Source organism: Bradyrhizobium sp. 142 (assembly GCF_023074015.1).
Classification (GTDB): Bacteria; Pseudomonadota; Alphaproteobacteria; order Rhizobiales; family Xanthobacteraceae; genus Bradyrhizobium.
Genome location: NZ_JADPKQ010000293.1, coordinates 1 through 56,143, shown reverse-complemented (window position 1 = coordinate 56,143; position 56,143 = coordinate 1). Strand labels below are relative to the sequence as shown.

Annotated in this window: 52 protein-coding genes and 2 pseudogenes (1 of these 54 cut by a window edge); 30 read left to right on the top strand and 24 right to left on the bottom strand. The window is 64.3% G+C overall.

Annotation, left to right across the window (positions count from 1 at the left end):
• Positions 1-1,310, bottom strand: the 5' portion of a protein-coding gene (locus IVA82_RS25755; RefSeq protein WP_247388251.1) for an EAL domain-containing protein. The gene continues 859 nt to the left of window position 1, outside the view; 1,310 of the gene's 2,169 nt are visible here — the first part of the coding sequence; the start codon lies at positions 1,308-1,310; its stop codon lies beyond the left edge, outside the window.
• 475 nt (positions 1,311-1,785) lie between these two features.
• Entirely contained in the window at positions 1,786-2,145 is a 360-nt protein-coding gene (locus tag IVA82_RS25750; RefSeq protein ID WP_247388250.1) for a helix-turn-helix domain-containing protein, read from the bottom strand.
• A gap of 108 nt (positions 2,146-2,253) precedes the next feature.
• Here IVA82_RS25750 and IVA82_RS25745 point away from each other — a divergent pair, with 108 nt between their 5' ends.
• The 5 genes from IVA82_RS25745 (at position 2,254) to modC (ending at position 6,621) form a co-directional block, all read left to right on the top strand.
• Positions 2,254-2,958, top strand: a complete 705-nt coding sequence (locus IVA82_RS25745; protein ID WP_247388249.1) for a glutathione S-transferase family protein — start codon at positions 2,254-2,256, stop codon at positions 2,956-2,958.
• Positions 2,959-3,128: 170 nt separating this feature from the next.
• Positions 3,129-4,073 (top strand): penicillin-insensitive murein endopeptidase, encoded by a 945-nt coding sequence (mepA, locus tag IVA82_RS25740; protein WP_247388248.1) that lies wholly within the window; start codon positions 3,129-3,131, stop codon positions 4,071-4,073.
• A 361-nt stretch (positions 4,074-4,434) separates the two neighbouring features.
• On the top strand, positions 4,435-5,217 hold the full coding sequence (modA, locus tag IVA82_RS25735) for a molybdate ABC transporter substrate-binding protein (RefSeq protein WP_247388246.1): 783 nt from the start codon (positions 4,435-4,437) through the stop codon (positions 5,215-5,217).
• Between the two features lie 43 nt (positions 5,218-5,260).
• Positions 5,261-5,956: a molybdate ABC transporter permease subunit gene (gene modB, locus IVA82_RS25730; protein ID WP_247388245.1), complete on the top strand. Its 696-nt coding sequence runs from the start codon at positions 5,261-5,263 to the stop codon at positions 5,954-5,956.
• Between the two features lie 2 nt (positions 5,957-5,958).
• Positions 5,959-6,621: a molybdenum ABC transporter ATP-binding protein gene (modC, locus tag IVA82_RS25725; RefSeq protein WP_247388243.1), complete on the top strand. Its 663-nt coding sequence runs from the start codon at positions 5,959-5,961 to the stop codon at positions 6,619-6,621.
• A 170-nt stretch (positions 6,622-6,791) separates the two neighbouring features.
• On the opposite strand, the gene IVA82_RS25720 is transcribed toward modC, so the two are convergent.
• A complete protein-coding gene (locus IVA82_RS25720; RefSeq protein WP_247388241.1) occupies positions 6,792-7,547 on the bottom strand; it encodes a GntR family transcriptional regulator in 756 nt (251 codons plus the stop codon).
• 193 nt (positions 7,548-7,740) lie between these two features.
• On the opposite strand from IVA82_RS25720, the gene IVA82_RS25715 reads away from it, so the two are divergent.
• From IVA82_RS25715 to IVA82_RS25695, 5 genes are read left to right on the top strand one after another with little or no spacing between them, the layout of a single operon-like run.
• Complete coding sequence (locus IVA82_RS25715) at positions 7,741-8,775, top strand: extracellular solute-binding protein (protein ID WP_247388240.1); 1,035 nt, start codon at positions 7,741-7,743, stop codon at positions 8,773-8,775.
• Positions 8,772-9,851 (top strand): ABC transporter ATP-binding protein, encoded by a 1,080-nt coding sequence (locus tag IVA82_RS25710; protein WP_247388239.1) that lies wholly within the window; start codon positions 8,772-8,774, stop codon positions 9,849-9,851. Before IVA82_RS25715 ends, IVA82_RS25710 begins: the two co-directional genes overlap by 4 nt.
• The gene (locus tag IVA82_RS25705; protein ID WP_247388238.1) at positions 9,848-10,711 is read left to right on the top strand and encodes an ABC transporter permease; all 864 of its coding nucleotides are present in this window, start codon (positions 9,848-9,850) and stop codon (positions 10,709-10,711) included. The genes IVA82_RS25710 and IVA82_RS25705 overlap by 4 nt, the downstream gene beginning before the upstream one ends.
• On the top strand, positions 10,711-11,508 hold the full coding sequence (locus tag IVA82_RS25700) for an ABC transporter permease subunit (protein ID WP_247388237.1): 798 nt from the start codon (positions 10,711-10,713) through the stop codon (positions 11,506-11,508). The genes IVA82_RS25705 and IVA82_RS25700 overlap by 1 nt, the downstream gene beginning before the upstream one ends.
• A 3-nt stretch (positions 11,509-11,511) precedes the next feature.
• Positions 11,512-12,423 carry a polysaccharide deacetylase family protein gene (locus tag IVA82_RS25695; RefSeq protein ID WP_247388235.1) on the top strand — a complete coding sequence of 304 codons (912 nt, stop codon included), beginning with the start codon at positions 11,512-11,514 and terminating at the stop codon, positions 12,421-12,423.
• 31 nt (positions 12,424-12,454) lie between these two features.
• Here IVA82_RS25695 and IVA82_RS25690 read toward each other — a convergent pair whose 3' ends face one another.
• On the bottom strand, positions 12,455-12,715 hold the full coding sequence (locus tag IVA82_RS25690; RefSeq protein ID WP_247388234.1) for a PepSY domain-containing protein: 261 nt from the start codon (positions 12,713-12,715) through the stop codon (positions 12,455-12,457).
• 250 nt (positions 12,716-12,965) lie between these two features.
• Positions 12,966-14,759: a potassium/proton antiporter gene (locus tag IVA82_RS25685; RefSeq protein ID WP_247388233.1), complete on the bottom strand. Its 1,794-nt coding sequence runs from the start codon at positions 14,757-14,759 to the stop codon at positions 12,966-12,968.
• Positions 14,760-14,973: 214 nt separating this feature from the next.
• Between IVA82_RS25685 and IVA82_RS25680 the strand changes: the two genes are divergently transcribed.
• The 7 genes and pseudogenes from IVA82_RS25680 (at position 14,974) to IVA82_RS25650 (ending at position 20,537) form a co-directional block, all read left to right on the top strand.
• Positions 14,974-16,290 carry a mechanosensitive ion channel domain-containing protein gene (locus IVA82_RS25680; RefSeq protein ID WP_247388231.1) on the top strand — a complete coding sequence of 439 codons (1,317 nt, stop codon included), beginning with the start codon at positions 14,974-14,976 and terminating at the stop codon, positions 16,288-16,290.
• A gap of 123 nt (positions 16,291-16,413) precedes the next feature.
• Positions 16,414-17,232: a type I methionyl aminopeptidase gene (map, locus tag IVA82_RS25675; protein ID WP_247388230.1), complete on the top strand. Its 819-nt coding sequence runs from the start codon at positions 16,414-16,416 to the stop codon at positions 17,230-17,232.
• Between the two features lie 108 nt (positions 17,233-17,340).
• Positions 17,341-18,054, top strand: coding sequence for a DNA repair protein RadC (radC, locus tag IVA82_RS25670; protein WP_247388228.1), 714 nt, complete (start codon positions 17,341-17,343; stop codon positions 18,052-18,054).
• A 75-nt stretch (positions 18,055-18,129) separates the two neighbouring features.
• A complete protein-coding gene (locus tag IVA82_RS25665; RefSeq protein WP_249815400.1) occupies positions 18,130-18,480 on the top strand; it encodes a DUF6883 domain-containing protein in 351 nt (116 codons plus the stop codon).
• Positions 18,477-18,701, top strand: a complete 225-nt coding sequence (locus tag IVA82_RS25660; RefSeq protein ID WP_247388225.1) for a DUF4926 domain-containing protein — start codon at positions 18,477-18,479, stop codon at positions 18,699-18,701. Before IVA82_RS25665 ends, IVA82_RS25660 begins: the two co-directional genes overlap by 4 nt.
• Before the next feature lie 856 nt (positions 18,702-19,557).
• Positions 19,558-19,718, top strand: a pseudogene (locus IVA82_RS25655) (JAB domain-containing protein); the annotation flags it as partial.
• A gap of 27 nt (positions 19,719-19,745) precedes the next feature.
• Positions 19,746-20,537 carry a DUF4239 domain-containing protein gene (locus IVA82_RS25650; protein ID WP_247388224.1) on the top strand — a complete coding sequence of 264 codons (792 nt, stop codon included), beginning with the start codon at positions 19,746-19,748 and terminating at the stop codon, positions 20,535-20,537.
• Between the two features lie 43 nt (positions 20,538-20,580).
• Here IVA82_RS25650 and IVA82_RS25645 read toward each other — a convergent pair whose 3' ends face one another.
• Positions 20,581-20,898, bottom strand: coding sequence for a glycine zipper domain-containing protein (locus IVA82_RS25645; protein WP_247388223.1), 318 nt, complete (start codon positions 20,896-20,898; stop codon positions 20,581-20,583).
• A 162-nt stretch (positions 20,899-21,060) separates the two neighbouring features.
• The gene (locus tag IVA82_RS25640) at positions 21,061-21,435 is read right to left on the bottom strand and encodes a hypothetical protein (protein ID WP_247388221.1); all 375 of its coding nucleotides are present in this window, start codon (positions 21,433-21,435) and stop codon (positions 21,061-21,063) included.
• Positions 21,436-21,676: 241 nt separating this feature from the next.
• On the opposite strand from IVA82_RS25640, the gene IVA82_RS25635 reads away from it, so the two are divergent.
• Positions 21,677-23,080 carry a peptidoglycan-binding protein gene (locus IVA82_RS25635; protein ID WP_247388220.1) on the top strand — a complete coding sequence of 468 codons (1,404 nt, stop codon included), beginning with the start codon at positions 21,677-21,679 and terminating at the stop codon, positions 23,078-23,080.
• Positions 23,081-23,296: 216 nt separating this feature from the next.
• Here IVA82_RS25635 and IVA82_RS25630 read toward each other — a convergent pair whose 3' ends face one another.
• The 5 genes from IVA82_RS25630 to IVA82_RS25610 form a co-directional block, all read right to left on the bottom strand.
• Positions 23,297-23,989 (bottom strand): AprI/Inh family metalloprotease inhibitor, encoded by a 693-nt coding sequence (locus IVA82_RS25630; RefSeq protein WP_247388219.1) that lies wholly within the window; start codon positions 23,987-23,989, stop codon positions 23,297-23,299.
• Positions 23,989-24,978: a 2-hydroxyacid dehydrogenase gene (locus tag IVA82_RS25625; protein WP_247388217.1), complete on the bottom strand. Its 990-nt coding sequence runs from the start codon at positions 24,976-24,978 to the stop codon at positions 23,989-23,991. The genes IVA82_RS25630 and IVA82_RS25625 overlap by 1 nt, the downstream gene beginning before the upstream one ends.
• Positions 24,978-25,796, bottom strand: a complete 819-nt coding sequence (locus IVA82_RS25620; RefSeq protein WP_247388215.1) for an ABC transporter permease — start codon at positions 25,794-25,796, stop codon at positions 24,978-24,980. Before IVA82_RS25620 ends, IVA82_RS25625 begins: the two co-directional genes overlap by 1 nt.
• Positions 25,793-26,608, bottom strand: coding sequence for an ABC transporter ATP-binding protein (locus tag IVA82_RS25615; protein WP_247388214.1), 816 nt, complete (start codon positions 26,606-26,608; stop codon positions 25,793-25,795). Before IVA82_RS25615 ends, IVA82_RS25620 begins: the two co-directional genes overlap by 4 nt.
• 182 nt (positions 26,609-26,790) lie before the next feature.
• Positions 26,791-27,813: an ABC transporter substrate-binding protein gene (locus tag IVA82_RS25610; RefSeq protein ID WP_247388213.1), complete on the bottom strand. Its 1,023-nt coding sequence runs from the start codon at positions 27,811-27,813 to the stop codon at positions 26,791-26,793.
• Between the two features lie 163 nt (positions 27,814-27,976).
• Here IVA82_RS25610 and IVA82_RS25605 point away from each other — a divergent pair, with 163 nt between their 5' ends.
• The 3 genes from IVA82_RS25605 to IVA82_RS25595 all read left to right on the top strand — a co-directional run bounded on the left by IVA82_RS25605 (position 27,977) and on the right by IVA82_RS25595 (position 31,542).
• A complete protein-coding gene (locus IVA82_RS25605; RefSeq protein WP_247388211.1) occupies positions 27,977-28,783 on the top strand; it encodes a creatininase family protein in 807 nt (268 codons plus the stop codon).
• Between the two features lie 140 nt (positions 28,784-28,923).
• Entirely contained in the window at positions 28,924-29,184 is a 261-nt protein-coding gene (locus IVA82_RS25600; RefSeq protein ID WP_247388210.1) for a hypothetical protein, read from the top strand.
• 396 nt (positions 29,185-29,580) lie between these two features.
• Complete coding sequence (locus IVA82_RS25595) at positions 29,581-31,542, top strand: carbohydrate porin (RefSeq protein WP_247388258.1); 1,962 nt, start codon at positions 29,581-29,583, stop codon at positions 31,540-31,542.
• 369 nt (positions 31,543-31,911) lie between these two features.
• Here IVA82_RS25595 and IVA82_RS25590 read toward each other — a convergent pair whose 3' ends face one another.
• Positions 31,912-33,987, bottom strand: coding sequence for a HAMP domain-containing methyl-accepting chemotaxis protein (locus IVA82_RS25590; protein ID WP_247388209.1), 2,076 nt, complete (start codon positions 33,985-33,987; stop codon positions 31,912-31,914).
• A 232-nt stretch (positions 33,988-34,219) separates the two neighbouring features.
• On the opposite strand from IVA82_RS25590, the gene IVA82_RS25585 reads away from it, so the two are divergent.
• Positions 34,220-35,515 carry a hemolysin family protein gene (locus IVA82_RS25585; RefSeq protein ID WP_247388208.1) on the top strand — a complete coding sequence of 432 codons (1,296 nt, stop codon included), beginning with the start codon at positions 34,220-34,222 and terminating at the stop codon, positions 35,513-35,515.
• Positions 35,516-35,693: 178 nt separating this feature from the next.
• Here IVA82_RS25585 and IVA82_RS25580 read toward each other — a convergent pair whose 3' ends face one another.
• The 3 genes from IVA82_RS25580 to IVA82_RS25570 form a co-directional block, all read right to left on the bottom strand.
• Positions 35,694-35,933 (bottom strand): PilZ domain-containing protein, encoded by a 240-nt coding sequence (locus tag IVA82_RS25580; RefSeq protein ID WP_247388206.1) that lies wholly within the window; start codon positions 35,931-35,933, stop codon positions 35,694-35,696.
• Between the two features lie 101 nt (positions 35,934-36,034).
• The gene (locus IVA82_RS25575) at positions 36,035-37,660 is read right to left on the bottom strand and encodes an FMN-binding glutamate synthase family protein (protein WP_247388205.1); all 1,626 of its coding nucleotides are present in this window, start codon (positions 37,658-37,660) and stop codon (positions 36,035-36,037) included.
• Positions 37,661-38,039: 379 nt separating this feature from the next.
• The gene (locus tag IVA82_RS25570) at positions 38,040-38,813 is read right to left on the bottom strand and encodes a ferredoxin--NADP reductase (RefSeq protein ID WP_247388204.1); all 774 of its coding nucleotides are present in this window, start codon (positions 38,811-38,813) and stop codon (positions 38,040-38,042) included.
• 375 nt (positions 38,814-39,188) lie between these two features.
• Between IVA82_RS25570 and IVA82_RS25565 the strand changes: the two genes are divergently transcribed.
• Positions 39,189-40,118, top strand: coding sequence for a RimK-like protein (locus tag IVA82_RS25565; protein WP_247388257.1), 930 nt, complete (start codon positions 39,189-39,191; stop codon positions 40,116-40,118).
• Positions 40,119-40,327: 209 nt separating this feature from the next.
• On the opposite strand, the gene IVA82_RS25560 is transcribed toward IVA82_RS25565, so the two are convergent.
• Together IVA82_RS25560 and IVA82_RS25555 are read right to left on the bottom strand one after the other, a co-directional pair.
• A complete protein-coding gene (locus IVA82_RS25560) occupies positions 40,328-41,248 on the bottom strand; it encodes an amino acid ABC transporter substrate-binding protein (protein WP_247388203.1) in 921 nt (306 codons plus the stop codon).
• Between the two features lie 12 nt (positions 41,249-41,260).
• Positions 41,261-42,556, bottom strand: a complete 1,296-nt coding sequence (locus IVA82_RS25555) for a dicarboxylate/amino acid:cation symporter (RefSeq protein WP_247388202.1) — start codon at positions 42,554-42,556, stop codon at positions 41,261-41,263.
• A 210-nt stretch (positions 42,557-42,766) separates the two neighbouring features.
• Between IVA82_RS25555 and IVA82_RS25550 the strand changes: the two genes are divergently transcribed.
• From IVA82_RS25550 to IVA82_RS25530, 5 genes are all read left to right on the top strand, one after another.
• Entirely contained in the window at positions 42,767-43,768 is a 1,002-nt protein-coding gene (locus tag IVA82_RS25550) for an NADP-dependent oxidoreductase (protein WP_247388201.1), read from the top strand.
• Positions 43,769-43,919: 151 nt separating this feature from the next.
• Positions 43,920-44,783, top strand: a complete 864-nt coding sequence (locus tag IVA82_RS25545; protein WP_247388200.1) for a cysteine rich repeat-containing protein — start codon at positions 43,920-43,922, stop codon at positions 44,781-44,783.
• Positions 44,784-44,905: 122 nt separating this feature from the next.
• Entirely contained in the window at positions 44,906-45,121 is a 216-nt protein-coding gene (locus IVA82_RS25540; protein ID WP_247388199.1) for a hypothetical protein, read from the top strand.
• A gap of 191 nt (positions 45,122-45,312) precedes the next feature.
• Complete coding sequence (locus IVA82_RS25535) at positions 45,313-46,452, top strand: FAD-dependent monooxygenase (protein WP_247388198.1); 1,140 nt, start codon at positions 45,313-45,315, stop codon at positions 46,450-46,452.
• Positions 46,449-48,062 carry a benzoate-CoA ligase family protein gene (locus IVA82_RS25530; RefSeq protein WP_247388197.1) on the top strand — a complete coding sequence of 538 codons (1,614 nt, stop codon included), beginning with the start codon at positions 46,449-46,451 and terminating at the stop codon, positions 48,060-48,062. The genes IVA82_RS25535 and IVA82_RS25530 overlap by 4 nt, the downstream gene beginning before the upstream one ends.
• A 216-nt stretch (positions 48,063-48,278) precedes the next feature.
• Here the strand turns inward: IVA82_RS25530 and IVA82_RS25525 are convergent, their stop codons facing one another.
• Both IVA82_RS25525 and maiA read right to left on the bottom strand, forming a co-directional pair.
• Positions 48,279-48,785: a MarR family transcriptional regulator gene (locus IVA82_RS25525; RefSeq protein WP_247388196.1), complete on the bottom strand. Its 507-nt coding sequence runs from the start codon at positions 48,783-48,785 to the stop codon at positions 48,279-48,281.
• Positions 48,775-49,407, bottom strand: coding sequence for a maleylacetoacetate isomerase (maiA, locus tag IVA82_RS25520; RefSeq protein ID WP_247388195.1), 633 nt, complete (start codon positions 49,405-49,407; stop codon positions 48,775-48,777). Before maiA ends, IVA82_RS25525 begins: the two co-directional genes overlap by 11 nt.
• Positions 49,408-49,497: 90 nt before the next feature.
• On the opposite strand from maiA, the gene gtdA reads away from it, so the two are divergent.
• Positions 49,498-50,538, top strand: coding sequence for a gentisate 1,2-dioxygenase (gene gtdA / locus IVA82_RS25515; protein ID WP_247388194.1), 1,041 nt, complete (start codon positions 49,498-49,500; stop codon positions 50,536-50,538).
• A 108-nt stretch (positions 50,539-50,646) separates the two neighbouring features.
• Here gtdA and IVA82_RS25510 read toward each other — a convergent pair whose 3' ends face one another.
• The 4 genes from IVA82_RS25510 to IVA82_RS25495 all read right to left on the bottom strand — a co-directional run bounded on the left by IVA82_RS25510 (position 50,647) and on the right by IVA82_RS25495 (position 54,863).
• Positions 50,647-51,471: an ABC transporter permease gene (locus tag IVA82_RS25510; RefSeq protein WP_247388193.1), complete on the bottom strand. Its 825-nt coding sequence runs from the start codon at positions 51,469-51,471 to the stop codon at positions 50,647-50,649.
• Complete coding sequence (locus IVA82_RS25505) at positions 51,464-52,237, bottom strand: ABC transporter ATP-binding protein (RefSeq protein ID WP_247388192.1); 774 nt, start codon at positions 52,235-52,237, stop codon at positions 51,464-51,466. The genes IVA82_RS25510 and IVA82_RS25505 overlap by 8 nt, the downstream gene beginning before the upstream one ends.
• Before the next feature lie 184 nt (positions 52,238-52,421).
• Complete coding sequence (locus IVA82_RS25500) at positions 52,422-53,426, bottom strand: ABC transporter substrate-binding protein (RefSeq protein WP_247388191.1); 1,005 nt, start codon at positions 53,424-53,426, stop codon at positions 52,422-52,424.
• Between the two features lie 72 nt (positions 53,427-53,498).
• Positions 53,499-54,863 (bottom strand): FAD-dependent oxidoreductase, encoded by a 1,365-nt coding sequence (locus IVA82_RS25495; protein WP_247388190.1) that lies wholly within the window; start codon positions 54,861-54,863, stop codon positions 53,499-53,501.
• A 111-nt stretch (positions 54,864-54,974) separates the two neighbouring features.
• On the opposite strand from IVA82_RS25495, the pseudogene IVA82_RS49080 reads away from it, so the two are divergent.
• Positions 54,975-55,853 (top strand): annotated as a pseudogene (locus IVA82_RS49080) (LysR family transcriptional regulator).
• Positions 55,854-56,143 lie beyond the last annotated feature (290 nt).

Sequence of the window (56,143 nt, the reverse complement as noted above, 5' to 3'; positions counted from 1 at the left end):
GCGCGCGACAGCGCCATGTCGGCGCTCTTGAGCAGCTTTTCGGAATCCTCGCCGTCGCCCGGCGCCATCGCAATGCCGATCGAGGCGTTGATCACCACCGAATGGCCTTCGAGCAGATAGGGATCGGCGATGGCCTCCAGCAGGCGCTTGGCCAACAACACCGCGTCCTCGGGGCGCGCCAGCCCGCTCTGCACGATCGCGAACTCGTCCGAATTGAGCCGCGCCAGCGCGTCGTCCTCGCGCAAGCTCGAGCGCAGCCGCTTGGCGACGCCGCGCAGCAGCTTGTCGCCGATCGCGTGTCCCAGCGTGTCGTTGACCGCCTTGAAATTGTCCAGTCCCAGCATCAGCAGCGCGACCTTGTCGTTGCTGCGGCGGGAATGCGCGAGCATTTCGTCCACCTGCTGACGCAGCAGGTTGCGGTTCGGCAGCCCGGTCAGCCCGTCATGCTGAGCCATGAAGGCGAGCCGCGCCTCGGCGCGCTTGCGCTCGGTGATGTCCATCAGCGCAAGCAACACCGCGGGCCGCTCGGCATAGGTCAGCTCGCGCGAATAGATCGCCAGATCGATCAGGGCGCCGTCGGCCTTGATGTGCTTCCAGGTGCGGCCGGCCTGCTCTTCGCTGGAGCGATCCGTGGTCCAAGGCGGTTCGCTGTCGAAGGCTTGCAAGGAGCGGATCGTCAGGCGCTCGAACTCGGCGCGGCTAGAGCCGTAATGAGCGATCGCGGCGTCGTTGACGCTGAGAATGCGCTCGTCGTCCAGCGCGCAGACGATCATGGGGACGGGATTGCCGTCGAACAGCAGGCGGAAAGACGCCTCGCGCTGCTTCAGTTCGGTGATGTCGACGCGCAGGCCAACCACGCCGCCGTCGTCGGTCAGCCGCTCGTCGATCAGGATGACGCGGCCGTCCGCCAGTTTCTGCTCGTGACGCGCGCCGGGCTGATAGAGTTTTTGCAGCCGCTCGGCGATCCACTCGTCCTCGTGGCCGGCGGCCTCGGGATAGTCGCCGCGCGCAACGCCGATGCGCAGCGTGTCTTCGAGCCGCGCGCCTTCCTCGAACAGATCCGCGGTCTTGCTGTAGATCTCCGCGTATTTCTTGTTCCAGAGCACATAGCGGCCGTCGGAATCGAGAAACACGATGCCCTGCGGCAGGATATCGATGGCCTGGCGCAGACGCTCATGCGCCTTGTGCGCCTCCGCAATCGCGGCATCCGCCTCCGCGCGGCTCTGCACGAGCGCATTGATTTCGGCTGCCGCGCGAGGTGCAGGAGCGAATCTCGGCTTGCGCCGCTCTTGGCCGGCCCGAGCGAGCACGCTGCGCTTTCGCTTTTTTGGTCTTTGAAACCCCAAACTCAACTTGATACGCCCCAGTCGTGCCCGCCGGCCGCAGGTCTTTAGAGGTCAAGTCTTGAAGCAAGTGTCTGAAAAAAAGGTAATTTCGATCGCTCGAAGATTGGACGCACGGTCCTGTGGCCCACATCAAGCGGCCCTTATTGCCCGTTTGCGAGGCGCGGCAGCGCCAGCCGGCACGCTAAACCTATCCCGTCGTCGCAATCAGCGCCCGGCTTGGCGCAAAATTGCGCGCTCGCTTGAATCCTTTCCGGACTGGCGCGCCAATGCATGCAGACGGGAGAGAACGCGCGTCCCACGCACGAATTTTGGTCAATGCAGGACAGGGTTATCGCGTCGTTAAAAAAGCGGTCGGCGCAGCTGCTTCCGATCTGTCGATCGTCCGGAAAGCGGTCACCTGAAGGCCGATCGCGCGACCCGTACCCGAACCTCGCTTCCTCTAATCGTGGCTATCCGCCAGCTCGCCGCCACCCGCCGCTTCCGCGCGAGCGTTGTCGGTCCCTTCCCACCACTCGCCCAGCGCGTCTATCAACGGCACCAGCTTGTGGCCGGAGGGGGTCAGATCATATTCGACGCGCAACGGATATCCCTCGAACTCTGCGCGCTGGACAATACCGGCAACCTCGAGCTTGCGGAGCTCCAGCGTCAGCATCTTGTGGGAGATGGTGGGGTTGTCCCGACGCAGGTCACTGAATCGTTTGGTCCCCTGCTTCAGGTAATAAATCAGCAGCGTGGGCCAGCGGCCGCTGAGCACCTGCATCACTTCCTCGATGGGACAGCGGGAGACGAGATTTTTCATTGCGGGCTCGTGGTTACCAAAAAGTGCGTAATTTACTCGGCAGAGCGGCTGAGTAGGGTCCAGCTTCGCTGCGCAGCGTGATCATCAGAAGTCACGGAGAACAAGGTCATGGAACCAATTCTACTATACGGCTTCCCGCTGGGAAGCTCGATGGGGCTCGTCGCTGCGCTTGAATGGCTGAGCAAACCCTATCGGCTGTGCCGCGTCGATATGCTCGGCGAGATGCGCGAGCCATCCTACGCCCGCATCAACGCACGGCACGAGACCCCGGCATTCATCACCGCGCAAGGCCAGGTCCTGACGGAGACCATGGCGATTGCCGCCTGGCTCGAGGCCAGAGACGCCGAGCGGCGCATCAGCTTCGACCCGCTGACGCGGGAGGCGGATCGGATGCATCAGCTGATGGCATTCGTGAATACCGGTTTCACTGCCGCGTTCAGCCCGCTCTGGGTTGCGATGGAAATGAAGTCGCCCGATCCGGCCATGCAATCAGCCTTGCGGATGTGGGGCCGCGCGCGGGTGATCGAACGCCACGACAAGCTCGAGCACATGATTGAGGCAAGCACCTACCTGCTCGGCGACCGGCCGACCCTGGCCGATGCCGCGTTCATCGGCGTAGCCCGTTGGCTCGAGTTTCACAAGGTCGCCGACAAGGACCGGTGGCCGAAGTTGGCGGCCCTGCGCCGGCGGCTCGAAGCCGATCCTGCCGTCATCTATGCGTCCGATCTGGAGAACGGCAAGTCCAACCCTGGCAGCGGGGCGCGCGTGAGCGATGTTGAGCTCGCGGAGGTCGTCGCGCGATTCGGCAGGTAGGATTGCCGCGCCGGCGAATCACGAGCGGCTGATTGGAATTCAATCGCGCTCGTGACCGCCTGCGCGGTACGCCGAGACGCCCCGGCGTCTGTAAACACGCCGTGAAGTTGCGGCCGGCTCAAAGCCTAATTCTTATCTCTGAGGCGGTGTTTGGGCTATAAGGACGCAGCATGAGTCCCCGCCGTCTCACCCTCCTCCTGCTTTTGGCGACACTCCTGACCTCCGGCGCCGCACTGGCCCAGGACAAGGGCAGCGTCAATCCAAAAGCGCTGCCGCCGCTCGCCAACCCGAACGATCCCAAGCTCGGTGCCAAGGAACTGTTCGCGCGAAAACTGTTGCCGTCGAAAGGGCCGGCGCACGTCATCGGCTCCTACGTCAAGGGCTGCATCGGCGGCGCCGAGCCGATGCCGCTGAACGGCGACAATTGGCAGGTGATGCGGCTGTCGCGCAATCGCAATTATGGTCATCCCGCGACGATCGCGCTGATCAAGCGGCTCGCCGCCAAGGCGCGCAAGGACGCCGGCTGGCCGGGCATCCTGGTCGGCGACATCGCCCAGCCCCGCGGCGGGCCTGCGCTGTCCGGCCACGCCAGCCATCAGATCGGCCTGGATGCCGACATCTGGATGACGCCGATGCCGGACCATCGCCTCTCCCGCGAGGAGCGCGAGGAGATGTCGGCGGTGATGATGGTGCGGCAGGACCGGCTCGACATCGATCCGAAGGTGTTCACGCCAGGCCATGTACTGGTGCTGCGCGACGCCGCGCAGGAGCCGGCGGTGCAACGCATCTTCGTCAATGCCGCGATCAAGAAGGCGCTGTGCCGCGAGGCCAAGGGCGACCGCTCCTGGCTGTCGAAGATCCGGCCGTGGTGGGGCCACGACTATCACTTCCACATCCGCATGCACTGCCCGCCAGGTGCCGGCGAATGCGAAGGCCAGCCGTCGCAGTCCGAAGACGAAGGCTGCAAGGAGTCCGATCTCGCCTACTGGTTCAGCGATGGCGTGCTGCACCCGAAGCCGCCGCCGGAGCCGCCAAAGCCGAAGCCGCCGATGACGCTGGCGCAGATGCCGGCGGCATGCAAGGCCGTGCTGCGCGCGGCGGATGCGAAGCGGTAAAGCTCTCCGCCCGTCGTCCTAGCGAAAGCCAGGACCCATTATCTCGAAAAGGAGTCGTTGGGCGAAGGGGTAACTCCGGGTCTTCGCCAAACTTTTCCCTGTAGCTATGGATCCCGGATCTGCGCTCCGCTTCGCTGCGCTTGTCCGGGATGACGAACTGGGTAGCTGGCGCGCCATGCGAAAGGTCGCCTTTGACCTGTTCCGCCAGCCTGTTATGGTCGCCGTCAGGCGATCGCCTGACGGACCGTAAGTCCATCGGGCTTGCCGGAACAGCGCTTCCGCCGGTCGCAGCCTAACTCAACCAACGCCGTCTTGCGCGCCGCCCTTGCGTGCGCCCGGGCGCGCGCATGGAGCGCTTCTGATGTCCCGCCTTTGCATATTGTTCTCCGCCCTTGTCGTTCTGCTGTCGGCCCTCTCGCCTGCCGCCGCCGAGGACAAAAGCATCACCGTGTTCGCGGCCGCCTCGATGAAGAACGCGCTCGACGAGATCGACGCCGCCTACACCGCCAGGACCGGCGTCAAGTTCAGCGTCAGCTATGCCGCGAGCTCGGTGCTGGCCAGGCAGATCGAGCAGGGTGCGCCGGCGGACGTGTTCGTCTCCGCCGATACCGACTGGATGGACTACGCCATCGCCAGGAAGACCATCAACGAGCCGACCCGCGTCAATCTGCTCGGCAACAGCATCGTGCTGATCGCGCCGAAGGATTCAGCGATCGACAACGTCACCATCGCGCCGGGATTTGACCTCGCCACGCTCGCCGGTGACGGCAGGATCGCGACCGGCGACGTGAAGTCCGTGCCGGTCGGCAAATACGCCAAGGCCGCGCTCGAGAAGCTGGGCGCATGGCAGGCTGCCGAGCCGAAATTCGCGATGGCCGAGAGCGTGCGCGCCGCGCTGACGCTGGTCGCCCGCGGCGAGGCCAACCTCGGCATCGTCTATTCCACCGACGCCAAGGTCGAGCCCGGCGTGAAGATCGTCGGCACCTTCCCGGCGGATTCGCATCCCGCGATCATCTATCCGGTCGCAGCGACCGTGACCGCCAAGGGCGAGACCGGCGATTATCTCGCCTTCCTGCGCTCATCCGCCGCCAAGGCCATCTTCGAAAAATACGGCTTCAAGTTCCTGATCAGCCCCACCACTTGAGAATTTGCGATTTGAGGTTCTGTCACTTGATGCTTGCGGCGTGATGACCGAGATTTCTCCGGCCGAATGGACCGCGATCCTGCTTTCGCTCAGGGTCGCCGTCATCGCAACGCTTGTGGCGACGCCATTCGGCATTGCGCTGGCATGGTTGCTGGCGCGGCGCGATTTCTGGGGCAAGTCGGTTCTCGATGCGCTGGTGCATCTGCCGCTGGTGCTGCCGCCGGTCGTCACCGGCTATCTCCTGCTGCTCACCTTCGGCCGGCGCGGCCTCGTCGGCAGTTTTCTGGCCGACACTCTCGGCATCGTCTTCTCCTTTCGCTGGACTGGAGCTGCACTCGCCTGCGGCGTGATGTCGTTTCCGCTGCTGGTGCGCCCGATGCGGCTGTCGATCGAGGCGATCGATCGCCGGCTCGAGCAGGCAGCGGAGACGCTGGGCGCAGCTCCATTCAAAGTGTTCTTCACGGTGACGCTGCCGCTGGCGCTGCCCGGCGTGCTCGCCGGCATGGTGCTGGGCTTTGCCAAGGCGATCGGCGAGTTCGGCGCCACCATCACTTTCGTCTCGAACATTCCCGGCGAGACCCAGACAATTTCCTCGGCGATCTATTCGCTGATCCAGACGCCGGACGGCGACGCGGCAGCGGGCCGTCTCGTCATCGTCTCGATCGTGCTCGCGCTCGGCGCGCTGATCGCTGCCGAATGGTTTGCACGCCGCGCCACGGCGCGCCTGCACGGGAACTGATCATGCTGCAGGTCGATGTCGAAAAGCAGCTTGGCGAATTCTCGCTTGCCGCGTCCTTCACCAGCGAAGGCCGCGTGACCGGGCTGTTCGGGGCGTCCGGGGCCGGCAAGACTTCGCTGGTCAACATGATCGCGGGCCTGTTGCGCCCCGACCGCGGCACCATCGTGATCGACGGCGACGTCCTCGATGATAGCGCCGCCGGCATTCACGTCCCGACCTGGCGCCGGCGCATCGGCTATGTGTTCCAGGATGCGCGGCTGTTTCCACATCTCAATGTCGCGCAAAATCTCGACTATGGACGGCGCATGAACCGCCTCGCGCCGGATCCAGCGCAGTACAAGCGCATCGTCGACCTGCTCGATATCGGCGCCCTGCAGGATCGCCGTCCCGGAAAACTCTCCGGCGGCGAGCGCCAGCGTGTCGCGCTCGGACGCGCGCTGCTGTCGCGGCCGCGCCTGCTGCTGCTTGACGAGCCGCTCGGCGCGCTCGACGAGGGCCGCAAGCTGGAGATCCTGCCCTATCTGGTGCGGCTGCGCGACGAAGCCAACGTGCCGATGGTCTATGTCAGCCACGACGTCGCCGAGCTGCGCCAGCTCGCGACCCAGATCGTGATGCTAAAGCAGGGGCAGGTCGTGTCGTTCGGCGGGGTGAAGGTGCTCAGGTGAGGGACGCCCGCGCAACATCCCCCGCTGTCGTCCCAGCGAAGGCCGGGACCCATACCGCGTGATCTACCAAGAGAGCGCAGTGTACCGGCAAAGAAAGAGTAACTGCTAGCCGTCGCCAAACTACTTCCTGTGGTTATGGGTCCCGGCCTTCGCCGGGACGACACCGGGGCTCACCGCGCCTTCCGCCGCCTCGGCTTCACTGCCGCGAACACGCTCGTCAAATCCTCCGCTGCCGGCGCCGCATCATCGTCCAGATGCAGGCGGCTTTCGACGTGGAGGAAATGCTCGCGCGAGACGGCGATGGCGCGGGCGAGGTCGCGGGTGCGGAGCGCCTCGACGATGGCGCCGTGCTCGTCGACGGCACAGATCGAATCGGTTGCGGGCTCGTAAACCGAGACCATCACCGAGGACCGGCTGAGCAGATCGGCGAGGAAGCGCGAGAGCTCGGCATTGCCGAGCGCCTCGACCAGATAGACATGGAATGCGCCGGACAGCCGCACGGAAGCTGCGCGGTCGCCGCGCGTGGCGGCGGCGCGCTCCTCGGCAAGATGGGCGTTGAGCCGATCGATCAAGGCATCGTCGATATGGCGGACGAGCTGTGTCAGCACGCCGGCCTCGAGCACACGATGGGCCTCGTAGACGCTGCGGACATCGTCGAGCGTCGGCCGCGGCACCCGGGCGCCGCGATTGGGAAACATCTCCAGCCGCCGCTCCGCACCGAGCCGATGCAGCACCTTGCGGATGCGCTCGCGCGATACGCCAAAAATCTCGGCGAGCGGCGGCTCGGCAAGCTTCGTTCCCGCCTTCAGCTTGCCCTCCAGCAGCGCGTGCAGGATGGCCTGATAGACCGCCTCGTCCTCTGCCGGATTGGCCTTGCCGTTTCTCTTGCCGCTTCCCTTGCCGGTTCGCCTGCGCTGCGTCGCCATGACGATAGCTAGGCCCAAAGGATGCGCAGCGTCACCTCCAAAAAATGTGCACATCTGCCGCGCCGCTACAGCGTCGGCCTGGAGATCATGATATCATATTGAAATATCTACTTGATACGTAAATGTGCACATTTGGCATGGCGCTTGCTGCACGTTCGTTGCAAGCTTTACGCACAACAAACGGGAAATGCCAATGCACACCCCTTCCCGACGCAGCGTTTTGACATCCGGCGCGGCCTTGGCCGCGATCATCGCCGCCCCGGGGCGCCTGCGCGCCGCGCCCAGGGAGATCGTCATCGGCGGTCCCGCGGGCGCCGCGAAATATTTCAACGCCGATCTGTTTCCGGTGCTGGAGAAGAAGCTCGACTGCAAGGTGCTGTACGAGGGCACCAACTCGCTGACCAATCTCCAGAAGATGCAGGCCGACAAGGCCGCGCCGAAGATCTCGGTCGTCATCATGGACGATCCGGTGATGCTGCCAGCCGCTAGCGATGGCCTGATCACCAAGATGTCGGCCTCGTCGATCGCCAATCTCGGCAAGCTGGTCGACGGCTCGGTGCATCAGGACGGCCTGTGGGCGAATTATCAGCGGCCGTGGGCCGGCATTGCCTATTCGACCAAGCGCATGAAGACCGCGCCGGCAAAATGGGCCGATCTGTGGGACGCGAAATATGCCTCCAAGGTAATCGTGCCGTCGCTGTCGAACACCGAGGGCTTCTGGACGCTGCTCGCAGCCGCCCATATCGAGACCGGCAAGCCCTACAAGGAAGCGCAGTACGAGATCGATGCTGCCTTCAAGAAGGTGAAGGAGCTGAAGGCGAATCTGCTCAACGTCTATACCAACGCGCCGCAGGCCATCAATCTGATGGAGCAGGGCGAGGCCTGGATGATCGGCGGCCAGTTTTCCGCCTACACGCTGATCCGAAAAGCGGACGGCTCGCCGGTCGATCTCGCCGTGCCGCAGGATGGCGGCTTCGCCATGCCATCCGGCATCGCGAAGGTGAACGGCGCACCGGCCGGTGATCTCGCGGATGCCGTGATCGACTTCTTCCTGAGCCCGCAGGCGCAGACCATCCTCGCCGACAAGGCTTTTGTTGCGCCGACCAACAAGGGCACGCCGACGCCGGCGGGCTTTCCGGATCCCGCCTCGCTGTTCGCGCCGGACTGGGCGTTCGTCGCCAAGAACCGCGCCTCCTGGGTCGACCGCTGGAGCAAGGAGATGACATGAGCGAGGCCGCCCCGCATCTCGTCGTTCGCAGCGTCTCCAAAAAATACGGACCGACCACGGTTCTGGACCACATCGACCTGACCATCCGCCGCGGCGAGTTGGTGACGCTGCTCGGCCCTTCCGGCTGCGGCAAGACCACGTTGCTGCGCGCCATCGCAGGGCTGGCGCAGCCCGACACCGGCAAGGTCGAGCTTGCCGGGCGCGACATCACCAACGTGCCGCCGCACAAGCGCAATGTCGGCGTGGTGTTCCAGAGCTACGCGCTGTTTCCGCATCTCACCGTCGCCGGCAACGTCGCGTTCGGGCTGAAAGTGCGCGGCGCGGCCAAGCGCGAGATCGACGCCGCGGTCGAGCGTGCCTTGTTGCTGGTCAAGCTCGGCCATCTCGGCGGCCGACGCATCTCGGCGCTGTCCGGCGGGCAGCAGCAGCGCGTGGCGTTGGCGCGCGCGATCGCGGTCGAGCCAGATGTGCTGCTGTTCGACGAAGCGCTCTCCGCGCTGGATCGCAAGCTGCGCGAGGAAATGCAGGTCGAGCTGCGCCGCCTGCTCCAGGAGGTCAAGGCGACCGCGATCTTCGTGACGCACGACCAGGACGAGGCGCTGACCATGTCCGACCGCGTCGCGGTCATGAACAAGGGTCGGATCGAGCAGCTCGCGGAGCCGCGCGAGCTGTACTTGCGCCCGGCCAGCCTGTTCGCGCTCAACTTCGTCGGGCTCTCGACGCGGATTTCCGGAACCGTGCTTGCTGCCAATAACGGCAAGGTCGACGTCGAGACCAGGGTCGGCCGCCTGTCGGCGCTCGGCAATTTTCAGGCAGGCTCCTCCGTCATCGTCGCCGCGCGCCCCGAGCAGCTTCGGATCAGTGAGCAAGGCGAGGCGAACTCGGCGGCCGGCCGCGTCCGCTCTGTGGTGTTCCAGGGCTCGCGCACGCTGGTCGAAATCGACGCCGGCGCCGGCGAGAGCCTGCTTGCCGAACTTTCCGGGCGCGACGGCGCGCTTCCGCGCGTGCATGACGAGATCCGCCTGAGCTGGCCGGTCGCCGAGACCTTTGCGTTTCCGATGGAGGCGCAGGCATGACCGAGGCGGCACTTCCCGCGCCGATGGCGGCGCCCTTGGTCGATCGCGAGCGGGTCGCGGCAATCGGTCTTGTGCTGCCGTCGTTCCTGATCATCGCCGGCGTGTTCGCGCTGCCGCTGCTGCTGCTGCTCGGCGTCAGCATCGTCGATGCCAACGGGCTGACCTTCGCCCATTACAAACGCCTGCTCGGCACGCCCTATTATCTCGGCGTAATCTGGAATTCGCTGCGATTGGGGCTGCTGACCACGCTGATCGCTTTCCTGATCAGCTATCCCGCCGCCTTCGCGCTGGCGCGGGCACGTGGCGCCTTGCGCTCGCTGCTGCTGGCGACGCTGCTCCTGCCGCTCGCGGCCAGCGTCATCGTCAAGGCGTTCGCCTGGACCATCCTGCTGCGCAGCGACGGTATCGTCAACGAGACGCTGATCGCGCTCGGCGTCATCGAAGACCCGATTCGGATGATCTTCACCGAGACCGCGCTGATCGTCGGCGCCGTCAACATCTTCCTGCCCTTCATGATCCTGCCGATCTACGCGATCGTGGCCCAGCTCGATTCCCGCTACGCTGAAGCCGCCGCCACGCTCGGCGCCTCGCCGCTCGTGACGTTTGTTCGCGTAATCTTGCCGCTGACCCTGCCCGGGATCATCGCCGGCGTGGCGCTGGTGTTCTCGCTCTCGGTCTCCGCCTATGTGGTGCCGACGCTCCTGATCGGCGAAAAATATCCGACGGTCGCGACCGCGATCGCAAAAGCTTATCTTTTGGCGCGCGAGCCCGGCTTCGGCGCCGCGGCCGGCGTCGTGCTGCTCGCCATCGCCATCGCCGTCGTTACGCTGAGCGCGCGGATGTCGCGGGAGCCGAAGTGATGGCGCGGGCCGCAATCGTCGTCTGCTGGGTGATGGCCATCGCGCTGGCCCTGTTCCTGCTCGCGCCGTTGCTGGTGATCGCGGCCGCGAGCTTCTCGCCCACGCCGGTGTTCGACCTGCCACTGACCGGCGCATCGATGCGCTGGTACGGCAAGATCGGTCGGCTCGACGGCTTCTGGCCGTCGCTGCTGCTGTCACTTCAGATCGCACTGCTGTCGACCGCGATCTCGCTGGTCTGCGGCACCCTGGCGGCAATCGCCATTGCACGCGGAAAGCTGCCAGGCGCCGAAATTTTTGCCACCGCGCTGGTCTCGCCGCTGATGATGCCGGGCCTCGTGCTCGGCATCGCGCTGCTGCAAGGCTTTCGCGCGGTCGGGTTCACCGCGCCCTGGGCGACGCTGCTGGTCGCGCATCTCGTCATCACGCTGCCTTACGTCGCGCGCACCATGATCGCGGGGCTTTCGCGGTTCGACTTCACGCTGATCGAAGCTGCGCGCACGCTCGGCTGCACCTATCCCGGCAGCGTGCTGCGCGTGATGGTGCCGGCGTTGGCTCCGTCGTTCCTGATCGCCGGCATCTTCTCGTTCCTGGCGTCGTTCGACAATTATCCGGTGTCGATCTTCCTCGCCGACGTCCGCACCAAGACGCTGCCGATCCGCATGCTGCAATATATCGAGGAAGCGCCCGATCCGACGCTCGCGGCGCTGTCCACCCTGATCCTCGCCGGCACGGTGGTCCTGCTGTTCGTCAGTGACCGCGTCGTCGGCCTGCATCGCATGGCCGGAACCTCGGACTGATCCATGAGCGAACCAAAACATCACGTCTCACAGCGCGACTTTACCGGCTATCGCGGCAAGCCGCCGAACCCGCGCTGGCCGAACGGCGCGCGCATTGCGGTGTCGCTGGTGGTGAATTTCGAGGAGGGCTCGGAGTTCTCCGTCAACGACGGCGACGCGAACAACGAGGCGATCTATGAGGTCGTGCACCGGCTCGACGGCCCGGATTCCTGCATCGACAGCCATTTCGAATACGGCACGCGCGCCGCCTGGTGGCGGATCATGGACCTGTTCGACGCGTACGGCGTCAAGGTGACCGTCAGCTCCTGCGGCCGCGCGGTCGAACGCTCACCCGACCTCGCGCGCGATGCCATCGCCCGCGGCCACGAGGTCTCGGCCCATGGCTGGCGCTGGCAGAGCCACGCCGAGATGGACGAAGCCAGCGAGCGCAAGGTGATCGCCAGAACAGTGGCGGCGATCGAGCGCGCCACCGGGCAGCGCCCGGTCGGCTGGCACACGCGCTCGGCGACATCGCCGAACACGCGGCGCCTGCTGGTCGAGGATGGCGGCTTTCTCTACGACAGCGACGCTTACAACGACGACCTACCCTACTATTTGGACGTCGCTGACAAGCAGCACCTGATCTTGCCCTACGCCTTCGACACCAACGACATGCAGTATTACAACGCCTCACGCTTCAACGGCGCCGATTTCGCCGATTATGTCATCGACGCCTTCGAGTGGCTCAAGCGCGAGGGCGAGACGTCGCCGAAGATGATGTCGATCGGCCTGCACCTGCGCATGATCGGTCGCCCTGGCCGGATCGGCGCGCTGAACCGGATCTTGTCGCACATCACGGGAAGCGGCGCCGCGTGGATCGCGCCGCGCGCGGCGATCGCGCGGCACTGGATGACGGCGGGGCCGGCGGAGACGTGATCCTCGCCGATACCGTTAAGGTTGATCGGCGCTACCAGCCGCGATCGACGTTGCGCACCTCGCCCGTCCTGGCGTCCACGTCGACCTCGATCCAGCGGCCGGCGCGATCACGGCCTTCGATCTGCCATTCATCGCCGAGGAACTGGGTGTGCGAGACAGTCATGACGCCGATATCGGTGGCGACATCGAGCGCGGCCTGCATCGATATCTGGTCGCCCGTATCATAGGCCATCGCCGGCGCCGCCGATCCGAGGCCGATTGCGACAATGGCCGGCAAGATGAGTTTTCGCATGGACTGCTCCTGTCGAATGGTTTGACCGCTATGCCTTGAGAACGAGCGGCGTGGCGGAGCGTTCCGGGGGGTAGGGTCATGAAGCCGCGCAAATCCACGGCGGTTGCGGCGATTCAGTGGCGGTTCCCTATCTGAAACCGTCATTCCGGGGCGCCCGAACGGCGAGCCTGGAATCCATTTCGCCACACGTTCTGAGGTGAGGATGGATTCCGGGTTCGCGCCAGTGCGCGCCCCGGAATGACATTGGGAATTAAACCCCCGCTACCGAGGTCCACAGGTCCGCGAGCTTGCGACGCAACATCTGCATGCGTGTCAGCGGCGCGGGCGTCTCCTCGTCTTCAGGCAGACGCAGGCCGACGACGTTGACGCGGCCGCCGGAGATGCTGCGTGCGACGAGCACGATCGTGTCAAGCGCAAGCTCCGCCCCCTCCTTCGGCGCACGGTCGAGATGGACGTCGAAATAATCAGCCAGCGTCAGCTTGCCCTCGTCGTCACCAACCTGCACGCCGTAGATCTCGGCGAGCTCAGCAAGGGTGTGCTCGCCGGAAACCATGAAGTCGCCGAGCAGATGCGGATCTGGCACCGAGCTCGGCTGCATGTCGACGAAGAAGCGATCCAGCGACTCCGATTTTTCCGGCGGCGCCAGCAGATAGATGTAGTCGCCCGGCGCGATCGGGTCGGCTTCCGTGGGCGTCAGGATGCTCTCGTTGCGGATCACCAGCGTCGGCTTGGACCAGGACGGGATCAGCCCGCGGCGGAAGTACAGGCTCTTGGGCCGCACCGGATAGCCGACGAGCTGCTGCTCGAGCTGACCGGGCAGATCGAGCTCGACCCGGCGCGGACCGCGCTCGGCGCGCGGCAGCGCCACGTGCAGCTTGCGCGCCGCCGGCGCCAGCGTCCAGCCTTGCAGCAGGAGCGAGATGATGACCACGACGAAGGCGACGTCGAAATAGAGGTAGGCCTTCGACAGGCCCACCAGCATCGGGATCGACGCCAGGAAGATCGCGACCGCACCGCGCAGGCCGGTCCACGCGATGAATATCTTTTCGCGCCAGTTGAACCGGAACGGCGCGAGGCAAAGAAAAACCGCGATCGGCCGCGCAACCAGCATCAGGACCAAAGCGATCCCGACCGCCGGCAACACGCTGGCGCCGAGCCGGCTCGGCGAGACCAAGAGGCCGAGCAGGACGAACATCACGATCTGCGCCAGCCAGGTCGCCGCGTCCAGGAAGGCAACCACCGAATTATGCGCGCGCGTCGGCCGGTTGCCGATGACGATGCCGGCCAGATAGACCGCGAGGAAGCCGGAGGCATGCATGATCTGCGAACCGCCGAAGATGACGAGCGCGCCGGTAGTCACGAAGGGTGCATGCAGGCCCTGCGGCAGCGCCACCTGGTTGAGCGCGATCACGACCAGTCGCCCGCCGATGACGCCGACGATGGCGCCCAGCGCCGCCTCCTGGACGAACTCGATCAGCACGTGCCCCGCCGTGCTCGACCCCAGCGAGATATATTCGACCAGCATCAAGGTGAGGAAGATGGCGAAGGGGTCGTTGGTGCCGGATTCCGCCTCCAGGGTCGCACCGACGCGCGGGCGCAGGCGAAGACCCTGGGTATGCACCAGCAGGAACACTGCGGCCGCGTCCGTCGAGGCCACCACGGCGCCGATCAACAGCGACTCCGTCCAGTTGAGGTCGAGCGCATATTTCGCGAACGGCGCAGTGATCAGCGCGGTCAGGAGCACGCCGGCGGTCGCGAGCATCACGGAGGGCGCGAGCACGGTGCGGATGCTGGCAAAGCGTGTCCTTAAGCCGCCGTCGAACAGGATCAGCGCCAGCGCCACCGAGCCGACCAGATAGGTGGTGCGGACGTCGTCGAACTGCAGCTGCCCGGGACCGGACTCGCCGGCCAGCATGCCGATCACGAGAAAGACGAGCAGCAAGGGCGCGCCGAAGCGCAGCGCAAGCAGGCTTGACAGGATACCGGCCAACACCAGGACGGCGCCGAGCAATATGGCGAGGCTGACAGAATCGAGGGAGGCCATCCACCTTCCGGGTGCAAATCGCTGGAAAGGCATCCTTATCGTCGGCACACTCCCGCGCCAACCCATTTTCGCCCGCTCGCGGCAATCTGCGCGTATTTTGCGGTCTTAACTCGGATCGCATGCCGGTGTATCGATGGCTCGGCCGCGTGCTTTGTGGGATTCTACGGCGCCCTCGAATCAAATCTTCCCGCCCGCCTTCCGACGAGACCTCCCGATGGACATGGACCTCAAAGACTTCATGGAGTTCGTGCAGACCACCGCGCGCAGCGTCGGGGCGGAAATCTCTTCGCCGTGGTTCTACCTGCAATTCGGTCTCATTCTGGTCGCGGCCGGCATCGCCTATGCCGCCGAGGCCGGCGTTCGCAACCGCGTCGACATGACCTCGCTGGCGATGCGCTGGCCGCTGCCGCTCCGGCATTTCGTCCGCGTGATGGTCACGAGTGCCTCGACGGCAGTGTTCACCCTGCTCGTGATCGTCTCGCGCGTCGTGATGTATCACGCCACGTGGCCGAGCCGCAGCTATCTGCTGATGGTCGCCGCCAAGCTGGGGTTCGCCTGGCTCGCGATCCGGCTCTTGACCTCGGTGCTGCGCAACGCCTTCATCGTCAAGCTGGTGTCGATCACGGCATGGTTCGTTGCAGCCCTTTCCATCACCGGCCAGCTCGATGCGACGGTCGATTTGCTCGACTCCTATGCGATCGTGCTCGGCGGCCTGCGGCTGACGCCGCTTTTGGTGATCAAGGCCGGCGCGCTTCTGCTGTTCGCGCTCTGGCTCACCAACATCGCCAGCAATTTCGCCGAGAGCCGGATCAACTCGACCACCGATTTGACGCCGTCGGTGCAGGTGCTGCTGGTCAAGATCATCCGCATCGGGCTGCTCGCGGTCGCCATCGTGATCGCGCTCGGCTCGGTCGGCATCGACCTGTCGGCGCTCGCGGTGTTCTCCGGCGCGGTCGGCGTCGGCATCGGTATCGGCCTGCAGAAGATCGTCGCCAATTTCATCTCGGGCATCATCCTGCTCGCCGACAAATCGGTGAAGCCGGGCGACCTTGTCACCATCGGCGACAATACGGGGCGCATCAGCGCGATGAAGACGCGCTATATTTCCGTCGCCGCCGGGGACGGGCGCGAATTCCTGGTGCCGAACGAGGATCTGGTGACGCAGAAGGTCGTCAACTGGACCTATACCGACAAGAACACGCTGGTGAAGATCGCCTTCGGCACCAATTACGACGCCGATCCACGGCTGGTCTGCAAGCTCGCCGCCGAGACCGCCGCCGCCCATCCCCGCGCGCAGAAGGGCAAGCCGCCGAACAGCATTTTGACCGAGTTCGCGGAAGCCGGGATGAAGTTCTCGCTGACCTTCTGGATTGCCGATCCCGACGGCATGGACAGCGTCAAGAGCGACGTGATGCTGGCGCTGTGGGACGCCTTCAAGCGCGAGGGCATCCGGGTTCCCTATCCCGTCCGCGAAATCCGCATCCGCGGCGGCGCGCTGCCGGTCGAAACCACCGTAGAAGTCCCGAATTAAGCCAGCTTTCGGGCGCACGGCAGGCTTTGGCTTGCATGAAGGCCGGCAATCATTAAATTAGGACCCGAAATCAAGCCTTTCCGCCGACATCGAGATCAGCCCCGAGCCCGTAAAGACCCTATGATGAGCTACGTCGAAGCCTCCGATACCTCCCTGCGCAAGACCGGACAGATCAAGCTGCATGGGCCGAGTGCCTTTGCCGGGATGCGCAAGGCGGGTGCGCTGGTGTCGAAGTGCCTCGATGAGCTCACCGACATCGTCAAGCCCGGCGTGCCGACCGAGCGCATCGACGAATTCGTCCGCGAGTTCGCCTTCAGCCATGGCGCCTATCCGGCGACGCTGATGTATCGCGGCTATCGCTACTCGACCTGCACCTCGCTCAATCACGTGGTCTGCCACGGCATGCCCGGCGACCGCCCGCTCAAGGAAGGCGACATTGTCAACATCGACGTCACCTTTATCCTCGACGGCTGGTATGGCGATTCCAGCCGGATGTATGCGGTGGGTCCGATCGCACGCAAGGCCGAGCGGCTGATCGAGGTGACGTATGAAGCCATGATGCGCGGCATCGCAGCGGTGAAGCCCGGCGCCACCACCGGCGACATCGGCCACGCCATCCAGAGTTTCGTCGAGCCGCAAGGCATGAGCGTGGTGCGCGACTTCTGCGGCCATGGTCTCGGACGCATGTTCCACGACGAGCCGAACATCATCCATATCGGCCGGCCCGGCGAGGGCGTGCAGCTCAAGCCCGGAATGTTCTTCACCATCGAGCCGATGATCAATCTCGGCAAGCCACATGTAAAGATCCTGTCCGACGGCTGGACCGCGGTGACCCGCGACCGCTCGCTCTCGGCGCAGTTCGAGCACTCCGTCGGCGTCACCGCCACCGGTGTCGAGATTTTCACACTGTCGGAGCGGCACAGCGAGAAGCAGGTCGGGTGAACGTTTGGGGCGCCGGCTGCTGCCGCCGTAGCCAAATCAGTATAAGGCAGATTTGCCACCGCAATTGACGGTTGCAAAAGAACTGACCCGCGGCGACGCTGGCGGCCGATGCCCGCCAAAACCGACCACGACAAGAGCAAGCCTGAGTACGCGCCGCACTATCTCGGCCATCGCGAGCGGCTGCGCGAACGTTTCTACAGCGCGGGCGCGGATGCGCTCAGCGACTACGAGCTCTTGGAGATGGCGCTGTTTCCGGCGCTGCCCAGGCGCGACACCAAGCCGCTCGCGAAGATGCTGATCAAGACCTTTGGCTCGTTCGCCGAAGTCGTGCACGCGCCGGTGGCGCGGCTGCGTGAGGTCGAGGGCGTAGGCGAGGCCGCTATCAACCAGCTCAAGCTGATCGCAGCGGCAGCGCACCGCGTCGCCAAGGGCGAGGTGAACACCCGCAACGCGCTGTCGTCCTGGAACGAGGTGATCGACTATTGTCGCACCAGCATGGCGTTTGCCGACAAGGAGCAATTCCGCCTGCTGTTTCTCGACAAGCGCAACCAGCTGATCGCCGACGAGGTGCAACAGACCGGCACCGTCGACCACACCCCGGTCTACCCGCGCGAGGTGATCAAGCGCGCTCTGGAGTTATCCGCGACCGCGCTGATCCTGGTGCACAACCATCCCTCCGGCGATCCCTCGCCCTCGCAGGCCGACATCCAGATGACCAAGGCGATCATCGACATCGCCAAGCCGCTCGGCATCGCCGTGCACGACCACATCATCGTCCGCAGAAGCGGACATGCGAGTTTGCGCGGGATGCGGCTGATCTGACCCGCGGCCGAATTGCGCTTTTCGTGTTGTGTCGCTAGGAATTTGACACCGCGCCGACACTTTGAGTGAAGATGCATGCCACGGCTGTCTCATCTGGATCAAGCCGTCGTCCCTGAGGCTAAGATCGTGAGCTATCTGTTGAGCGTCCGTCATTCCGGCGGGCGCGCGAAAGCCCGATTCCTTGAGGGCTTCGGGTTTCGTGCCAAGGATTGGCGCATACTGCGTGACGCCTTAATCGCCCACGCGACAGCAAACGATACCGCTGCATTGCACCAAACCCGGTTCGGCACCAGATATGAGATCGACGGCCCGCTGCCGACGCCAGACGGTCGCAACCCGGTGGTTCGCGTGGTATGGTTTGTGGAGTCGCAGGAAACCGCCCCGCGCCTGGTGACGTTGGTGCCGAGAAGGATCGCTACCCCATGATCGATGAACTGGACCTCGTCGTCTTGAAGCGCGATTTGCCCGCGGAGCGACTGACCGCCGGTGATGTTGGCACCGTTGTCTTGGTGCATCAGCAAGATGCCGGCTATGAAATTGAGTTCACGACGCTATCGGGTGACACCGTTGCGGTCGTGACCCTTGATGCGGCCGATGTGCGACCGGTCGAGCCACGCGAGATCGTTCACGCGCGCGCGGTGAGCTGACTGCGGGTGCTGGGCGGCGAATTCTCGTCGGCTGCCATCACCCCATGCAGAAAATCCGGCTCCCGATGAAACCTGTAGTGCCCCGAAATGAACGGATGAATCCGGATCAGAACTTTATGCTGTTCCTTCGCGAAGCATTGGAAGCGTCCTGGGATCGACAAACTGATTACGGAGCCTCCGAAAAAGCTGGCAATCCCACGCTTGGTCAGTGCTATCCAACCTCGCGAGTGGAGCTATCGCCCAAAGTTGGTGACGGCTCTCGCGAGTGGTGCAGCACTACTATCCGGCAACTGAAATCATCAAGGGTAAAGTCTAGACGGGGGGGGAGAGAGAGAAGAGAGAGAGAGAGAGAAGAAATTCACTTTTGGAATGCTCTCCCTGCTGGCGATTGCTGGTATCACATTGACCTCAGCTGGCGGCAATTTCCCGCAGGCTCCGTGAGCCGAGACTTCGTTGTGCTCGATCATCAACGGTTAGATGACAGTGAGGTCACGCTCGAACGTTGTGCTCTTTTGTTGAAGCGCGTCGAGAGCTACTTGCGTAAGCTGCGTGCAACCGATCCTCGGCCAGATCCAAGCCCTTACCAGATCCAAGCCCTTAAATGACGCCTCGGTCGCAACTGGTGTCTCTTCTGTTTACCCGTCTCGGACCCAGGTTGACGAAACAGAATGTCGTGTTGAGCCTCAAGCCGACTTGAATTCGTGAACACCCGTGATCAACAAGCAGACTGCGAGAGGCTCCGTAACGTGGCGATTACAAACCGTCACGGCATATAGTCCCCTATTGACGTCCCCAGCGCCTTCTTCAACCGGAAAAACGAAAGTGTACTCAATCCGATAGCAGCGGTGGTCGTTTCATGCACAACCACCCCTCCGGCGATCCCTCTCCGTTGCAGGCCGACATCCAGATGACCAGGCGATCATCGACATCGCAAAGCCGCTGGGGATTGCCGTGCACGACCATATCATCGTCCGTCGAAGCGGGCATGCGAGTTTGCGCGGAATGCGGTTGATCTAGACATCTCCAACCAGGTGAAAGCAGACAATGAGCGACTGGCTGCATAATTTGCCGGTGCCCGGGATGGCGCTGGTGATCTTTGGCTTCACGTACCTGCTCGCGGCGGTGGTCTTCGCGGCCGTTGCCATGCTCGCGACGGGCGAGCGCGCAAAATCGCTCAAGACGATCTCGCCGGGCATGCTGCCGGTGCTCGGCATCATCTTCGGCCTGTTCGTTGCCTTCACTGCGGCGCAGGTCTGGGGTGACAGCGACCGCGCCGGCGCCGCGGTGAGCCGCGAGGCCAGCGCACTGCGCAGCGCCGTGCTGCTGGCTGCCGGCCTGCCGCCGGAGCAGGAGACCCGGCTACGCGGGCTCGTCAGGGACTATGTCGGGCAGGCCGTGACGGCGGAATGGCCGATGATGGCGCATCAGGAGGTGACGCTGAAGGCGACGCCGCCGGCGCTTGCCGAGGCATTGCATCTCGTCGTCGCGATGACGCCGCAAGGGCCGGGCCAGGAAACCATTCAGCGCGAGATCATCGTCACGCTGGAGCAGGCGCTGGATGCGCGACGGCAGCGGATCATCGTCAGCCTCGTCGCGGTAAACTCGGTAAAATGGCTGTGCCTGTACCTCCAGGCAGTCTGCGCCTTGGCGGTGATCGGCCTCGTTCATTGCGACAACCGCCTGGCATCGGCCATCGCAATGGGCCTGTTCGCGACCGGCGTCGCCACCTCGGTTCTCTTAATCGCCGCGCACGATCGGCCGTTTACGGGCCAGATATCCGTCTCTCCGGAGCCGCTGCGCCAGATCATGCCGGAGGAAGCAGCGCGACGAACGTGACCTCGGCGCCGTCGAGATAGCGCTGGCGCCGGTCAGTGACGGCTCAATAGCAATATCGCGGATTGACCCGGACGTAATAGCCATCCGGACGCTGCATGTAGCAGCCCTGCTGATAGGCATAATAGCCGGAGCGGCGGCGATCGCCTTCGGAGGCGATTGCGGCGCCGGTGCCGGCACCGACGACGGCGCCGATCGCGGCCCCGCGGCCGCCACCGAGCGCGCCACCCACAATGGCCCCGCCAACGCCGCCGAGGATCGCGCCGCCGATGGCGTCCTGCGCCACGGCGTCATGAACCGGCATCGCCATGGCAACGCTCAGGCACGCTGAAATTCCAAGACCTCGTCCAAGACCTCGAAGCATCCCAAGCCCTCCCTTATGGTGGTGTAAGTCATAGCGCCGGAGGCGGATTCGGGCCAGAACAATCGCGGGCCGCCGCCGATGACGTGCTTCACGCGACGGCGCCGCAGCCTCTGATCGAGGGCGGCCAAGTCCGCGTGCAACGCACACGCCCACAATATCATGTCAGGGATCGACCCAGCGCTGCACGGCCTCGGCGGTGTCGGCCGGCGTCGTGTTGAAGCAGATCGCGGCGTTCGGTGCCAGCCGATGGACGAGGTTGAGCACCTTCTCGAACAGCAGCAGGCGCTCCTTCGGTTCGCGCAGGCCCGCGCCGATCACGATGCAGTCGAAGCTCTCGTCGCGCAATGCTGCTGTCACGCCGGCTTCCGCAGTCTCGTCGAGATCGATCAGGCAGCTCGTGACTTCGTAGCCGAGATCGCGCAGGCGCAGCAGTTGCGCCTCGATATAGCCGCGCACGTGCTCCGGCGTGATCTGCGGGAATGCGCCATAATCCGCGTTGCCGGGCTCGATGCCGATCGCGAGGACGCGCCTGGCCATGCAGCTCTCCTTGCCAAACAACCTCCATAGCTAACGGATGGCTGGCCTTGCCGGTTCCCGGACATTGGCTCCAGCAGCTATGCTGATTTCCCGCTGAGCGTGTAAGCCATTTCACATGCGCCAGGCCGGCGCTCTGCCACATTCAAGAGATCACGCTGGAGTCACGCCGTGATGACGGCACATGGCTCACACCTGATTTGCACGAAGACCCGATATTTCATCAATTTACGGGAGGCAGGAAATGGTGTCTTTCGACAGCCTGAAAAGCGAATACGAGCGAAACTGGGCCAATCTCGAAATCCGGCCTGCACGCCTCGAGGATGCGAACGCGGTCGCCCGCAAGGCTATCAAGGGCAAGGCTACCTATCAGCAGGTCGAGCGGCTGACCGACGTGCCCTGGCATTTCATCGCGCTCTGCCATTATCGCGAATCCAACTTCGATTTCGATACCTATCTCGGCAACGGCGAGTCGCTGCATCGCGCGACGAGTATCGTTCCGAAAGGCCGCGGCCCGTTTGCGTCGTTCGTGGATGGCGCGGTGGACGCACTGAGGATCGAAAACTACGTCGGCGCGAAAGACTGGGGCGTCGCGCGAACCCTGTTCCGGCTCGAGGGCTTCAACGGCTTCGGCTATCACGCCAAGGGCTGCAACTCGCCCTATCTCTATGGCGGCTCGACGCTGTACGGCCCGCCCGAGGCGAGCGCCGGCAAATTCGTCCGCGATCATGTGTTCGACCCGAGCCACGTCGATTCCCAACTCGGAACGGCGGTGATCCTGCACGCTATGATGTCGCTCGATTCCTCGATCAATCTGGACGGCAGCCCGCAGATCGCCGGCCGCGCCGAACCCGAGGACGATGTGGCTCCGACGGTTGTTCTGATGCAGCAGGCGCTCAACCGGCTCGGCGCCAATCCGCCGCTGGCCGAGGACGGCATCTGCGGGCCGAAGACCAAGGCCGCAGTCTCGCAGTTTCAGCAGCAGAACGGCCTCAGGGACACCGGACTTCTCGATGGTGCCACGATGGCCGCCCTCACGCGCGGCACGCAGGCGGGCCCCATCGGACAAACCGGCGATCTGTCCCAGATCCTGAAGCGAGTGGAGGATCTTGCGCAATTGCTGCGGCCCTCCGCCGGAGGCGTAACGCCAGGCGGTGCGACCCCGGGAGGCGTGACATCAGGCGGCAGTTTGCCGGCAACCAACGATCCGATCGGCTTGCTGGAGCGGCTGTTCGGTCTCATCAACAAGACGGCGCCAATGCCTGGGACGGTCAAGCCGACCAGCGCCGCTCCCGTCGACCAGTTGAAGCAGGTGGTCGACCTGCTCGGCGCGGTCCTCAACAAGGACGGCAAGCCCGTCCTCGGCCAGGTCAACGGCGCGCTCGGCGAGACCATCGGCAAGCTCCTCGATGGCAAGAAGACGGCGCTCGGGATCGGCGGCTCGCTGATCACCGCGCTGCTCTCGGCGGTGACGGCGAGCCCCAACGCAGGCGGACTTGCCGGGCTGTTCGGAACGATCGTGTCGGCGGTGCCGGGCCTTGGCCAGTTCGCGATGCCGATCTCGCTGGCACTCGCGGCCTGGGGCGTGCTCGGCAAGCTGGAGAAATGGGCGCAAGGCACCGCGCCGCCGCCGAAGACGACGACGTGACGAGATAGAGCGATGAGATCGGGCTTGATGCTTGCCCGCGGAACAGGTGCACTCCCTCTCCCGCTTGCGGTCGCTTGCGGGGGAGGGTCGGGGTGGGGGTATCTCCACAATGTAGAGCCTCTGTGTGGAGGGAGCCCCACCCGGCGCTTCGCGCCGACCTCCCCCGCAAGCGGGAGAGGTTTGCACCGAGCCTGCGGCTTCGCGCGTCGGCGGCGCCTACTGACGCAGCATGATCAGGGGATCGGCGGTATCGGGAATGCGCCGCCATTGCGCGTTGTCGTCAGCCTCGAACTGCCAGGCCTCGCCGGCTTTCGACATCAGGATGATCTGGCCGCGTTCGAGCCGCCATTGCGTCGGGTTGAACTGCGCGATGGTCGCGTCGCATTTCGGCTTGAGGAACACCTGGAAATTGTCCGGCCCCGCCTCTGTGTTGGTCAGCGTCAACCCGCAGACCGGCTGGCCGTTGCCGCGCACGATCGACCAGTCGCCGATCATCTGGTCCATCGACTTGGCCATCGAGCGTGCCGCGGCGAGGTCCTGCAGGATGTAGACGCCCTCACCCTGACGCAGGCCTTCGAAAATGCCGGCCTCGACCTCGGTGAAGTCGATCACGGATTCACCGGTCGCATCCTGCAAGCGAACGATGTCGAGGCCCCTGACGCTCCAGGCAACGATGTCCTTGGTGAAAGGCAGCGCGGCCTTGCAGGCCGGCTCCAGTTCCAGCCTGAAGCCCTGACCCGCGGCGTCGGCCTTGAGCGTGACGACGCAGGTCTTGCTGCGCTCGGTGGTCGAGAGCTCCCATTGTCCGGGCATCTGCTTCTTCAGGGTCGTCGTATCCTGCGCCTGCGCAGCACCAATCGCGGCAACACATGCCGCGATCACCAACGCGAGGACCCGAACAGCGGTCATCAGCGCCCCTTCACCGGCGTTTCCGCAACCGGCGTCAACGGTGCCTTGCCAGCAAACCAGGTCTTGAGATTGTCGACGACGAGCTGATCCATCGCATTGCGCGTCACCACAGACGCCGAACCGATATGCGGCAACAGCACGACGTTCTGCATGGTCTTTAGCTCGTCCGGCACGTTGGGCTCGGCCGCGAACACGTCGAGGCCGGCGGCGAGGATGGTGCCAGATTTGAGCGCCTGCACCAGCGCCGGCTCGTCGACCACGGAGCCGCGCGCCACGTTGACCAACACGCCGCGCGGGCCCAGCGCCTTCAGAACCTCGGCATTGATCATCTTGTCGGTAGCGGCGCCGCCGGGCACGATCACCATCAGCGTGTCCACCGCCTTCGCCATCTCGATCAGGTCGGGATAGTGCTTGTAGGAGACGTCCTTGGACGGATTGCGGGAATGATAGACCACCGGCACCAGCGACGCATCGAGCCGGCGCGCGATCGCCTGGCCGATCCGGCCCATGCCGACGATGCCGACCTTGCGGTCGCGCAACGAGCCGACGCTGAGGGGATAGTTCTGCGTCTGCCAGAGGCCGGAGCGCACGTAACGATCGGCCTTGATGAATTCGCGCAAGGTGGCCAGCAGAAGACCCATGGCGACGTCGGCGACCTCCTCGGTCAGCACGTCGGGCGTGTTGGTGACGATGATGTTATGCTCGCTGGCATATTTGGCATCGACATGGTCGTAGCCGACGCCAAAGCTCGCGACGATCTCGAGCTTCGGCAATTGCGACAACGAATCCTTGTCGGCTCGCACCGTGTGATAGGTCACCGCCATGCCGCGGATCTTGTCGCGGATCGCCGATGTCAGCCGCTCGAGATCGCCTCGCGTCTCCGCCTTGTGCACGACGAAATGATCGGAAAAACCGTTGTCGAGGATCGGCCGCACCGGCCCATAAATCAGAAGGTCGATCTTTTCGGACGAAATCGAACCGGCGGTCATCAGTTTTCCTTTCCAAGCGCGCTCTCATGCCAGCGCCGTAAAACGAGGTGGGAAACTAACGCCAGCAGCCCATAGATGACAATCCCGGCGAGCGACAACAGCAGCAGCGCCGCGAACATGCGGGGTATGTTCAATCGATAGCCGGATTCGGCGATCCTGTAGGCGAGCCCGGACCCCGCTCCGGCGGTGCCCGCCGCGATTTCGGCCACGACCGCACCGATCAGCGACAGCCCGCCGGCAATCCGCAGGCCGCCGAGAATATAGGGCAGCGCCGCCGGCAGCTTCAGAAAACGCAGTGTCTGCGGCGCCGAGGCGCCGTAGAGCTGGAACAGGCCGGCGAGATTCCGATCGACCGAATTGAGCCCGAGCGTGGTGTTGGACAGCACCGGGAAAAAGGCGACGATGAAGGCGCAGACGACGACAGCGGTCTGCTGCTCCAGATAGATCAGCAAAAGCGGGGCGATCGCGATCACCGGCGTGACCTGGAGAATGACGGCATAGGGGAACAGCGAATATTCCACCCATTTCGACTGGTTGAACAGCAGCGCCAGGGCGATGCCGCCGATGCTGGCCGCCACAAAACCTTCCAGCGTGGTCAGAAGCGTGGCTGCGAGCGATTGTGACAGCACGGCCCAATCATTGATCAGCGTGAGGAAGATGGCCGAGGGCGCCGGGAGCACGTAAGGCGGGATCTCCTTGACGCGGACCACCAGTTCCCAGGCGACGAGGCCGGCCGCGAACACAATGACGGGAAGCGCGAAACGCACGGCCCGTTGTGCGTCAGATGGCCTGGCGGCGATGGCAGGCTGCAGGCTCATAGCACCGACTGTCCCGAATAGGACGGCGCCAGCGCGCCAGACACCTTGCGGCAATAGTCGGCATAAGCGACCGAGGTGCGAAATTCCTCGCCGCGCGGCTCGACCGTCTCGATCCGGAGGTCCGCCTGGATGCAACCGGGCCGCGACGTCATGACCACGACACGCTGCGACAGGTAGACCGATTCGAACACCGAATGGGTGACGAAGATGATGGTCTTGCCTAGGCGCCGCCACAGCGCGAGCAGCTCGTTGTTGAGGCGAAAGCGCGTGATCTCGTCGAGCGCAGCGAACGGCTCATCCATCAGGAGGATATCGGGATCGGTGACGAGCGCACGCGCCAGCGACACCCGCATCTTCATGCCGCCGGAGAGTTCGCGCGGAAAGGCATCGGCGAAATCGGCGAGCCCGACGCTGGCCAGCGCCTCGTCGGCACGCGCGCGGGCCTCGGCCTTCGGCACGCCCGCAAGCTTCAGCGGCAGCCGCACGTTTTCGCGCGCGCTGGTCCACGGCATCAGCGTCGGCTCCTGGAACACGAAGCCGATACCATGACCCGGCTGCACCTCGCCCTCATGGCGCGACACCCGCACCGTGCCTGACGACGGCGCGGTGAGCCCTGCGATGATGCGCAGCGCCGTCGACTTGCCGCAACCGGACGGGCCCAGCAGCGAGATGAACTCGCCCTTGCGCACGGCAAGATCGAGCGGCCCGAGCGCCATGACGCCGGTGTCGTAGGCCTTGGTCACTCCGCGCAGGCTGGCGGCGAGGGCCGTCAGGCTGGCCTCGATCCCTGGCGAGATTTTGCTCTCTATCATCGAGCGCTGCTGCCCACCTCTCCCCGTCGGGGAGAGGTCGCGCCGAAGGCGCGGGTGAGGGGGCTCAGGTCCCACGAGAGAGCGTAACCCCTCACCCGCATCGCATCTGACGATGCGATGCGACCTCTCCCTTCGGGAGAGGTGGGCGATACGGCCACACCTTTAGCGCAAATCGACATCGCTTACGGCTTGCTCGAGCGCAGCTCGACGCCGACACCCTTGTTGACGAAGCGCAGCGTATAGGACTTGCGGAAGTCGAGATCGCGCTTGACGACACCGGCCTTCACCATCTTGTCGAAGAACGAGGTATAGCGCTCGTCGCTCATCGCGCCGATGCCGTTCTTCAGGCTGTCGCCGGAATCGACGATGCCATATTCCTTCATCTTGGCGACGGAATAGGCGAGCAGATCGTCGGTCATTTCCGGATTGAGCTTCTTGATCATGGCATTGCCGGCGGAATTGTCGCGGTAGATGTAATTGTACCAGCCGACCATGGAGGCATCGACGAAACGCTGCACCAAATCCGGCTTCTTCTCCACAATCTCGCGGCGGGTCTCGATCAGGGTCGAGTAGGTATTGAAGCCGTAATCGGCAAGCAGCAGCACGTTCGGCTTGAAGCCGGCGGCCTTCTCGACCGCGTAGGGCTCGGACGTCACATAGCCCTGCATCGCGCTCTTGGGATTGGCGATGAAGGGCTGCGGATTGAAATTATAGGGCCGTACGTTCTTCTCGCTAAACCCGTATTCGGACTTCAGCCACTGGAAATAGCTGGTCATGCCCTCCTTGGAGACGAACAGCGTCAGCGGCTTGAGATCCTCGATCTTACTGACTTTTGCATCCGGCTGCGTCAGCATCACCTGCGGATCCTTCTGGAAGACCGCGGCGATCGTCACGACGGGGACGTTGTTGGCGACGGCATCGAACGACATCAGCGTGTTCGCGGCCATGAAGAAATCGATCTTGCCGGCGATCAGCAGCATCCGGTTGTTCTCATTCGGCCCTCCGGGGACGATGGTGACGTCGAGCCCGTAGCGCTGATAGGTGCCGTCGGCGACCGCCTGGAAGAAGCCGCCATGCTCGGCCTCGGCGACCCAGTTGGTGCCGAACATGACCTTGTCCAGGGTCTCGGCGCGGGCCGGGACAACCCCGACGAAGGCGGCCATCAGGCCCACCGTTAACGCTCGCCGCAGATGAGAGGGACTCATGATTACACTCCGTCGATCGCTTCTGGCCCAATCGCTTCTGGCTCATGTGAAAGCAAGGGGATAAAACCGCAAGAAGTTCGGGGACGCAGCGGCCAGGCCGCATCCCCTCAGGTGGCCAAACTACGTGACAAATTCGGGCAAAGAAACCTCCAAGGAAAACTTGATGACGCCGTCCCGCGACTGGGCCGAGATCGGCTGGGCCGAGGCCGACCTTGCGGATGTGTCGCGTTGGATCGCTGTGCTGCCGCTGGCCGCGACCGAGCAGCACGGCCCGCATCTGCCGCTCGAGACCGACGTGCTGATCGCCGACGCCTATCTCGCGCGCGTGCGCGAGCTTCTGCCCGAAACTGTTCCAGCCGTTTTCCTTCCCGTTGAACCGGTCGGGATTTCCACCGAGCATATCGACTATCCCGGCACGCAGACGCTAGCGGCTGACGTCGCGCTGAAGAAATGGACCGGCATTGGCGAGGACGTCGCGCGGCGCGGCGTGAAAAAGCTCGTCATCATCACCAGCCATGGCGGCAACAGCGCGGCAATGATGCTGGTCGCGCAGGATCTGCGAGCGCATCACAAGCTGTTCGTCGTGACCACATCGTGGTCGCGCCTGTCGGGCGCGGACCAGTTGTTCCCCGCCGAGGAAGTGCGTCATGGCATTCATGGCGGCGCGGTCGAGACCTCGATCATGCTGGCGCGCTATCCCGATCAGGTGCGCATGGATGCGATCGCGGATTTTCCCGCGAGCAGCATCGCGATCGAGCAGCAATACCGCTGGCTGTCGACGCAGCGGCCCGCGCCGTTCGCCTGGCAGGCGCAGGATCTGAACGCCAGCGGCGCGGTCGGCAATGCCACGCTGGCGGTCCCGGAGACGGGCGAGCAGCTGGTCGATCAGGGCGCGCGCGCCTTCTGCGAGCTGCTCGCCGAGGTCGATAACTTCGACGTGAACAGGCTCGCCAGGGGCCCGCTCGGCTAACTCGCATCCTCCTGGAATCGCTTAGGAAAGAGCCGGAGTCCGGGGCTGCCTGGAGGGCTTTCGAACCGGAAGCGGGGAGCCTCCGTCCAACTGGGCACGCGGACCACAACGGACCGCCTCAACCCGGATGGAGTTTTAGAATGTCGATCAAGACCAAGACTGCCGCTGTCGCCCTTGCCGCGCTCACGCTGGCCGGCAGTGTCGTGGCCACAACCTCGCAGACTGAAGCCAAGCCGCTCGGCTTGGGCTGGGGTGTGGGCGCCGGCATCGCCACCGCCGCCATCGTCGGCACCGCGATCGCCGCCAGCAACGATCCTTATTACGGCTATCACCGCTGCGGTTGGGTCGCCCAGTACAACGCCTTCGGCCAGTACATTGGCCGCGTTCGCAGCTGCTACTGATTTGAGGACCTGAGGCCGATCTCACGTGGATCCCGCGTCCGACACGGGCGCCTCATCCACCCCGTGTTGTGCCCCGACCCCGCCCGGATGTCCCCCGGGCGGGGTCATCCATTTTTGGGATCGGGATGTTGTTGCAGTCCCGTCACAGGGCGATGCGAACCATCTCCTGTGGCAATCCGCGCTAGTTGCTATTGCGAATTAATCGCAATAATGTTCGCAACAGACACGGGGACTCGGGACGAAATCGCGCCGGATCGAGATCATCTCGCCCGATCGCGTAAACAACCGGGTACCTGATGACAGGATCGCCGCGAATCGGCAGGGATACGCGGCGGGTGGGCACATTCGCGTTTGGGGGCGTTCGTTTTGACGTTGAGAGGTTACCGACACTGGTTGCTGCGCACGGCGGCGACCGCAGGCTTGCTGGGGTTTTCCGCCGCCGCCCACGCAGCCGATCTGCCGTTCAAGGCACCGGCGCTCAAGGCCATCCATGACTGGACCGGTCTCTATATCGGCGCGCATGTTGGTTATGGCCACGGCTCCTCCAGCTTCGCCCTGAACGATGGCGCGGGGATCAACGACAACGGCGTCTTCAGCGGCATGATCGGCGGCGTGCAGGCCGGCTACAACTACCGGCTCAACTCCGGCTGGCTTGTTGGCGTCGAAGGCGATTTCTCGTTTCCTAACTACATCACCTCGAATTCGATCGTCTCCTTCCTGACGACGCCCGCCAACACCGTCACGCAGCAATGGGACTACACCGCGAGCCTGCGCGGACGTGTCGGCTACACCAGCGGTTCGTGGCTGGTCTATGCCACCGGCGGCTTTGCATGGATGGGCGAGCGCTATTTCGACGCGCCGGCCGTCGGCGAAATCCCGAAGATCCTGAACACGCGGCCCGGCTGGATCGCGGGCGCCGGCATCGAATACGGCTTCGCGCCGCATTGGAGCGCGCGGCTCGAATATCTCTACAGCCGCTTCGACAGCGCCAATGTCGCCTTCTCCTCGGGGGCCCAATACACCTCCTCGCCGCTCGATTTCCAGTCGGTCAGGCTCGGGCTTAACCGCAAGGTCGATTGGCCGGGCATGCCGAGCTACAATCCGACAAGCGCGCTGACCGACACGGAATCCGATCGCTGGGAGATTCACGGCCAGAGCACTTATCTGCTGCAAGGCTATCCGTCGTTCCCCGCGCGCTACAGCGGCGTGAACTCTCTGTCTCCCTCAGCGCAGGCCAAGGCGACCTGGAGCAACAGCCTGTTCCTGAACGCGCGGCTGTGGGACGGCGGCGAGGTCTATTACAATCCGGAGCTGCTGCAGGGATTTGGACTGGACGATACGGTGGGCGCAGCCGGCTTCCCGAGTGGCGAAGCGCAGAAATCGAACTTCCCCTACCCGCACTACAACACCTCGCGTCTGTTCCTGCGCCAGACGTTTGGCTTCGGCGGCGAGCAGGAGGAGCTTGCGAGCGGCCAGCTGCAGCTTGGGCAGAAAGTCGATGTTTCCCGCCTCACCGTGCAGGCTGGCAAGTTCGCAGTGGTCGACGTGTTCGATGGCAACGCCTACGCCAAGGACGCCCGCAAGGATTTCATGAATTGGTCGATATGGGCGCCGGGTGCCTTCGACTATTCCGCCGACAAGGTCGGCCTCACCTACGGCGTCACCGCCGAGCTCAACCAGAAGCAATGGGCGCTGCGCGGCGGCTATTTCCTTATGGTCGCGGAGTCCAACTCAAATCATTTCGACACCAAGGTGCCGGAGCGCGGCCAGTACGTGGTCGAGCTCGAGACGCGCTACTCGCTGTTCTCGCAACCCGGCAAGCTTCGGACCATGGGCTGGGTCGACAGCGCCAATATGGGCAGCTTCCGCGAGACGCTGGATAATCCCGCACTCAATCTCGACATCGCGCAGACCCGGCGCGGCCGCATCAAGGTCGGCTATGTCGTCAATCTTGAACAAGCCATCACCGACGACATCGGACTGTTCGGCCGCTGGAGCTGGAACGACGGCAAATCCGAAACGATTGCCTTCACCGATATCAACCGCAGCCTGTCCGGCGGCGTTTCGATCAAGGGCACGAAATGGGGCCGCCCCGACGACGTGATCGGCATCGGCGGTGCCGTCAACGCCATCTCGCAAGATTATCGCGACTTCCTGGCCGCCGGCGGCCTCGGCGTGCTCGTCGGCGACGGAGCGCTCAACTACCGCAAGGAGCGCATCCTCGAAACCTATTACGCCTACGCGCTGAACAAGAGCTTCACCCTCACCGCCGACTACCAGCTCATCATCAATCCCGCCTACAACGCCGATCGCGGACCGGTGTCGGTGATCTCGGGACGGTTGCACGGCGAGTTCTGATCGCGGCGCAAGCACGGATTCGATCGGCCGTCGGCATTCACCTCCTGGCGGGCAGCATATGGCTTCTTGACGGCAGAATGCGCGCCTCGTCCTTCGAGACGACCACTCTTCAAATGCGATAGCCTCCCCAGTGGGCAGGGCAATCGCATATGGATTTCACGAGGATTGTCCGCGGGCTTGCTCCGCCTCTCCCGCTTGCGGGAGAGGCCGACGCGCTCGCAGAGCGCGGCGGGTGAGGGTTCTCGCCGCGCTGGGACGTCCTCCGCAATCTTCAACAATCCCGACGCGGAGACACCCCCCACCCCAACCTTCCCCGCAAGCGGGAGAGCGAGCCCACTACCGATGTCGCCGCATCGTGCAGTTCGAGTTCTAAGCGGCGCGGATCGCGTCGAGGAATCTTCCGACCTCGAGCTTGAGACGACCGCTCTCTCCCGACAGCGATTTCGCGGACGCGAGCACGTTGGAGGACGCCGATCCGGTCTGGCTCGCGCCTTGCTGCACGTCAACGATGCTGGCGGAAACCTGCTGGGTGCCTCGCGCCGCCTGCTGCACGTTGCGGGAGATCTCCCGTGTCGCCGCGCCCTGCTGCTCGACCGCCGAGGCGATCGCCGACGCGATCTCGGACATTTTGGTGATGGTGTCGCCGATCGCCTTGATTGCGCCTACGGAATTCTCGGTCGCCGACTGGATTCCGGCGATCTGCTGACTGATGTCACCGGTGGCCTTGGCGGTCTGCTCGGCGAGCGTCTTGACCTCGGAGGCGACGACGGCGAAGCCGCGTCCAGCTTCGCCGGCGCGCGCCGCCTCGATGGTGGCGTTGAGCGCCAGAAGATTGGTCTGGCCGGCGATCTGGCTGATCAGCTCGACGACGTCCCCGATCCGCCCCGCAGCATTGGCCAGCTCGCCGACATAGTCGTTGGTCCGCCCTGCCTGCTGCACCGCTTCGCCGGCGACGCGGGCAGAGTCCTGAACCTGCCGGCTGATCTCGTCCACCGAGGACGCCATTTCCTCCGCAGCCGCTGCAACGGTCTGCACGTTGGTGGATGCCTGTTCTGACGCAGCCGCGACGGTCGCAGTGACCCGTTCGGACTGCTCCGCCGTGCTCGTCAGCGTTCCCGCGGACGCTTCGAGCTGTGCGGATGCCGACGACACGGTGTTGATGACGTCGCCGATCATGGCTTCGAACTCGCGCGCGATCTGGTCCACGCGCTGGCTGCGTCTAAGCTTGGCGTCGGCTTCGATTGCAGCCGCCGCATCGGTGGCCTTCTGGGCGACGAGCGAATCCTTGAAGTGCTGCAGCGAGCCCGCCACCTGGCCGATCTCGTCATTGCGTCCCGTCGCGGGGATCTCGAGCTCGTGCTGTCCGGCGGCGAGCGCTCCGATCACGTCGGCGAGCCGGCTAAGCGGCGTCACCACGCGGCTGCGCAGCATCATGGTCACGCCAGCGAGCGTCCCGAGCAGCACCAGCACTGCGACGCCGGCGAGCGCGAGCATCGCTAGTGCACCGTCGCGCGCGGCCGAGGCGCGCTCGGCTGCTTCCGCCAGCGCCGCGTCGCGCACGCCGTAGAACATCTGTATGGCCGGCACGATGACCTTCGCCAGTTCGTCGGCGCCAATGCCATATTTGCCGTCACTGCGCGCCGCGGGCATCTCCTTCTCGATCACGGGCGCAGCGCTTCCGAAATAGGAGTCCGTTGCCGCCTTGAACGCACTGGCCATGCGGGGCGGGCTTCCGAGCTGGTCGATGCCGGCCTCGATGCGCTCGCGGTCGGCCTCCACGCGTCCCTGCATGCGATCCATCAGCGACAATTCGGCCGCCGCCAGCGGGCGGCGCGCGGACAGCGGCGGCGACAGGGTGGCCGCACGGCTGCCGGCCGAGACGCGTAGATCCTGCGCCGTTCGCGCCAGGCTCAGCAACGCCGCGAGCGAAGAATCGGCATTGACGACCTTCGCTTCGAGCCGGTTCATGATCGGTTCGATCTTGCCGAGAACCTCGGCAACGCCGGGCAGGAAGCCTTTGGTCGCAGCGCTGTCGCGCGCCGCAAGAGGAACGCCCATCGCGCGATCTGCCGCCCCGTAGATTTCCTTCAGCCGCCGCGCGGCACCGTCGAGGTTTTCGGCCATCGCGCCGCCGTCTTCCAGCGCCATGACGGCCCGCCTTGCCGCCTCGAATGCGGCGTCGGCAGCCTTCGCGGCCTTTGCCGCAGCTTCGATCTGGACCTGCGTCGCAACCATTTCCTGGAAGATCGGTCCGATGTAGGGGGCCCGGAGGCCCGCCATGCACTGGCTGACCATCAGGGTCGCACCGAAAGCGTCCACCGTCTTGATCGCGTCAGAACGGTTCGCGTAGATCCGTGTCTGAGGCACCAGCACCTCGGCGCCGAGGATGACTGCGAAAACCGTCACTGTCAGCATCGACAGCGCGAAAAGCTTCCCGATTCGCATCGTGATTCCCGAATACATGCCTGCAATGCCGGAAAACTTAACGGGCGCCGGCTAAGGCCCCGTTAAGCAACGGCAACACCGTAGTTCCGCGGGGGTGGTCGCGCGGCTCCCGAGCCGGTGGAGGTTCCTTTGCGATGGCGGGTGCGACAGAATTCGCCGGCAATTGCCGGCAAAATACCTATATCAACGCTTGGTCGGGCCATCAGGCCACACAACTTACCTCGGAACGTCAATGCTCTCCGTCGAACTCGTCATCGTCGTCGTCCTGATCGTCATCAATGGCCTGCTGTCCATGTCCGAGCTGGCCGTGGTGTCGTCGCGCCCGGCCCGGCTCTCGATGCTCGCCGCCAAGGGCGTGCGCGGCGCCGAGCGGGCGCTGACGCTGGCGGCCGATCCCGGCAAATTTCTCTCGACGGTGCAGATCGGAATCACCCTGGTCGGCGTGCTCTCGGGCGCGTTCTCGGGCGCGACGCTCGGGCAGCGGCTGACCCAATGGCTGGTCGAGCTCGGGCTGTCGTCGGGCATTGCCGATATCGTCGGGGTCGGCATCGTGGTCACGCTCATCACCTACGCCACCCTGATCGTCGGCGAGCTCGTGCCGAAACAGGTGGCGCTGCGCGATCCTGAGAGCATCGCGGTCAAGGTCGCGCCCGCGCTGCACTGGCTGGCAAGGATATCGCTGCCGCTCGTCTTTCTGCTCGACATCTCGGGCAAGCTGATCCTCACGCTGCTCGGCCGCGGCGGCAAGGCCGAGGAGAAGGTGTCGGAGGACGAGATCCACCACCTCGTCCACGAAGCCGAGAGCGCCGGCGTGCTGGAGCCCGGCGAGAAGGAGATGATCGCCGGCGTGATGCGGCTCGGCGACCGGCCGGTCGGCGCGGTGATGACGCCGCGCACGGAGGTCGACGAGATCGACCTGAACGATCCGCCCGAGACGATCCGAGAGATTATCGCAAGGAGTCCGCACTCGCGCTTTCCCGCTTCGGATGGCGATCGCGACACGCCGATCGGCGTGCTCCAGGCCAAGGACCTGCTGGTTGCCTTCATGAGCGAACGCACGCCGGATCTGCGAGCACTGGTCCGCGAGGCGCCGGGCATTCCCGCGTCAGCGGATGCTCGCGACGTGCTGGCGATCCTGAGATCTGCACCGGTTCACGTCGGTTTTGTCTATGACGAGTATGGCGCGTTCGAAGGCGTGGTCACCGCGGCCGATATCCTGGAGTCGATCGTCGGCGCGTTCCATTCCGAAGAGGGGCCGCCGGAGCCGGCTTACGTCAAGCGTGCGGATGACTCGCTGCTGATCGAGGGCTGGATGCCGGTCGACGAGTTCGGCGACCTGCTCGGCATCGAGCTGCCGCCGCACCGCTACAACACGGTTGCGGGCCTCGTACTGCAACAGTTCAACGTGCTGCCCAATGTCGGCGACGCCTTCGACTTCGGCGGATGGCATATCGAGGTGGTCGATCTCGATGGCCGGAGGATCGACAAGATTCTGGCCAGCCGGACTGGTGAGCAAGCGGCGGCGTGAGTTGGTGTGCTGAATTCTTCTCGTCGTCCCGGCGAAGGCCGGGACCCATAACCACCGAATCGAGTTTGGCGGAGACTCGCTAACTCAGATCTCGCGCTACGACTTCTCCCTGGGGGTATGGGTCCCGGCCTTCGCCGGGACATCGGAGATTGTGGCGTGCGCTCACAGCCAATCAGCCTCACCCAAACCGCACCCCAATCCGCCTTTCCTTGCGCCAGACCACGGTGCAAGCCAAATGCGTTCCGTCGGCCTGCATGACCAGGGTGAAGTGCTCGGGGATGCCGACCGGGCTCGTGACGTCGAGCGCCGCGCCGGTGTCCGAAAAATTGCGCACCGTGCAGTCGATCGCGCCGCCGCCGAACTCGATCGTTCCGGCCTTCAGCACGCGATGCCTGGATTTGTTGCGTCGTTCGTCCATGGGGCAAACCTACACCCAAAGTTGAATCAACCGTTTAGCACCAACCTTGTTCGCGATCAATTTACGAGGCGGGCCGGCGCACTCCCAACGAATAGCCACACTCACGGCGCCGGTTGGAACGTCTCCGCCCGCGCCATCTGCCAGGCGTCGCGGAAGCGCGGGTCTTCGGTGCCTTCGAGCAGCTCGCCCGGGCGCAGCGACGGATAGAGCTGTGCGAAGGATTTCACCTCGGTCGTCGAGTTGCGCTGGCTGAAGTGGATCGGGCGCAGCTGCTGCGGATGTTCGAGACCGGCCGCGGCGATCAGCTCGGCCAGCGAGTGCAGCGTGGCATGGTGGTAGTTGTGCACGCGGTCGATCTTGAGCGGCACGTAGAGCGCACGGGCCCGCGTCGGATCCTGCGTAGCGACCCCGGTCGGGCAGCGGTCGGTGTGGCAGCTCAGCGACTGGATGCAGCCCAGCGAGAACATGAAGCCGCGCGCCGAATTGCACCAGTCGGCACCGATCGCCATCGCGCGCGCCATGTCGAAGGCGGTCGCGATCTTGCCGGACGCGCCGAGCCTAATGCGGTCGCGCGCATTGATACCGATCAGCGCATTGTGGACGAAATTGACGCCCTCGCGCATCGGCATGCCCAGATGGTCCATGAACTCCAGCGGCGCGGCGCCGGTGCCGCCCTCATTGCCGTCCACGACGATGAAGTCCGGATAGATGCCGGTCTCGATCATCGCCTTGCAGATCGCCAGGAATTCCCAGGGGTGGCCGATGCAGAGCTTGAAGCCGGCGGGCTTGCCGCCGGAAAGCCTGCGCATTTCGGCGACGAACTGCATCATGCCGATCGGGGTGGAGAAGGCGCGATGCGAGGCCGGCGAGATGCAGTCTTCGCCCATCGCAACGCCGCGGATCTTGGAAATCTCTTCCGAGACCTTCGCCGCCGGCAGCACGCCGCCGTGGCCAGGCTTGGCGCCCTGGCTGATCTTGAGCTCGACCATCTTGATCTGGTCTGCGCTGGCGACCCGTGCGAACGCCTCCGGATCGAACGTGCCGTCGTGATGACGGCAGCCGAAATAGCCGGAGCCGATCTCCCAGATAATGTCGCCGCCCATCTCTGCGTGATAGGGGCTGAAGCCGCCCTCGCCGGTATCGTGCGCAAATCCGCCCATCTTCGCGCCGGCATTCAGCGCGCGCACCGCGTTCGGGCTGAGCGCGCCAAAGCTCATTGCGGAGATGTTGAACACCGAAGCCGAATATGGCTTCTTGCAGTCGGGGCCGCCGATGACGACGCGGAATTTCTCCTCGGCGCGCGTCTTCGGCGAGACCGAGTGATGCATCCACTCATACCCATCGCGATAGACGTCCTCCTGGGTACCGAACGGGCGCTTGTCCAGCTGCATCTTGGCGCGCTGATAGACCACAGCGCGGATGTCGCGCGAGAACGGCATGCCGTCCTTCTCGCTCTCGAAGAAATACTGCCGCATCTCCGGGCGAATTTCCTCGAGCAGGAAGCGAATGTGCGCCGAGATCGGGTAGTTGCGCAGGACCGCGTGGCCCTTCTGCATGAGATCGCGGATGCCGAGCAGCGTCAGCGCACCGAAGATCACGATCGGCACCAGCAGGATATCGAAGATCTTGCGATCGGCGATGCCGACGCCGATCAGAAGCGCAGTTAACACCGCGCAGATCGTCAGAACGATGAAGCGCGGCGAGAATGGAAGCAGCAAGGTTTCCATGCCCCCCTCTTCGAGGGGCCCACGGCTCGATTTTGGCGCTTTGCTATTTTCGTCGGCCACGATCACATCCTCTCATCGGAATGACGGGGTATGATACGCCCGCGTCCGTCTTACGGATATGACGGGGCTTGCGTCACAGGCTAGCGAATTCGGCCGGCGCAGATCAATCCGCCGGGAGGGCGGGCTGCTGCACCGCAATAAGGAGGTAAGGGGAATGCGGAGAGCGGCCGCAGTCTCAGCCGTTGGGCAAGCGAAAGCGCAGTCCCCGCGCACGACCCATAACCACAGGATTTGGTGGCTCAGAGGAAGCTGTCACTCCGAGTCTTCGCATACGGGTGAGTGTGAGGCGAAGCCGTCCCGCGTGGGCGGGACAGCGGACTCAGCGCTCGACGAACGCCTTCTCGATCACGAAATGGCCGGGCTTGTTGCCGGAGCCCTCGATGAAGCCGCGGCCCTCGAACATGACGCGCAGCTCTTCCAGCATCGCCGGGCTGCCGCACATCATGATGCGATCGGTTTCGATGTCGAGTGGAGACTGGCCGATGTCGTTGAAGATCTGCTCGGAGCTGATCAGGTCGGTAATTCGGCCGCGGTTCTTGAACGGCTCGCGGGTTACGGTCGGGTAATAGACCAGCTTCTCCGACAGCAGCGGCCCGAACAGCTCGTCCTCGCGCAAATTCGCGACGAGCTGCTCGCCATAGGCGAGCTCGGAGACCTGGCGGCAGCCATGGACCAGCACGATGCTCTCGAACTGCTCGTAGACTTCCGGGTCCTTGATCAGGCTGGCGAACGGCGCGAGCCCTGTGCCGGTCGAAAGCAGCATGAGCCGCTTGCCGGGAATGAGATTGTCGGCGATGAGCGTGCCGGTCGCCTTGCGGCCGACCAGGATGGTGTCGCCTTCCTTGATCTTCTGCAGGCGCGAGGTGAGCGGGCCGTCCTGGACCTTGATCGAGAAGAACTCGAGTTCTTCCTCGTGATTGGCGCTCGCCATGCTGTAGGCGCGCAGCAGCGGACGGCCCTCGACCTCGAGGCCGATCATCGCGAACTGCCCGTTCTGGAAACGAAAGCCGGTATCGCGGGTGGCACGGAAGCTGAATAGCGTGTCGGTCCAGTGCTGGACGGAAAGAACCTTCTCTCGGTAAAACGCGCTCATGATTTTCGATATTCCGAATATTTGAACAAAAGCTTTGCACGACCCCTGAAGCGAGGCGAACATCACTTGCCATGGCGGAGGATTTCTCGGGTGTGATCTACGCCATTGAGGCCAATAATCAACCTCGTTTCGGATGCAATTGATGCCGATCAAACCGGCATTTGCTCCGAATTGGTCGTGCTGTTAACGAATTTGCTGCGCATCGGCCGCGAGGGGCAATTTCTTTTCCCTGTGAGGCCCGTTTCCAGCACTTAATTTCCGGTGCGCTCGCGAGAATTTCATTAAGAATAGCTCTGATTTTCGGCCGAGCTTCGTGCTCTTTCCGTATTTTTGCTGCCTTCGACAGGTGGAACAGTCCAAGACATGGTCCAGGACATGGCAAGCGGCGAACGCACCTTCGTCCAGGCGATCCGGCACTATTGTGCACGTCATGGCATCGCGGTGGACCTCCGCTCCGGCGGCTGGCTGATTGCGATGCGCCGGGGCGAGACACGCCGCTTCGCGTTCGGCTACGACATCGGCCTCAACAGCGTGATCGCGCACCGCCTCGCCAACGACAAATCGGCGACGGCCGAGGTGCTGGCGCTGGAGAACGTGCCCTGCATTCCTCATCACCTATTTCTCAACCCGAGCCTGGGCGCGCACGTTGCCGGCTCCAGCTGGCATGAGGCGATGCTGGATCTGCTCGCGCAGAATCCGCAAGGCGTCGTGGTCAAACCCAATGAGGGAACGTCAGGGCGCGCGGTGTTCAAGGCGACGATCCGCGACGAGATCGACCGCGCCGTGCGCGAGGTGTTTTCATCGAGCCTCGGCCTCGTGATCGCGCCCTATGTCGAGATCGAGCAGGAGGTCCGCGTCATCCTGCTCGATGGCAAGCCGATGATCGTCTACCGCAAGCAGCGCCCCGCGGTGGTCGGCGACGGCGTGCGCAGTTTGGCCGAACTGGCGGCGGCGGCGGGACAGGACAAACAGCTCCGCGAGCTCGACGCGCGCGAGGCGAACGCCATTGTGCCCAAAGGTGAGCGCCGCATCCTGAACTGGCGGCACAATCTCGATGCCGGCGCGCAGCCGGTGCTCATGGAACGCGGTGAGGTCTACGCTGCTTGCGCAAACCTCGCGATCGACGCCGCCAATGCCATCGGCATCGTCTTCGCATCGATCGATGTGATCCGTGTCGACGGCGCTTGGAAGGTGCTCGAAATCAATTCGGGCGTGATGATGGAAGCGCTGGGGAAGCTGCATCCGGAGCTGGTGCAAGCGACGTACGATGCCGCACTGGACCGGGTGTTTGAGGAGATAAGCTGAGCACCACGCATTGGCTGCAATCCTTCTTCCCTTGTGGGAGAAGGTGGCGCGAGGCGCCGGATGAGCGGTTCTATCCGCGCATACAAGTGAAAGTTTAACTCGCGGAGAGAACCCCTCACCCGGCTTCGATGCTTCGCATCGAATCCACCCTCTCCCACAAGGGGAGAGGGTGGATCGAGATCGCGGCGCAAGCGTCGCAGCCACACGCGCTAATTATTCGCGCTGGCTGAATCGTCCATTGCCTTGAAGGCTTCCTCGAGTTGCAGCGAGATCGGCACGTTCAGCCGCTCGCCTGTGGGGAGCCGTGCGGTGAACCATTTGTTGTAGAGCGGGACGAGGTCGTGATTGGAGCCGAGCTTGCGGAACGTGCGTTCGACCACGGCCGTCAGTTGCGGCTCGCCCTTGCGGAACATGATGCCATAGGGGTCGTAGGACAGGTAATCGCCGGTGACGCGGAACTTGTCCTGGGACTTGTGCCGCACGATCAGGCTCGACAGCAGGATGTCGTCGGTCGCGAACGCATCGGCCTTGCCGTCCACGACCATTTGGAACGACTGCTCGTGGTCGGCGCCGACGACGATGTTCAGCCCCAGCGAGGACTTCTTGTCGGCCGCCCGTATCGCCTGCTCGTTGGTGGTGCCCTTCGTCACCACGATGGTCTTGCCCTTCAGATCGGCCAACGACTGCACGCTCGACGTCTTCGGCACCATCAGCTTGGTGCCGGCGACGAACATCAGGGGTGAGAAGGCGACGCGCTTGGCACGCTCGGCATTCGCGGTTGTCGAGCCGCATTCCAGATCGATCTTGTTCTGGAGCACGGCGTCGATGCGGTCGTCAGAGGTGACCTTGACGTAGGCGATCTTCAGATTGGGATCGTCGACCTCGACGCCGATCTCCTCGACGATGGCCTCGCAGAGCTCGAGGCTATAGCCGATCGGGCGACCCGCCTGATCGAGGAAGGAGAACGGCGGCGAGCTCTCGCGATAGCCGAGCCGCACCGTATGCGCATTCTTGATGGCAGATAGCGTCGGGCTAAGCCCTTCACTGCCGCCGGTCTGGGCCGAGGCGCCGGTTGCCAGCAGGCATGCTGCCAGCAACAGACCGCCCGAAATCGCCGTTGAAAGGCGCATGTCGCACTCCGATCAATGGCCGGCCATCGCGGGCACTTCGCCGGGAATCATGTCGCCTGGCACGGCGTCACCCGGCTCGATCGCGTGCTCGGGTCCGAGCTCGCCTTCCCACTTCGCCACGACCGAGGTCGCCAGCGTGTTGCCGATCACGTTGGTGGCGCTGCGGCCCATGTCGAGGAAGGTATCGATGCCCATGATCATCAGCAGCCCCGCCTCGGGGATGCCGAACTGAGACAGCGTTGAGGCGATCACGACGAGGGAGGCGCGCGGCACGCCGGCGACGCCCTTCGAGGTGATCATCAGCGTAGCGAGCATCGCAAGCTGAGTGCCGAGCGGCATGTCGATGTGGTAGCTCTGCGCGATGAAGATACTGGCGAAGGTGCAGTACATCATCGTGCCGTCGAGATTGAAGGAATAGCCGAGCGGCAGCACGAAGCTCGAGATCCGCGACGAGGCGCCGAAGCGGTTAAGCCCCTCCAGCGTCTTCGGATAGGCTGCTTCCGAGCTCGCGGTGGAGAACGCGATCATCAGCGGCTCGCGAATCAGCTTCAGCAGATGGGCGTAGCGCGGCCCGATCACGATGAAGCCGACGACAACCAGGATACCCCACAGGATCGCGAGCGAGAGATAGAAGCCGCCCATAAACACGATGAGCTTCCAGAGCACCAGCAGGCCGTTCTTGGCGACTGTCGCCGTGATGGCGGCCCAGACCGCGAACGGCGCGAACAGCATCACATAGCCCGTGACCTTGAGCATGATGTGGCCGATATCGTCGATCAGCGCCAGGATCGGCTTGGAGCGCTCGGGCATCGAGCCCATTGCCACCGAGAAGAACACGGCAAAGATCACGATCTGCAGAATCTCGTTCTGCGCCATCGCATCCGCGATCGAGGTCGGGATCAGATGGGTGAGGAATTTCTCGATCGAGAAGGCGGAGACCGGCAGGCCCGTCGACTGCGCCTTGTCCGGCAGCGTGCCGGGGAAGTTGGCGCCGGGCTGAAGCAGATTGACCATCACGAGGCCGAGCATCAGCGAGACAAAGGAGGCGCTGACGAACCAGCCCATGGTCTTGGCGAAGATGCGGCCGAGCTTGGAGCCCGAGCCCATATGGGCAATGCCGCCGACGAGCGTGGCGAACACCAGTGGCGCGATGATCATCTTGATCAAGCGCAGGAAGATCACGGCGATCAGGTTGATGGAGGAGGCCCAGTCGGCGCGCGTGTCGGGCAGGAAGTTGTAGATCGCCGCACCCATGATGATGCCCAGCACCATCGCCGCCAAGATGTATTGCGTAAACCTGTTCGACATTTGAGGACCCCACGACACCGGCGCTTCATGATGTCGCAGATACGAAAGCGACGCAACACGCTTTGCGTGTGGTCGCGTTGGCCGGATGTTCCCGTTGTGAAACAAACGCCAGCGATCTAGCCTTCATGCAGCGCACAACGAATGCGGCCTGCACGTTTTCTTTGCGGCGGCTGCATCAATAATCGTCAAAATAATCGAAGGGGAGATGTCATGAGCGGCAGCACCAATCGCCAGATCCTTCTGGTGGAAAAGCCCAGCGGCAAGCTCGGTCCCGAGCATTTCAAGATGGTCGATGGCGCGATGCCGGAGCCGAAGGACGGTGAGGCCTTGGTGCGCGTGCGTTATATTTCGCTCGACGCCGCCAACCGCGCCTGGATGCACGGCGCGACCTATCGTTCGGCTGTCGAAGCCAACAGCGTGATGGCCGGCGGCGCCATCGCTGAAGTCGTTAGCTCCAAGGCACCGGGGCTGGCAGCAGGCGACATCGTGTTCGGCGACACCGGCTGGCAGGACTATGCCGCGGTGCCCGCAAAGCATTTGAACAAGATGCCGAAGCTCGAACCGATGACGCACCTGCTCAGCGTGTTCGGCATCGCCGGCCTCACCGCCTATTTCGGCCTGCTGGAGATCGGCAAGCCCAAAGAGGGCGAGACGGTCGTGGTCTCCGCCGCCGCAGGCTCGGTCGGCTCGATCGTCGGACAGATCGCCAGGATCAAGGGATGTCGCGTGATCGGCATTGCCGGCGGCGCGGACAAATGCAACTGGCTGACCTCCGAGCTCGGCTTCGATGCCGCCGTCGACTACAAGGACGGTGCGGTGTTCAAGGCGTTGCGTGCGGCCGCGCCAAAAGGCATCGACGTCTATTTCGATAATGTCGGCGGCGACATTCTCGAAGCCTGCCTGCCGCAGATGAACAATTACGGCCGTATCGCCTGTTGCGGCGCGATCTCGCAATATGACGGCGCGCCCGCCGCGCACGGCCCCCGCGGCGTGCCCGGGCTGATCGTGGTGAAGCGGCTGGTGATGCAAGGCTTCATCGTGATGGACTACATGAAGGAGAGCCAGCGCGCGCTCGCCGAGCTCCAGGCCTGGGTCAAGTCCGGCAAGCTGAAGGTGCAGGAGGACATCATCGATGGGCTCGAGAACACGCCGAAGGCGCTGATCGGATTGCTCGCGGGCGAGAACCGCGGCAAGCGCATGGTCAAGCTGTGACGACGCACGTCGCATTTGCGTCGGCATAATTGACTTGCGGTAGAGGCCAAAGCGGCCAAAGATACCGCGCGCGAGGCATCACTCGCGACGATTGCCCTTGCATCACAGTTCATAATCGTCGGGGTTACCGACAGGGCGGGAATACAGTCAGATGTTCAACACGTTGAAGCATGCCTCAACGCGCAAGGCGTTGCTGGCGGCAATGATCTTCGCAATTGCAGCACCGGCCCTCGCACAAGCCCCGACCGATGCGCAGAAAAGCGCGATCCGATCGGCATGCCGCTCGGACTTCATGGCGCACTGCTCGAGTGTCACGCCCGGCGGGGTGGAGGCGTATCAATGCCTGCAGAAGAACATGTCCAGCCTCGCGCCAGGATGCCAAGCCGCGGTCCGCGCGGTCGAGCCCGCTGCGGCTCCGAAGACCGAAGCCGCTCCCGCCGCGCCCAAGCCCGAGGCACAAAAAGCCGAAGCACCCAAGACCGAAGCTGCCCCCAAGGCGGAGTCGGCGCCTGCCGCGCCGAAGGCTGACTCTGCCCCCGCGGCAAAGCCGGCCGCCGCACCGGCGCCGAAGGCTGCTGCCGCCAAGCAGCCGAGCAGCGCACAGGTTGCAGCGGTCAAGAGCGCGTGCCGCGCCGATTATCCCAAGGTGTGCGCCAGCGTGCCGCCGGGCGGCGCCCCCGCGCTGGAATGCCTGGAGAAGAACAAGGCCAAGGTGTCGCCCGCCTGCGAGAAGGCCATAAGCGCCGCGGCGGGTAGCGGTGGCGCAACGGCAGCGCCTGCGGGCGCGGCTCCTGCGGCGGCAGCTCCGGCGGCCGCGCCGGCCGCCATCGTGCTGCGACCGTTGCGGCCCCGCGAAGAGCTGTTCATCGTCCGATCGGCCTGCGGCGCCGATATCCGTAACCTGTGCGCCGGCGTGGCGCCTGGCGGCGGCCGTATAGTGCAGTGCATTGCGAGCAATGCAGGCTCGCTGTCGCCCGCCTGCAAGGACGTGCTCGCACCGTTCGCGGCGCGATAGTATCGCTGTGCAAGCCCGCGCATGAATAAACTGGTGGCGCGCGACACAACATCGCGCGCCGGCAACGACGCTACAAGATTTGCCGATATCCGATTTCGATCACGAAAGACCGGGAAGAACACATGCGTGCATTCCTGCTCACTGCCTCGGCGCTCTTCGCCTTCGCAGCGACCATGACCTTCGAGGCCTCCGATGCCAACGCGGTGGTCTGCGCCCGCGGCGTCTATCGCGCCGGCTGCGCCGGGCCGAATGCCGCCGTCGTGGTTCGCAAGCCAGTTCCGGTCGTCCGCTGCACCAGGGTGCTGGTGAACGGGGTCTATGTGAAGCGCTGCGTCTGACAGGCCGGATGGCCAAGCCGGCGCGGTTTGGCTATGGTTCGCACCTGATGGTTTCGGACACGCGCAAAACGCGTGTTCCGGAGCGAGCTTCAGCGTGCCACGTGCTGGCGATAATTCCGCTGGCGCCGGACGTCGGAGCACATTAGTCTACCCCTAGATAGTAAGTATACTGTCAATCAGGGAGGCAGACGTTGCGGATCGCCGTGATCGGCGGGGGGCCCGGTGGGCTCTACTTCGCCTATCTCTGGAAGAAGCGTCACCCCGAGGATCAAGTCGACCTGTTCGAACAGAACCCGGCCGACGCGACCTGGGGCTTTGGCGTCGTGTTCTCCGACCAGGCGCTGGAATTCCTGCGCGCCGACGACCCCGAGACGGTCGATGCGATCGCGCCACATGTGGAGAGCTGGCAGAACATCACGCTGAACCTGCACGGCGACAGCGTCGCCATCGACGGCGTAGGCTTCTCCTCGATCGGCCGGCTCGAGCTGTTGAAGTTCCTGCAGCAGCGCGCGATCGATGCCGGCGTCACGCCGCGTTTCGACACGCAGATCCATGCCATCGACCAGCTCAACGGCCACGATCTGATCGTCGCCGCCGACGGCCTGAACTCGCTGGTGCGCCGCGCCTATGAGGGCGATTTCGGCACCTCGCTGTCCTACTCCTCCAACAAGTTCGTCTGGTACGGCACCTCGAAGCGCTTCGACACGCTGTCGCAGACCTTCGTGAAGACCGATCGCGGCGCCTTCAACGCCCATCACTACCGCTACTCGCCGACCATGAGCACGTTCCTGGTCGAGTGCGACCACGCGACCTGGCAAGCCTATGGCTTCGCCTACAAGGACGTCGAGCAGTCCAAGGGCGTCTGCGAGGAGGTGTTCGCCGACACGCTCGGCGGCCATTGCCTGGTCTCCAACAAATCGGTCTGGCGCAATTTTCCGTGGGTCTGGAACGAGCACTGGTCGTTCAAGAACATCGTGCTGATCGGCGACGCCCTGCACTCGGCGCATTTTTCGATCGGCTCGGGAACCCGGCTCGCGATCGAGGACGCCATCGCGCTGGTCAAGGCGCTGGAATCGGATGCACATCTGACGACCGCGTTGCATCGCTACCAAGCGGCGCGCAAGCCCGTGCTGCAGAAGCTCGTCAACGCCGCGCGAACGTCGGCCTTCTGGTACGAGCATTTTCCCGAACATATGAAGCTCGATCTGATGGACTTTGCCTACAGCTACATCACCCGCTCCGGGCGCATCGACGATGCCCGGCTGCGGGCGATGTCGCCGGCCTTCATGGCGCGCTACGAGGCCGCGAAGAACGGCGGAGGCGCGGCATGAGCAACGAAATTCGCGACCATGTGCCGGCCGACAGCCCGGGTGGGCGCGAGATCGGCTTTGCCGTTCCGCAAACCTACAATGCCAGCCGCGTGCTGTTCGACAATCTCGCAAGAGGACACGGCGACAAGCTCGCGCTGATCGGGCCCGCGGGCACACGCAGCTATGCCGAGCTCTGCGCGGAAGCCGGGCGATGGGGCAACGGCTTCGCTTCGCTCGGCCTCAAGCGCGGCGATCGCGTGCTGCTGTTCCTCGACGACACGCCGGCCTATCCGGCCGCGTTCTTCGGCGCGGTCCGTGCCGGCTTCGTGCCGCTGCTGATCAACACGCTGACGCCGCCGGACCTGTTGCAATTCTATCTTGCCGATTCCGGCGCGCGTATCGCAGTCGCCGAGGCCGAGTTCTGCGCGCGCTTCAACGCGGAGGCCTGCAAGGGGACGGGGCTGCGCACGCTCATCGTCGTCAACGGCGCGGCGGGCGATCACGCTGCGCCGGAGGCGATCCCGGCGGCCGGCTGGCTCGCACGGTTTCCGGCTGAGTTGGCGGAAGCCGACACGGATCGCAACGAGATGGCGTTCTGGATGTACTCCTCCGGCTCGACCGGCCGGCCCAAGGGCATCGTGCATCTCCAGCACGACATGGCCTATAGCGAGGCCGCCTTCGCGCAGAATGTGTTGAAGCTGACGTCGGACGATATCTGCTTCTCGGTGCCGAAAATCTTCTTCGCCTACGGTTTTGGCAACTCCGTCACCTTTACGTTCTCGGCCAGCGCTGCGACGCTGCTGCTGCCGGGCCAGCCCAAGCCCGCGGCGATATTTGCCGCGATCGAGCAATACAAGCCGACGGTCTTCTTCGGCCTGCCGACGCTCTACACCTCGCTGACCAAGGCCGAAGGCGCGGACAAGACCGACTTCTCGTCGCTGCGCATGGCGCTTTCCGCGGCCGAGGTGCTCTCGGCCGACGTCTTCAACGGCTGGAAGCAGCTCACCGGCCTCGAGATCGTCGAGGGGCTCGGCTCGACCGAGGTGCTGCACATCTATCTCTCCAACCGCCCCGATCAGAAGAAGCTCGGCGCCGCCGGCCTGCGCGTGCCCGGCTATGAGGTCGCGCTTCGCGACAAGGACGGACGCGAGGTCGGCGACGACGAGGAAGGCATCTTGTGGGTGCGCGGTGATTCCAACACGCCGCTGTACTGGAACCGGCCGGACAAATCGGCCGAGACCATCCGCGAGGAGGGCTGGATTTACACCGGCGACCGCTTCGTGCGCGATGCCGACGGCTTCCACTTCTTCCGCGGCCGCGCCGATGATCTCATCAAGATCTCCGGCCAATGGGTCTATCCGCTCGAGGTCGAGCTGTGTCTCGCCGACCATCCCGACATCCGCGAATGCGCGGTCTTCGCCGCCGAGTTGCCGGATCGCCGCATGACGCTGAAGGCGGTGGTGGTGATGAACAGCCGCGCCGTCGACCAGAGCGAGGCGACGCGCCGGCTCCAGGATTACGTGAAGGGCAAGCTCTTGCCCTACAAATATCCCCGCGAGGTGATCTTCATCGAGGAGCTGCCGAAGACCGGCACGGGAAAGATCGACCGGCAGGCGTTGTTGCGGATGTGAGGCAAGGACGTGGCTCTATATTCGATGTCGTCCCGGACAAGCGCGCCTCAAGCGCGCGCTGATCCGGGATCCATAGCCACAGGGCCAAGTTAAGCGCGAAGGTGCAACTCCGAATTCCCGTAACCACGGCTTCCTGTGGTTATGGGTCCCGGATCTGCGCTTCGCTTGTCCGGGACGACAGCGGAGAATGAGGTGCCAGCGCAAACTTCACTTCCCTCACCCCGCCTTCCCCAGATGCTCCAGCACATCCTCCGCTCGCAGCGGCACGCGTGAGGCTTCGTTGTTGAGATCGACGAGTTGCGCCAGCAGCGTCATCAGCGTCTTGCGGTCGGCCGGCTTGAGCGGCTCCATCATGCGTGCCTGGGCGCGCTCGACGGCCGGGACGATCTCGCGCAGGATCGCGGCGCCGGATTTCGTCAGATGGAGCAGCTTGATCCGCTTGTCCTCGGGCGCAGGCTTGCGTTCGATATAGTCCTTGGCCTGAAGCCGCTCGATCACGCTGCCGAGCGTGGAGCGGTCGAAGGCGATCACCGCCGACAGCCGCGTCGCGTCAATGCCGGGATGGGTGTGGATCGCGATCAGCGCGGCATATTGCACCGGGGTGAGGTCGAACGCCTTGCACTCCTCCATGAAAATCGAGACCGCGATCTGCTGCATGCGCCGGAACAGATAGCCCGGCGCGGCGTAGACCGCGTCCATGGTGATGGCGGGCTTACTCGGCATCGGGTTGCTTCTCCGGTGCGGCGTTCGCAAACGCCGGCAGCGCCTTCGCCGCCGCGTCCGCCTTGAGCAGCCGCGGATAGGCAGCGACGTCGACGCCGAAGCGACGGGCATTGGCGAGCTGCGGCACCAGGCAGAGATCGGCGAGCGTCGGCGCCTCGCCGAAGCAGAACGGACCCGGCTCGTCCTTGATCAGCGTCTCGCAGGCGGATAACCCCTCGCGATTGACCCACGCCGCCCATTCCTGAACCTTTTCCTCGGCAAGACCGAGCTCGCGCAGCCGCGCCAGCACTTTCAGGTTCTGCACCGGGTGGGTGTCGCAGGCGATCGCCAGCGCAAACGCCCTCACCTTGGCGCGGCGCAGCGGATCCTTCGGCAGCAGCGGCGGGTTGGGGTGGATTTCGTCGAGCCATTCAATGATGGCGACCGACTGGGTCAGCACCGCTCCCGCATCGTCCTCCAAAGCCGGCACAAGCCCCTGCGGATTGATCGCGAGATAGGCCGGCGCGCATTGCTCACCTTTGCGAAGATGATGCGGCAGATGCTCCGCGCCGAGGCCCTTCAGGTTCAGCGCAATCCGCACCCGGTAGGCGGCGCTGGAGCGAAAATAGCCGTGCAGCTTCATTGGACCCTCCCTGTCATTCTTATTCGCCACGTTGACGCTACCTAGATCGTCAGTATACTGTCAATCAGCAAAACGAGCGGGAGCCGCACCATGGAAGCCGTGACCAAGACGCCGGAACGCGAGGCGTTCTACAAGAAGATCGACGGCGAAAATCTCACCGCGCTGTGGACGGTCATGAGCGACCTGATCACGCCGGAGCCGAAGAGCGCCTGCCGGCCTCACTTATGGAAATTTGACGTCATTCGCAACTACATGACCGAAGCCGGCAAGCTGATCACGGCCAAGGAAGCCGAGCGGCGCGTGCTTGTGCTGGAGAACCCCGGCCTGCGCGGCCAGTCCAAGATCACGACCTCGCTCTATGCCGGCGTGCAGATGGTGGTGCCGGGCGACGTCGCGCCGGCCCATCGCCACAGCCAGTCGGCGCTGCGCTTCGTGCTCGAGGGCAAGGGCGCCCACACCGCGGTCGACGGCGAGCGCACCGCGATGGAGGAAGGCGACTTCATCATCACACCGTCGATGACCTGGCACGATCACTCCAACGAGACCGACCAGCCGATGTTCTGGCTCGACGGCCTCGACATTCCGCTGGTGCAGTTCTTCGACTGCTCGTTTGCCGAAGGCGCGAAGGAAGACCAGCAGAGAATTACCAAGCCCGCAGGCGACAGCTTTGCGCGCTATGGCCACAACCTGCTGCCGGTCGACGTGAAGCGAAGCTCGAAGACATCGCCGATCTTCAGCTATCCCTATGCCTACACCCGGGAAGCGCTGGAGAAGGCTCGCGCGAGCCAGGAGTGGGACGCCTGCCACGGCCTGAAGCTGAAATTCAGCAACCCCGAGACCGGCGACTTCGCGATGCCGACCATCGGCACTTTTATCCAATTGCTGCCCAAGGGCTTCAAGACCGCGCGTTATCGCGCGACCGATGCGACCGTGTTCTGTCCGATCGAAGGCCATGGGCGCACCCGCATCGGCGAGGCGACCTTCGAATGGGGCCCGCGCGATCTGTTCGTGGTGCCGAGCTGGCAGTGGGTCACGCACGAAGCCGATTCCGACGCGGTGCTGTTCAGCTTCTCGGATCGCCCAGTGCAGCAAAAGCTCGACCTGTTTCGCGAAGATCGCGGGAACGCGTGAGCCGGGCTGTTAGCCACCTCGTCATTGCGAGCGAAGCGAAGCAATCCAGAGTCTTTCCGGGGAGGCAGTCTGGATTGCTTCGCTTCGCTCGCAATGACGGAGTAAGCCTCACCGCCAGTGCAGCAACCGCGTCTCCAGCCAGTTGATCACCCTCCCCACCGCCAATCCGAACACCGACAGAATCACCACGCCCGCAAGCAGCTGATCCGTCTGCATCAGATTGCCGGCCTGGAGCACAAACGCGCCGATACCATATTGCGCGCCGATCATCTCGGCGCTGACGACGAGCAGCAGCGCCACCGAGGCGGTGATGCGGAAGCCGGCGAGGATCGCGGGCAGCGCGCCCGGCCAGATCACCTTGCGCACGATGGTGGCGAACGGCACGTTGAAGCTCTGCGCCATGCGGATGAGGTTGCGCGGCACCGCGTCGACGCCGCTATAGACCGAGATCGCGGTCGAGAAGAACACGCCCAGTCCAATCGTCGCGATCTTCGGCTCTTCGCCGATGCCGAGCCAGAGGATCAACAGCGGCAACAGCGCAATCTTCGGAATTGGAAAAAGCGCCGAGATGAAAGTGATGCCGACGCTGCGCGCCAGCCGCGACAGGCCGATGGCAAAGCCGACGGCGATACCGGCCGCGGTGCCGAGCAGCCAGCCGACGCCAATGCGCAAGAGCGAAGCCGACAGATGCTGCCAGAGCGCGCCGGAAACGGCGAGCTGATAGATCGCGCGGACGATCGCGAAAGGCGCCGGCAGGAACAGCGGATTGACGAGGCCCGCGCTGCCGGCCGCCTGCCAGACCGCAATGACCAGCGCGAGCGCAATCCAGCCGCCGAAGGGGCTGCTCGCGGGCACGAAGCCGGCGCCGCGGTAGCGGACGCGCCGCGCCGCCGCGTCGGTTATCGGCGTGTCCGTCGTGGCGCGATCAAGCATGCTGCACCTCGCGCTCGGCGTCGATCGCCTCGTTGCGGATCAGCGACCAGATCTGGTTCTGAAGTGCGAGCAGCTTTTCACGCGCAGCGATTTCGCCGCGCTCAGTGCGTGTCATCGGCACGCTCACGACCTCGCGAATGCGGCCGGGACGCCGCGACAGCACCACGATGCGGTCGGCGAGCCGCGCGGCCTCTTCGAGATTGTGGCTGACATAGACCGCGCCCATGCCGCCATCGGCGAGCAAGCGGACGAAGTCCTCCATCAAGAGCTCGCGGGTCTGCGAATCCAGCGCCGACAGCGGCTCGTCCATCAGCAGGATCGCTGGCCTGACCGCCAGCGCACGCGAGATGCCGACGCGCTGGCGCATGCCGCCGGAGAGCTGCTTTGGATAGGTCTTGCGAAAATCGGTGAGGCCGGTGCGGCGCAAGGCATCGTCGACCAGCGCGCGGCGCTGCCGGGCCGAGAGCTGCGCGTGCAGCAGCGCGAATTCGACGTTTTCCTCCACCGTGGCCCAGGGCAGCAGCGCGAAATCCTGGAACACGAAGGTGAGCGGATTGAGGCTGTCCGCCGGCGGCGATCCGCGCAGCTCGGCCGCGCCCGACAACGGCTGCAACAGGCCGCCGAGAATCGACAGCAGCGTGCTCTTGCCGCAACCCGAGGGGCCGACGATCGCCACGACTTCGCCAGCGCTGACGGTGAAGGAGACATCGTCGAGCACGGCGAGCTCGCCGAAGCGGTGGCTGATATGGTTGGCGATCAGATCCATCTCAGGCTCACTTTCGACCCGTCATCCTGAGGTGCGAGCATTGCGATGCGAACGCATCGCGATGTGAGCCTCGAAGGATGAACGGCCAGGCCGCATCCGGGCCGTGCATCCTTCGAGGCGTGACTTGCGGAAGACCGCAAGTCGCGCACCTCAGGATGAGGGAGATGGAGAGGCGCTTGGAGCATCAATCCGCCTTCACGAAATCTTTGGCGATGATCGTGTCCGCGTCAAAGCCCTTGTCGGCAAAACCCTGCTCTTGCAGCCATTTGATCTGGTTGTCGACGTTCTTCACGTCGAGCCTGCCCTCCGGATCGATATAGGCGCAGTTACCGACCACCTGCTCGACCGGCAGATTGGTGTACTTTGCAATGATCTCCAGCAGCGGTTTTGTCTGTTCGTTGATCGGCGCAACGCCGTCCTTCATCGCAGCGAGGATGACGTCGTGATATTCGCGGTCGGCCTTGGCGAGTGCGCCGAGCAGCTTCATCACCAACGCCTTGTTGGTCAGCGTCTTCGGCGAAGCGAATACCGCGCCCAATTGCCAGGGCGTCTCGTCGCCGACCCAGCCCAAAAACTTCGCGCCGCCCTCGTCCATCAATTTTCGTGCGGTGGAGATGGGAAGCAACGCCGCGTCGACCGTCTCGCCCTTGAGCGCGGCCGCCGCGTTGGACAGTGATTGCAGGGGGATGATCTTCACGTCGGCGAGCTTGAAGCCGTATTTGTCGGCGAGCAGGCCCAGCGAATAGTGAAAGGACGAGCCGACCTGCGTCACCGCGACGCGTTTTCCCGCGAGATCCTTCGGCGTCTTCAAGTCGGCGGCATAAGCGTTGTTGCTGGCGAAATAGCCGATCAGGGGATAGCCCGCCTTCTCGCGGCTCATGCCGCCGATCACCTTCAGCACGCCCTTGCCGGCCAGATTATAAAGGCCGGCGGTGAAGGCGGTGACGCCGAAATCGATGTCGCCCGAGGTGGCAGCGACCGCGATCGGCTGCGCCGCGTCGAAGAACTTCAGCTCAACGTCGAGGCCGGCCTCGCGAAAATAGCCCTTGTCCTGCGCGATGAAGACCGGCGCAGAGGACGACAGGCGGAGCACGCCGATCCTGGCCTTCAGCGCGTCCTCGGCCCGCGCCGTGCCCATCGCCATGATCGCCACCAGGCTAGCTACCGCGAGCCGCGCAATCCTGATCATCCCGTTTCCTCTCGTGGTTCTCTTGGTGTTCTTCTTCTCTTAGACGTCTTCTTGGTCGATGTCTTGCAGACGTCACAGCCCTTCGGGCACGGGCTGATCCCGCCCGATGAAGGCGCCCTGTTGTTTCAACGTTTCCTGCAATTTTTCAACCGGGATGTCACGCGGGATGCGGTTTCCCGAGAGCGCCAGCACCGCCGCGGAACCGGCCGCCTCGCCCATCACGAAACAGGCACCGGAGACCCGCGCCGCCGATTGGCCCTCATGGGTCATTGAGGCGCAGCGGCCCGCGACCAGCAGATTGTCGACACCCTCGGGCACCAGCATCCGGTAGGGCAGTTCGTTATAGCCACGCGATTCCGGGATGGGCGGAAAAGTGAAGACGACGTCGCCGGGAACATGGGCCTCGATCGGCCAGCCGTTGACGCCGATGGAATCCTCGAACGAGGCGCAGCCGAGCACGTCCGCGCCGCTAAGCTGGTAACCGCCCTTGATGCGGCGGGTCTCGCGGATGCCGATCTGCGGCGGCAGGTCGACGATGTAGGATTTTTCAAAGCCCGGCACCGTGCGCAGGAATTCGAACGCGGCAAGCGCCTGCTTGCGGCCCTCGATCTCGCCGCGGGTGAGATCGTCGGGCTCGATGCCGTTGATGGCATGGCCGTCCTCGCGCGCCACCTGCGTAAAGTTCACCCGCCATTCGATGCCGGACTTCTGCGGGCGCACGATCGCGCTTTTGCGCGGGAATTTGTGGGTGCCGGCGGCCAGCGCCTTTTCCATCAATTGCGGGATGGTCCGCCAGGCTTCGCCGGCCCTTTCGGGATCGATGCCGTTGAGACGGAGCATCATCGAGGGATATAACGGATGGCCGTGCTCGTCGCCGACCTCGCACGGCGCACCGGCCCAGACCGCGAGATCGCCGTCGCCGGAGCAGTCGATGAAGATCTCCGCGCGCACCGCCTGCCGGCCGGCCTTGGTCTCCACCATCAGCGCGTCGATGCGGCGGTCGTCGCCCATCACCACGCCGGCGCCGAGCGCATGGAAAAGGATGTGCACCTTGTGGCTGGCGAGAAGCTGATCGGCCGCAATCTTGTAGGCCGCGGTGTCATAGGCCTGGGCGAAGACCTTGCCGAGGATCAAATGCGGCGCGTTGAGGCCGTTCAAGCGATCGATTCGCGCCAGCAATTCGGACGCCATGCCCTGCACCAGCCGGTGCGCCTGGCCGTAGACGTTACCGTGAAGGCCGCAAAAGTTGGTGACGCCGGCGGCGGTTCCCATGCCGCCGAGGAAGCCGTAGCGCTCGATCAGCAGCGTCCGCCGTCCGGCGCGAGCAGCGGATGCTGCCGCCACGATGCCGGCCGGGCCGCCGCCGAGAACGACGACTTCATATTCGCCGTAGAGCGGCACCTGGCGCGCAGGTTCTTCGATCGTCGTGGCCCGCATGGCGCGTCCTATCCCTGAAATCCTTTGCTTGGCCCGACTATGAGTTAACGCGAAGGAAGCTACAATCCACCAAAATAGGCGATCAGCTTTCTCGAATCGCGAAAGGTCGAGATGGACATCCTGGTGAACCTTCAGGCCTTCCTCGCCACCGCGGATTCGGCCGGCTTCTCCGCCGCCGCGCGAAAGCTCAACGTCTCGACCTCGGTGGTGGCCAAGCGTGTCACGACTGGAGGCGCGGATCGGAACGCCGCTGTTTCATCGCTCGACCCGGCAATTGCGGTTGACCGAGGCCGGCCAGCGCTACGTGCATCGCGCCCGCAGTCTGGTAGCCGACGCCACTGACCTGCTCTCTCGCATGGGCGAGAAGGGCCACGATCTCGTCGACCATCTCCGCATCAAGGCGCCGACCTCGCTGACGGTGGCGCGGCTCGCGCCTTCAGCGCGTTCCAGACCCAGAATCCACTGGTCAAGCTCGATATCGTGCTGATCGATCGCCCGGTTGATCCGGTGACGGAAGGCTTCGACATCGCCATCGGTGCCTTCCCGCTTTCCTTCGGCGGGGTCGTTGACGAGCCGTTGTGCGCGCTGAAGCGATTGCTCTGCGCCTCGCCAGCGTACTTGAAGAAACACGGCACGCCAAAGCATCCACGCGACCTCGTCGATCATCGCTGCCTCAGCTTCCTGCCGACCAGCCCCGAATGGATTTTTGACGGCCCGCGCGGCCGCATCAGCGTCCAGGTCAGCCCGCTTCTCTCCTCCAACGAGGGCCATGTGCTGGCGCGCAGCGCCATTGCCGGCAATGGCATCGCGCTGATCTCGCATTATCTCGTGGCGGACGCCTTGCGCGACGGCACACTCAAGCCGGTGCTGCCCGACTTTCCAATTCCAGAGCTGTGGGTGAAGGCCGCAATCCCCGAGCGGCGGCGCAACGCCGCCGCGGTGCAGGCGCTACTCACACTGCTGAAAACGTCACTCGCGTCGCCGCTGTAAAGGCCCCGTAGCCCGGATGGACCGCTAGCGTAATCCGGGTTTCGTGCCACGCGGGGCAGTCGCGAGATTCGGTTGGTCCGTCCCGGATTGCGCTTTCGCTCCATCCGGGCTTGTATGGGGATGTGGTTGTCAAGGGGAATGATTGATCAGGGCATGCTTTGCTCATGGTTGTTGGTGTGAGTGCGATGCACTCGCGATGGCGTTTTCGTTCCGATGGTTGACCGCTGCGCCAGACGCAGCCGCGGTCAAGGCTGGCCGCAGGCCACCGCCGGAGGCGGCGCGTAGCGGCC

Bases quoted from the DNA above. Each gene is read 5' to 3' on its own strand.
- IVA82_RS25495 (WP_247388190.1), bottom strand. From the start codon at position 54,863: ATGCGGGCCACGACGATCGAAGAACCTGCGCGCCAGGTGCCGCTCTAC.
- IVA82_RS25605 (WP_247388211.1), top strand. From the start codon at position 27,977: ATGACGCCGTCCCGCGACTGGGCCGAGATCGGCTGGGCCGAGGCCGAC.
- IVA82_RS25545 (WP_247388200.1), top strand. From the start codon at position 43,920: ATGTTCAACACGTTGAAGCATGCCTCAACGCGCAAGGCGTTGCTGGCG.
- IVA82_RS25720 (WP_247388241.1), bottom strand. From the start codon at position 7,547: ATGGCGACGCAGCGCAGGCGAACCGGCAAGGGAAGCGGCAAGAGAAAC.
- IVA82_RS25715 (WP_247388240.1), top strand. From the start codon at position 7,741: ATGCACACCCCTTCCCGACGCAGCGTTTTGACATCCGGCGCGGCCTTG.
- IVA82_RS25620 (WP_247388215.1), bottom strand. From the start codon at position 25,796: ATGAGCCTGCAGCCTGCCATCGCCGCCAGGCCATCTGACGCACAACGG.
- IVA82_RS25600 (WP_247388210.1), top strand. From the start codon at position 28,924: ATGTCGATCAAGACCAAGACTGCCGCTGTCGCCCTTGCCGCGCTCACG.
- IVA82_RS25745 (WP_247388249.1), top strand. From the start codon at position 2,254: ATGGAACCAATTCTACTATACGGCTTCCCGCTGGGAAGCTCGATGGGG.
- map (WP_247388230.1), top strand. From the start codon at position 16,414: ATGAGCTACGTCGAAGCCTCCGATACCTCCCTGCGCAAGACCGGACAG.
- IVA82_RS25705 (WP_247388238.1), top strand. From the start codon at position 9,848: ATGACCGAGGCGGCACTTCCCGCGCCGATGGCGGCGCCCTTGGTCGAT.
- IVA82_RS25580 (WP_247388206.1), bottom strand. From the start codon at position 35,933: ATGGACGAACGACGCAACAAATCCAGGCATCGCGTGCTGAAGGCCGGA.
- modB (WP_247388245.1), top strand. From the start codon at position 5,261: ATGACCGAGATTTCTCCGGCCGAATGGACCGCGATCCTGCTTTCGCTC.
- IVA82_RS25680 (WP_247388231.1), top strand. From the start codon at position 14,974: ATGGACATGGACCTCAAAGACTTCATGGAGTTCGTGCAGACCACCGCG.
- IVA82_RS25560 (WP_247388203.1), bottom strand. From the start codon at position 41,248: ATGCGCCTTTCAACGGCGATTTCGGGCGGTCTGTTGCTGGCAGCATGC.
- IVA82_RS25585 (WP_247388208.1), top strand. From the start codon at position 34,220: ATGCTCTCCGTCGAACTCGTCATCGTCGTCGTCCTGATCGTCATCAAT.
- gtdA (WP_247388194.1), top strand. From the start codon at position 49,498: ATGGAAGCCGTGACCAAGACGCCGGAACGCGAGGCGTTCTACAAGAAG.
- modC (WP_247388243.1), top strand. From the start codon at position 5,959: ATGCTGCAGGTCGATGTCGAAAAGCAGCTTGGCGAATTCTCGCTTGCC.
- radC (WP_247388228.1), top strand. From the start codon at position 17,341: ATGCCCGCCAAAACCGACCACGACAAGAGCAAGCCTGAGTACGCGCCG.
- maiA (WP_247388195.1), bottom strand. From the start codon at position 49,407: ATGAAGCTGCACGGCTATTTTCGCTCCAGCGCCGCCTACCGGGTGCGG.
- IVA82_RS25630 (WP_247388219.1), bottom strand. From the start codon at position 23,989: ATGACCGCTGTTCGGGTCCTCGCGTTGGTGATCGCGGCATGTGTTGCC.
- IVA82_RS25550 (WP_247388201.1), top strand. From the start codon at position 42,767: ATGAGCGGCAGCACCAATCGCCAGATCCTTCTGGTGGAAAAGCCCAGC.
- IVA82_RS25610 (WP_247388213.1), bottom strand. From the start codon at position 27,813: ATGAGTCCCTCTCATCTGCGGCGAGCGTTAACGGTGGGCCTGATGGCC.
- IVA82_RS25525 (WP_247388196.1), bottom strand. From the start codon at position 48,785: ATGCCGAGTAAGCCCGCCATCACCATGGACGCGGTCTACGCCGCGCCG.
- IVA82_RS25505 (WP_247388192.1), bottom strand. From the start codon at position 52,237: ATGGATCTGATCGCCAACCATATCAGCCACCGCTTCGGCGAGCTCGCC.
- IVA82_RS25660 (WP_247388225.1), top strand. From the start codon at position 18,477: ATGATCGATGAACTGGACCTCGTCGTCTTGAAGCGCGATTTGCCCGCG.
- IVA82_RS25750 (WP_247388250.1), bottom strand. From the start codon at position 2,145: ATGAAAAATCTCGTCTCCCGCTGTCCCATCGAGGAAGTGATGCAGGTG.
- IVA82_RS25555 (WP_247388202.1), bottom strand. From the start codon at position 42,556: ATGTCGAACAGGTTTACGCAATACATCTTGGCGGCGATGGTGCTGGGC.
- mepA (WP_247388248.1), top strand. From the start codon at position 3,129: ATGAGTCCCCGCCGTCTCACCCTCCTCCTGCTTTTGGCGACACTCCTG.
- IVA82_RS25665 (WP_249815400.1), top strand. From the start codon at position 18,130: ATGCCACGGCTGTCTCATCTGGATCAAGCCGTCGTCCCTGAGGCTAAG.
- IVA82_RS25530 (WP_247388197.1), top strand. From the start codon at position 46,449: ATGAGCAACGAAATTCGCGACCATGTGCCGGCCGACAGCCCGGGTGGG.
- IVA82_RS25510 (WP_247388193.1), bottom strand. From the start codon at position 51,471: ATGCTTGATCGCGCCACGACGGACACGCCGATAACCGACGCGGCGGCG.
- IVA82_RS25700 (WP_247388237.1), top strand. From the start codon at position 10,711: ATGGCGCGGGCCGCAATCGTCGTCTGCTGGGTGATGGCCATCGCGCTG.
- IVA82_RS25615 (WP_247388214.1), bottom strand. From the start codon at position 26,608: ATGATAGAGAGCAAAATCTCGCCAGGGATCGAGGCCAGCCTGACGGCC.
- IVA82_RS25640 (WP_247388221.1), bottom strand. From the start codon at position 21,435: ATGGCCAGGCGCGTCCTCGCGATCGGCATCGAGCCCGGCAACGCGGAT.
- IVA82_RS25565 (WP_247388257.1), top strand. From the start codon at position 39,189: ATGGCAAGCGGCGAACGCACCTTCGTCCAGGCGATCCGGCACTATTGT.
- IVA82_RS25500 (WP_247388191.1), bottom strand. From the start codon at position 53,426: ATGATCAGGATTGCGCGGCTCGCGGTAGCTAGCCTGGTGGCGATCATG.
- IVA82_RS25625 (WP_247388217.1), bottom strand. From the start codon at position 24,978: ATGACCGCCGGTTCGATTTCGTCCGAAAAGATCGACCTTCTGATTTAT.
- IVA82_RS25690 (WP_247388234.1), bottom strand. From the start codon at position 12,715: ATGCGAAAACTCATCTTGCCGGCCATTGTCGCAATCGGCCTCGGATCG.
- IVA82_RS25650 (WP_247388224.1), top strand. From the start codon at position 19,746: ATGAGCGACTGGCTGCATAATTTGCCGGTGCCCGGGATGGCGCTGGTG.
- IVA82_RS25575 (WP_247388205.1), bottom strand. From the start codon at position 37,660: ATGGAAACCTTGCTGCTTCCATTCTCGCCGCGCTTCATCGTTCTGACG.
- IVA82_RS25685 (WP_247388233.1), bottom strand. From the start codon at position 14,759: ATGGCCTCCCTCGATTCTGTCAGCCTCGCCATATTGCTCGGCGCCGTC.
- IVA82_RS25710 (WP_247388239.1), top strand. From the start codon at position 8,772: ATGAGCGAGGCCGCCCCGCATCTCGTCGTTCGCAGCGTCTCCAAAAAA.
- modA (WP_247388246.1), top strand. From the start codon at position 4,435: ATGTCCCGCCTTTGCATATTGTTCTCCGCCCTTGTCGTTCTGCTGTCG.
- IVA82_RS25590 (WP_247388209.1), bottom strand. From the start codon at position 33,987: ATGCGAATCGGGAAGCTTTTCGCGCTGTCGATGCTGACAGTGACGGTT.
- IVA82_RS25570 (WP_247388204.1), bottom strand. From the start codon at position 38,813: ATGAGCGCGTTTTACCGAGAGAAGGTTCTTTCCGTCCAGCACTGGACC.
- IVA82_RS25645 (WP_247388223.1), bottom strand. From the start codon at position 20,898: ATGCTTCGAGGTCTTGGACGAGGTCTTGGAATTTCAGCGTGCCTGAGC.
- IVA82_RS25540 (WP_247388199.1), top strand. From the start codon at position 44,906: ATGCGTGCATTCCTGCTCACTGCCTCGGCGCTCTTCGCCTTCGCAGCG.
- IVA82_RS25635 (WP_247388220.1), top strand. From the start codon at position 21,677: ATGGTGTCTTTCGACAGCCTGAAAAGCGAATACGAGCGAAACTGGGCC.
- IVA82_RS25695 (WP_247388235.1), top strand. From the start codon at position 11,512: ATGAGCGAACCAAAACATCACGTCTCACAGCGCGACTTTACCGGCTAT.